A 56,858-nucleotide genomic window follows, 5' to 3' on the forward strand; every position below is an offset into this window, starting at 1 on the left:
GCGTTAGGTCGGCGAGGTGCCGCGGCGGCTTCTTGGCTCCGCGGGGCGCGACGAAAGTGAGTTCTCCGGGCTTAGGCATGGTTCTTCCAGTGTCGCAGACGCGCGGAGGTACCCCGGCGCGTCGGCGGTGAGGGGCCGCTCACGGGGTAACCGGGACAGCACAGGGAGTTCGCAGCCGCCGCAGGAGGTAGGTGCCGTGCACACCGTCAAGCACTGGTTCAACGACAGCCTGCTCGGGCAGGGCCTGCTGGTCCTCGCGCTCGGTGTGGGCCTGAACGCACTGTTACGCCACGACGAGCATCCGGCCGTGTGGCTGGTCCAGGCCCTCTTCTACACCGTCGTCGTGATGGTGGCCGTGGCCCTCCAGCGGCGGCGGACGAGCCGGGCGACGGGCGCGTCCCCGGGTGCCATCGCCGGTCTCGACCGCAAGATCCGCCACCGTGAGGTGCCGAACGACCCCGAGGAACGGGCCGTGATGCGGCGACTGGTCGACGAGCATCTGGGGAAGATCGAACGGGGCAGGCGGTGGCTCCCGTTCTGGATGGCGTTCATGGGCGTGATCGTCGTGGCCATGTTCGTACTCGCCGCCACCAGCGGCGGCTCCCTGCTGTTCCCGCTGGCCTTCGCCGTGTTCATGGCGGCGTTCTGCGCCTGGATCCTGTGGATGCGCCGCCGGTCGCTGGCGCTGAACCGCGGCATGCGGAAGGCACTGCGCGAGCGCGGCTGACGCCACATGGCTGAGGGGCCACCGCTCGCGAGCGGTGGCCCCTCAGCCATGTGTGCGGTCCGGTCTCAGCCGGAGCCGACGAACAGCACCAGCAGCAGCCAGACCACCGGGGCGGTCGGCAGCAGCGAGTCCAGCCGGTCCATGATCCCGCCGTGGCCGGGCAGCAGCGTTCCCATGTCCTTGATGCCGAGGTCCCGCTTGATCATCGACTCGCCCAGGTCTCCGAGGGTGGCGCTGGCAGCGACCGCGAGGCCCAGCAGCAGCCCCTGCCACCAGGAACCGTCGTCGATCAGGAACTGCATGCACAGCGCACCGGCCACCATGGCGAAGGCGACCGCCCCGAACAGGCCCTCGCGGGTCTTGCCGGGGCTGATGCGCGGAGCGAGCTTGTGCTTGCCGAACCGCCAGCCGACCGCGTACGCCCCCGTGTCGCTGACCACGGTCAGCAGCAGGAAGGTCAGCACCCGCTGCGGCCCGTCGTCGGCCCTCAGGAGCATGGCGACGAAGGTGGCCAGGAAGGGCACGTAGAACGCGGCGAAGATGCCCGCCGTGACATCCCTGAGATAGTCCTCGGGCGGCTGCGCCATCCGCCAGACAAGGACCGCCAGGGCGGTCAGGGCCATGGCGACCCAGGCGCCCTCGGCCCCGCGCGCGTACCCGGCGACGACCATGGCGGCACCGCCGGCCGCGAGCGGTACGAGGGGCGCCTTGATGCCCTTGCGCTCCTCCAGGCGGGAGGTCAGCTCCCACAGCCCCACCACGACGGCGAGCGCGATGACGCCGACGAAGACGGCCTTGACGACGAAGAGCGAGACGACGACCAGAGCACCGAGCCCCAGGCCGACCCCTATGGCGGCTCCCAGGTCCCGGCCCGCACGCTTCTTCTGCGGAGGCGGGGGAGGCGGCGGCGCGGTGGGCATGGGCTCCTGCGGCTTCTCGTCGCGGAACAGGGGGCCGCCGCTCAGGCGTCCGGCCCCCTGGTCCCGGTGATCACGGTCTTCAGCGTCTCTACCTGCGTCGGGAACGTCCGGCACGATGGGCATGGGCCGAGTCTGCTGGGCGTCATGCACATCGTAGGCAGGACCCGCCGCAGCACCCTGCATCTCCGGCGCGACCCGGTGGCCGGCGCCCTGCGGAGCGCCCCAGGAGGAGTCGTTCATCAGACTTCGAGCAGCTCGGCTTCCTTGTGCTTCAGCAGCTCGTCCACCTGCGCGACGTACTTCGCGGTGGTGTCGTCGAGCTCCTTCTCGGCGCGGCGCACCTCGTCCTCGCCGGACTCCTTGTCCTTGACCAGCTTGTCGAGCGCTTCCTTGGCCTTGCGGCGGACGGCCCGGATCGAGATCTTGGAGTCCTCGGCCTTGGTCTTCGCGACCTTGATGTAGTCGCGGCGGCGCTCCTCGGTCAGCTCGGGGAAGTTGACCCGGATGATGTTGCCGTCGTTGCTCGGGTTGACGCCGAGGTCCGAGTCGCGGATGGCCTGCTCGATGTTGCGCAGCGCGGTCTTGTCGAACGGCGTCACGACGGCCATACGGGGCTCGGGCACCGAGAACGAGGCCAGCTGGTTGATCGGGGTCGGCGCGCCGTAGTAGTCGGCGACGATCTTGTTGAACATCGCCGGGTGCGCACGGCCGGTACGGATCGCGGCGAAGTCCTCTTTCGCCACGACGACGGCCTTCTCCATCTTCTCCTCGGCCTCGAGGAGGGTTTCTTCGATCACCACGTGCTCCTGCGTGTCTTGAACGGGCCCGGCGGGCCCGGCGGGTCCTGCGTCGCGTCCTCACCTGCACGGTGTCCGACCGGCAGGCCGTTGTCCATCTTCCGGGGCGGTCCCGCGCCCCGGGCCCACCGGGGCTCACCGGTGGGGGCACCCGTTGTCAGGCGCGGGTGTCCTGGTCGCTCACGAGCGTGCCGATCTTCTCACCCTTGACGGCGCGGGCGATATTGCCGGTGGCCGTGAGCTCGAAGACGAGGATCGGCAGCTCGTTGTCACGGCAGAGCGTGATGGCGGTGGCGTCGGCGACCTTGAGGTCGCGGGCGAGCACCTCGCTGTACTCCAGCGCGTCGAACTTCACCGCGGCGGGGTTGGTCTTCGGGTCGGAGTCGTAGACCCCGTCCACGCCGTTCTTCCCCATGAGCAGCGCTTCGGCGTCGATCTCCAGGGCGCGCTGGGCGGCGGTGGTGTCGGTGGAGAAGTAGGGCATGCCCATGCCGGCGCCGAAGATGACGACCCGCCCCTTCTCCAGGTGCCGGACGGCGCGCAGCGGGATGTACGGCTCCGCGACCTGGCCCATGGTGATGGCGGTCTGGACGCGGGAGTCGATGCCCTCCTTCTCCAGGAAGTCCTGGAGGGCGAGGCAGTTCATCACGGTGCCGAGCATGCCCATGTAGTCGGAGCGGGCCCGGTCCATGCCGCGCTGCTGGAGCTCCGCGCCGCGGAAGAAGTTGCCGCCGCCGATGACGATCGCGATCTCCGCGCCGTCCCGGACGACGGCCGCGATCTCGCGGGCGATGGCGTGCACGACGTCGGGGTCGACACCGAGGCCCCCGCCGCCGGCGAACGCCTCTCCGGACAGCTTCAGCATGAAGCGTCCGCGCACCTTGCCGTCCTCGCGCTTGTCGTCGTCTTTGGCGGCGTCCGCGCCCTTGTTCATGGGGATTCTCCTCGTGCACATACGAAGAAGGCCATTGCCGGTGGGTCTGGTGTCCCTTGCGGCAATGGCCTCCTCGTCAGATCTGCGGTCGTACGGCGGTGTGCGGCCGTCGACTGCACCAGACCCTACCGGGTCCGCCGTTTTTCGCGGACGGACTCAGATGCCGACCTTGATACGCGTGAAGCGCTTCAGGGTCACACCGGCCTCGTCCAGAACCTTCTGGACCGACTTCTTGTTGTCCAGCGCGTACGGCTGGCCGAGGAGGGTGGCCTCCTTGAAGAAGCCGTTGACGCGACCCTCGACGATCTTCGGGAGGGCGGCCTCGGGCTTGCCCTCGGCGCGGGTGGTCTCCTCGGCGACGCGGCGCTCGGCCTCGACGACCTCGGCCGGGACGTCCTCGCGGGAGAGGTACTTCGGCGCGAAGGCGGCGATGTGCTGGGCGAGGCCCTTGGCCAGGTCGGCGTCGGCCTTGTCCAGCTCGACCATGACACCGATCTGCGGGGGCAGGTCGGGCATGGTGCGGTGCATGTAGACCGAGACGAAGGCACCCTGGAACTGCGCGAAGCGGTCCAGGACGATCTTCTCGCCGAGGTTGGCGTTGGCCTCGTCCACGTACGCCTGGACGGTCTTGCCGGGCTCGATCTCGGAAGCGAGCAGCGCCTCCAGGTCGGCCGGGGAGGTCGCGGCGACGTGCGCGGCCAGCGCGTTGGCGACGGCCTGGAACTTGTCACCCTTGGCGACGAAGTCGGTCTCGCACTTCAGCTCGACGAGGACACCGGAGGTGCTGTCCTCGGAGACGAGGGAGACGACCGCGCCGTTCTCGGCGGAACGGCCCTCGCGCTTGGCGACGCCCTTCTGGCCCTTGATACGGAGCGCCTCGACGGCGCCGTCGACGTTGCCGTCGGCCTCGTCGAGCGCCTTCTTGCAGTCCATCATGCCGGCGCCGGTGAGCTCGCGGAGCTTCTTGACGTCAGCGGCGGTGTAGTTCGCCATGAGTCTGTGTTCTCTCTCGAAGTCTGAAAGATCTACGGGTGGACGGCGGGGGCGGTGCCAGTGCACCGGCCCCCGCCGTCTTCAGCCGTGACGGGTGTCAGGCCTGCTCGGCGTCCGCGTCCGCGGCCGGGGCCTCGGCCTCGGCCTGCTCGGCGGCGATGGCCTCCGGCTTCGCGTCGGCGTCGGCGTCCTTCTCGGTCTCGGCGGAGGACTGGACCTCGGCGTCGGCCTTCTTGTCGCCCTCGAGCAGGTCACGCTCCCACTCGGCGAGGGGCTCGCCGGCGGCCTTCTCGCCCGGCTTCGAGTCGCCGGTCGCGGCACCGGAGCGGGCGATGAGGCCCTCGGCGACGGCGTCGGCGATCACGCGGGTGAGCAGCGTGACGGAGCGGATCGCGTCGTCGTTGCCCGGAATCTTGTAGTCGACCTCGTCGGGGTCGCAGTTGGTGTCGAGGATCGCGACGACCGGGATGTGGAGCTTGCGCGCCTCACCGACGGCGATGTGCTCCTTCTTGGTGTCGACGACCCAGACGGCGCTCGGCACCTTCTGCATCTCGCGGATACCACCGAGGGTCTTCTCCAGCTTGGCCTTCTCGCGGGAGAGGACCAGGAGCTCCTTCTTGGTGAGGCCGGAGGCGGCCACGTCCTCGAAGTCGATGAGCTCGAGCTCCTTCAGACGCTGAAGGCGCTTGTAGACGGTGGAGAAGTTGGTGAGCATGCCACCGAGCCAACGCTGGTTGACATACGGCATGCCGACGCGCGTCGCCTGCTCGGCGATGGCCTCCTGGGCCTGCTTCTTCGTACCCACGAACATGATGGAGCCGCCGTGCGCGACGGTCTCCTTGACGAACTCGTAGGCGCGGTCGATGTACGACAGCGACTGGAGCAGGTCGATGATGTAGATGCCGTTGCGCTCGGTGAAGATGAAGCGCTTCATCTTCGGGTTCCAGCGACGGGTCTGGTGACCGAAGTGGACGCCGCTTTCCAGCAGCTCCCGCATCGTGACGACGGCCATGGCCGTACTCCTTGAGGTACTCGGTTATCGCGGCAGCAGGTTTGCTGTCGCGCCTGACGTCCCGGCGCGCCTGCCACAAGGGACCGAGGGGCGCGGCCACCTCCGCTGAGCGGGTGGTGGCGGGGCGTGCGAAGTCGACCCGGTGACCCGGGCCGCAGAAGAAGTGTACGGGACCGTCCGGGTCCCGGGTGACGGCGCTGTCCACAACCGGCGGGTAGTCCACAGATCCGGCTCATGATCCCCACGCGGCCGGGGGCCGGGGGACGGTGGTGCCATGCGAATCACATGCGAACGGACGCGGTGGTGGCTGCCCTGGGCCGTGGTGCTCGCCGCGCTGACGGCGTGGGGCGGGTGGCCGGGTGCCGCCGTGGCGGCGGACGCCGACGGACGTGTCTGGCCCCTGGCGGGGCGCCCGTCGGTGGTACGGGGGTGGGAGCCGCCCGCCGGTCCGTACGGGCCGGGCCACCGCGAGGCGGACCTGGCCGCGGCCCCGGGCACCGAGGTGCTGGCCGCCGCGGGGGGCCGGGTCTCGTTCGCGGGCACGGTCGCCGGCCGCGGGGTGCTCTCGGTCGAGCTCGCCGGGACGGGGGACCCGCCCCTGCGGACCACGTACGAGCCGGTGCGCCCGCTCGTCGCGAAGGGCGACGAGGTCGCGGTGGGCCAGACGGTGGCCGTGCTGGAGGCGGGGCCGTCGCACTGCGCGGCGGGATGCCTGCACTGGGGCCTGCGCCGCGGGGACGCCTATCTGGACCCGCTGTCGCTGCTGCCCCCGTCGTTGCTGCGTCACGGCCCGTCGCGGCTGCTGCCGGTGTTCGGGGTGCCGTTGCCGGATGCGGGGGTGGTGTCGGGTGCGGGGGTGTCGGCCGGACACGAACCCGCCGGGTCCGCCTGCTGGTGGTGCTCGGGGTGCCGTGGTGGCGGCGTCAGTCCCGGGTGGCGGCGCCCCGGACGCCGTCGAGGATCATCGCGACGGCGGTGTCGGCGATGACACCGGGCCGCTCCGCCACGCTCAGTTCGATACGCCGGACCGCCGCGTCCACGGAGCCCTGCAGGAGCATCGCGGCGAGGCGGGGCTCCTCGTGACCGAGGTCGCCGAGCGCCTCGACGATCATGGCGATCAGACCGCCGTGCGCGGCCCGGATCTTCTCGCGGGCGCCCGCGTCCAGCTCGCTGGCGGAGATGGCGACCACGGCCCGGTGGCGCCGGTCCCCGACGAGGTCGAGCTGGCGCCGGACGTACGCCTCGATCTTTTCCTCGGGCGTGCCCGCGCGCTCCATCGCGCTCTCCACCTCGGACGCCCAGACGGGGAAGTCGACGGCGCAGAGCTCCTCGACGACGGCGGCCCGGGAGCGGAAGTACTCGTAGACGGAGGACCGGGCGAGGCCCGTGCGTTCGGCGAGGGCGGGGAAGGTCAGCGCTTCCGTGCCCCCTTCGGACAGCAGGGAGCGCGCTGCGTCCAGGAGGGCGCCGCGCTGCATGGTCCGGTGCTCGGCCACGGAGGCCGCTCGAATCCTGGGCACGCCTCCACTCTACGGCGACCCCCACCCCGAGGTACGCCCACGCCCCCGAGGTGGCCGAACCGGTGCGCCCGACGGGTCTGGCGACGCGCGGCCGGGGGCGGCCCGGCACCGCGCACGGCGCCCCGCCGCCCCCGGCCCGCAGGCGCCTCGCCCCTCGGCGCGCGCCCGGGGCCTCAGCGGCCCGCGTCCGCCAGCTTCGCGCGGAGCTGGAGCACCGACTTGGTGTGGATCTGGCTGACCCGGCTCTCGGTGACCCCGAGGACGTTGCCGATCTCGGCGAGGGTCAGGCCCTCGTAGTAGTAGAGCGTGACGACCGTCTTCTCACGGTCCGGGAGGGTGTTGATCGCCCGCGCGAGGAGCCGTCTCAGCTCGCGGTCCTCCGCCACCTCCACCGGGTCGTCGGCGGCGGTGTCCTCCAGCGTGTCCATGAGGCTCAGCCGGTCGCCGCCCTCGCCGCCGACATGGAGCAGCTCCTCCAGCGCCACCACGTTGGCCAGGGACAACTGGCTGAAAACCGCGTGCAGTTCGTCCAGCGTGACGTCCATCTCCGCCGCGACCTCCGCCTCGGAGGGGGTACGGCGCAACTGCGCCTCCAGCGTGGCGTAGGCGCGTTCGACGGCGCGCGCCTTCTGCCGCACGGAGCGCGGAATCCAGTCCAGCGCCCGGAGTTCGTCGATCATCGCGCCGCGGATGCGGGTGATCGCGTACGTCTCGAACTTGATGGCCCGTTCGATGTCGAACTTCTCGATCGCGTCGATCAGTCCGAACACCCCGGACGAGACGAAGTCCGCCTGCTCGACGTTGGACGGCAGCCCCACGCTCACCCGCCCGGCGACGTACTTCACCAGGGGCGAGTAGTGCAGGATCAGCTGCTCCCGCAGCCGTCCGTCGCCCGTCGTCTTGTACGAACGCCACAACTCGTCGAGCGAGGACGGGGCGGGAGGGCGCACAGTGCCACGCGCAGCCGGTGGAACTGCCGCGCGGTCAGACCCGGAGGTGTGCTGGGGCATGTGGTGCCTTGAGCCGTTCTGCCGTGAAGTACTGGGACTTGTCTCTGGGGCGGAATCCTTGTGAGCGTAGCGTGACTGAGTTGTCGCGGTGCGCGCAGGATAGAGGATGGGGGCCGTGCGCTCACGGGCGTACGGACCTGACGCGCGACCCGGCCGCGGACATGACAGCCCGGCGGGGTGCGGCCAGGTCGGGCACCCGGGGCCGTCGCCGCAGGCATCGGCCCCGGAGCCACCGTCGAAGCGCCGCCGAGGTCATCGGGCTCACCTTTTCACCCGAATGCTCCAGATCAAGAACCGCCTCGCCGCGCGTCGTCCCGGCAAGTCGCCCGCTGCGTCAACCTCCATCCCTCGCCCTCGCGTTCGACGAATCCCAGTGAGTGCAGTTCGTACAGCTTGCCGAGGGCCTCGTCGGCGCTCGTCCCGGCGGCGCGCGCCACCTCCCTCGCGTCTACGGCGGTACGGGCGGGCAGCGCGTCGAGCACCCTCCCGGCGACGGCGCCGAGCAGGTCGCGGGCCACCACCGGGCCCCTCCTGGACGGCGCCAGGTCCCCGATGTCCCCCACCAGCTCGACGACTTCGGCGGCGTCCGTCACCAGCACCCCGTCCCCGCGCAGCAGTTCGTGGACACCGGCCGACAGGCCACTGGTCGCCGGCCCCGGAACCCCCATGGTGAATCGCCCCAACCGCTGTGCGACCCGCGCCGTGACCAGGGAACCGCTGCGGTACTCCGCCTCCACGACCACCGTCCCCCGCGTCAACGCCGCGATCACCCTGTTCCGCAGGATGAACCGGCTGCGCGTGGGGTGCTCGGACGGCGGCAGCTCCCCGATGACGAGCCCCTGCCCGGCCACCCGCCCGATCAGCTCGGCGTGCCCGCGGGGGTAGGCCACGTCCACCCCGCATGCCAGCACCGCCATCGTCGCGCCGCCGGCGGCCAGCGCGCCCCGGTGCGCCGCCCCGTCCACCCCGAAGGCGGCGCCCGAGACCACCACCCAGCCCCGCTCCGCGAGGCCCGCGCCCAGCGTCGTCGCCATGTGCGCCCCGTACGGTGTGCAGGCCCGGGCGCCGACCACCGCGACCGAGCGCAACGCCCACAGCCGCAGGTCGGGCCCGCCCCGCACCCACAGCCCGGTCGGCCTTGCGTCGCCCAGGTCGTCGAGCTGGGTCGGCCACTCCCGGTCGCCCGGGCAGACGAAGCGCCCGCCGACCGCCGCGACCGCGGCCAGATCGCGCTCGGGATCGACGCCCGCCGCCCGGAGCCGGCAGCCGGCCAGCCGCCGCACGGTCATGCCGCTCAGCCGCTCGGCCTCCCCGCCCGGGTCCGTGATCCGGCGCCAGAGCTCCACGGCACCGCACTCCCGCAGCCACCGCCCGCCCCGCTCGTCCCCCGGCTCCAGCACCCGCGTCAACGCCGCCCTGGCCAGCCGCTCCGGCGCTGCCACACCGCCGGCCGCCCCCGCGTCCGCCCCGTACGCGAGCCCCGCTCCCCCGCACGCCGTCATGCCGCCCCCGCCCCGAGCGCCGCCCCGCGCGGGATGCCGCTGCGCAGCTCCAGGGCCGTCATGACGTCGGCGGCCTCCGGGCGGCCCGCGCCACGCAGGTCCGCGATAGTCCACGCGACCCGTAGCACCCGGTCCAGGCCGCGTGCCGTGAGCAGCCCGCGCTCCATGTCCCGCTCGGCCACCATCAGCGCGCCCGGAGCCACGGCCAGCCGGGTCCGCAGCTCGTGGCCGGGCACCTCGCTGTTCGTCGTCCACGGGGTGCCGGCCAGCCGCTCGGCCGCCCGTGCCCGGGCCTCCAGCACCCGGGCGGCGACGGTCTCGGTGGTCTCGCCCCGGCCGCCCCGGCCGCCCCGGCCCATCAGGTCCTCGCGCGTGACCGGTTCGACGGCGACCCTGAGGTCCACCCGGTCGAGCAGCGGCCCGGAGAGCCTGGCATGGTAGCGCCGCACCGCCGACGGCGGGCACTCGCAGCCGGCCCCGCTCAGGGTGTGCCGCCCGCACGGGCACGGGTTGGCGGCGAGCACCATGAGGAACCGGGCCGGCAGCCGCACCACACCGGCGCTACGGGCCACCACGACGTGCCCGGACTCCAGCGGCTGGCGCAACCCGTCCAGGGCCTTCACGGAGAACTCCGGCGCCTCGTCCAGAAAGAGAATCCCGCGATGAGCGAGGGAGACGGCGCCCGGCCTGGGCAGCCCGTTTCCCCCGCCGACCAGCGACTGCATCGTGGCCGAGTGGTGCGGCGCGCAGTACGGCGCCCGGGAGACCAGCGGCTCGCCCGGCGGCAGGATGCCGGCCACCGAGTGCACGGCGGTCACTTCGAGGGACTCCTGCCGGGTGAGCGGCGGGAGGATCGCGGGCATCCGCTCGGCCAGCATCGTCTTGCCCGCGCCCGGCGGGCCGGTCAGCAGGAGGTGGTGGCCGCCGGCCGCGGCGATCTCCAGGGCCTTGCGGGGCCGCTCCTGGCCCGCCACGTCCGCCAGGTCCGGCCGGGCGCCCTCCCCCGCCGCGGGACCCCTGGTGAGGCCGGTGCCCAGTCCGGCGCCGGGCACCATCAGTCCGGCGAGCATGGGGTCGGGGCGGCCCTCCTCGTGCGCCCGCCGCTCGTCCGGCACCGGCTCGTCGCAGAGCACCGCGATCAGCTGCCGCAGGCTGCGCACCCCGAGCACGGAGACGCCGGGCACGAGGGCCGCCTCGCCCGCGGTCTGCTCCGGGACCACCACCTGCCGGTAGCCGGCGTCGGCCGCCGCCAGGACTGCGGGCAGCACGCCCCGTACTGGGCGCACCCGGCCGTCCAGGCCCAGCTCGCCGATCATCACCACGTCGTCGATGGACGCCGGGTCGATCCGCTCCGCCGCCCCGAGCACCGCACACGCGACGGCGAGGTCGAAACCGGAGCCGCCCTTGGGCACCGAGGCCGGGGAGAGCCCCACGGTGAGCTTCTTCTGCGGCCACTCCGCCCCGGAGTTGACCACGGCCGCCCTGACCCGGTCCCGGCTCTCCACCAGGCTCTTGTCCGGCAGCCCCACCAGGGTGAACGCCGCCACCCCGGCCTCCAGGTCCGCCTGGACCTCCACCACCACGCCCTCGACGCCCACCAGGGCCACCGAGCAGGCACGCGCGAACCCCATCTCAGGCCACCCCCCGCGCATGCTCGGCCAGGGGCGCGCCGCGCTCGGGCAGCACCACACCGACCAGGTCGATGCGCACCCCGCCCGGCGGCGGGCCGCCGTGCCGGTCCAGCCAGAGCGCGGCCAGCCGTCGCAGCCGGTCCGCCTTGGACGGGGTGACCGCGGCCATCGGATGCTCGAACGCGCCCGCTCTGCGGGTCTTCACCTCGCAGATGACGAGCGCGTCACCGTCCATCGCGACGATGTCGATCTCACCGGCGCGACAGCGCCAGTTCCGTTCCAGTACGGACATGCCGGCGTCGGCCAGCAGCCGCGCCGCCAGGTCCTCGCCGTACCGCCCGAGAGCCCCCCGTGCGTTCATATCGGCACCACCTCCGGCACCGACTCTGACGCATTCGCCCTACTTCAGTGGATCTTGGTGGACAAGCGGGCGATTGTGGATAACTCAGCCACCCGGAAGTTCGAGATCGCTCTTGTTGAGCTCCTCGATGTTGACGTCCTTGAACGTCAGCACCCGTACCTGCTTGACGAACCGTGCGGGCCGGTACATGTCCCACACCCAGGCGTCCGCCATGGACACCTCGAAGAAAACCTCGCCCTGGACCGAGTGCACCTGCATCTCGTAGTCGTTGGTGAGGTAGAAGCGCCGTTCGGTCTCGATCACATATTTGAACAGACCGACGACGTCGCGGTACTCCCGGTAGAGCTTCAGCTCCATCTCGGTCTCGTACTTCTCGAGGTCCTCGGCGCTCATTGGCATGTTCCCCTTCAGCCGTGCGTTTCCCCATTGTGCGCCAGGCTCCGGCGCCCCGGCCGTCAGGCGCTTTCGGGGGCCAGAACCACCGGCGTACGCGGAGGCCCCTCGTCGAGCAGCCTCCGGAGCAGGTCGGCGAGCCCGGTCGGGTACACCGTCTCACGCGCCGACGACAGTTCGGCGGAGGTCCACCACCTCAGACCCGTGACACTGCGGCGTTCCAGCCATGTGTGGCCGCTGGTGTCCGTGGCGGTCTGTGCCGTACGGGCGAGGAAATACCACTCGTCCTGGTCCCAGCGCCTGCCGTCGAAGGGGAAGGAGCACCGGCGCCGCCAGATCACCGGCCCCAGTTCGACGTCGGTGATCCCGGTCTCCTCGGCCAGCTCGCGCAGCGCGGCCCGCTCGTGGGTCTCGTCGCCCTCCAGGCCGCCGCCCGGGGTGAACCACCAGGTGCGGTCCGGGTCCTCCGGTTCGAAGCCGTGCATCAGCAGAATGCGGTCGTCCGGGTCGAGGAGCACCAGGCGGGCGACCCTGCGGACCTCAGCGGGCACCGGCGGCCGCCTTCGGCTGCGCGCTCCGCTTCGGCTTGGAGGAACGGGCCGCGAGCGGGCCGTACACCGCGCCGCCCAGGATCAGCACCATGCCCACGCCCATGGCCGTCAGCTGGAGCTTCAGCGGCCCGGACGAGGAGACGCCGCCCGGCAGCGCGGCGAAGGCCTCGGGCCGGCCGACCATGGAGCCCAGCGGCCAGACGACGGCGTCGACGCGGGCCTCCACGGAGTCGCTGGGCACCGCGCCGTGGGTGGCGTCCTCCAGATGGACCCGGGAGTCCAGCGAGACCGTGCGGTCGTCGCCCAGCAGGAAGAGCCGGCCCTTCGGGACCTCCGAGGTGAAGTCCTCGCCCGAGGCCCGGCCGGTCGACTTCAGATACGGCTCGTCGATGGGTATGCCGTTGACGGTGAGGCGGCCGTCCTTGTCGCAGCAGGCGATCTTGTCGCCGCCGGTCCCGACGACCCGCTTCACCATCGGCATGTCGCCCCACTCCGGATCGGTGAAGACGACCACGTCACCGCGCCGGACCTCGCTGCCGTCCACCCGCTGCGCGAGGACCTTCTCGCCCGCGTTCACCGTCGGGGTCATCGACCCGGTGGGCACCGTGTAGGGCCGGTAGATCAGCGCCCCCCAGACGAAGCCGCCGAGGAAGAGCACGCAGCCGAGGGCCACGGCCACCCCGGACAGCTTGCTGCCGAGCCGGCCGCGGCCGTCATCCGTACGACCTGTTGCACCCATACCGGCGTCCCCCATCGGAGATCGACAATCGCTGATCCGCGTGGGCACCCTACCCGGCAGTACGCCCGGAGGTCAGCCTCCGCCCGCGCCGGATGACGAACGGGAGCGCGCCCGCGACCCCGAGGACGCCCGGTGCGGCCCCGGCCGCGGCGCTGATCCCGGGCTGGTCGAAGGTGTCCGGGACGGAGAGCACCGACCAGCGGTTCACCGGCCAGGCGATGACGACCGCCCGGCCCACGACCTGGCCCACCGGCACGAAGCCCTTGTTGACGTCATCGGTGTGGTAGCGGGAGTCCGACGAGTCCTGGCGGTGGTCGCCCATCACCCAGATCTTGCCGTCGGGCACCTTGAACGGCCCGAAGGGCATGTCGTCGCAGGCGCTGTTGCCCTCGAAGATGTACGGCTCGTCGAGCGCCTTGCCGTTGACCTCGACCGGGCCGCCCTTCTTGCACTCCACCGTGTCCCCTGCGACCGCGATCGTGCGCTTGATCAGGTCCTTCTCCTCGGCGGACGGCATCAGCCCGACGAAGCTCAGGAACTTCTGCACGGCGTTGGGCTTCGGGGTCGGCTCGTCCTTCAGCCAGCCGTCGGGGTCGTGGAAGACGACCACCTCGCCGCGCTCCGGCTCCGAACCGAACCACGGCGTCAGCTTGTCCACCAGCACCCGGTCGCCCCGCTGCAGCGTGTTCTGCATCGAGTCCGACGGAATCGAGAACGCCTGCACCAGAAACGTCTTGATCAGCAGCGCCAGGACCAGCGCGATCCCGATGAGGAGCGGCAGCTCCTTCCAGAACGGGCGGGGGTTCTTCTTCTTGCTCCTGGCGCCGGTGCCGTCCGTACCGTCGTCGGTCCCGCTGTCCGTACCGGCGTCCGTGCTGCCTTCCGGTTCGGCGGCGGACGGCTCGGCGGAGGACGCCTCCCGCTCGGACCGTGCTCCGTCTGTCACGTCGCTCACGCGTCATTCCTCACTGTGCCGACGGTCGCGGTCCGGCGCCGCCTGCGCCAGAGCACCAGGGGTACGGCGCCCGCGAGGCCGATCGCCCCGGGCGCCGCGGCAGCGGCCGCCGCGTTGATGCCCGGCTGGTCGAAGGTCTTCGGGACCGGGAGGGTCGCCCACCGGCTGACCGGCCACGCGATCACGATGGCCCGGCCCACGACCTCGTCGTTGGAGACGGTGCCGCCGCCCGGCAGGTTCTGGTGGTAGCGCGAGTCCAGGGAGTTCTGCCGGTGGTCGCCCATCACCCAGATCCGGCCCTCGGGGACCTTGATCGGGCCGAACGGCTGGTCGTCGCAGGCGCTGTTGCCCTCGAAGATGAAGGACTTGTCGTCGAGCGACTTGCCGTTGACCTCGACCGGCCCGCCCTTCTTGCACTCCACCGTGTCACCGCCGATCGCGATGACCCGCTTGATCAGGTCCTTCTCCTCGGCCGAGGGCATGAGACCGATGAAGCTGAGGAACTTCTGCACCGCGTTCGGCTCGGGTGCCTGGGTGTCCTCCAGCCAGCCGCCCGGGTCGTGGAAGACGACGACCTCGCCGCGCTCCGGCTCCGAACCGAACCACGGCGTCAGCTTGTCCACCAGCACCCGGTCGCCACGCTGCAACGTGTTCTGCATCGAGTCCGACGGAATCGAGAACGCCTGCACCAGAAACGTCTTGATCAGCAGCGCCAGGATCAGGGCGACGCCGATGAGGAGGGGCAGTTCCTTCCAGAAGGGGCGGGGGTTCTTCTTCCTGGCCGCGCTGGAGCCGGACGCGCCGCCGTCACTCTCCGTCCCGCTCGCCGCCGTCCCGTCGTCCGCCGCACCGGCGGACCCGGAATGGGCCGAAGCGCCCGGACGGTCCTCGGGTTCGTCGTGTCCGGATCGTGCGCCGACCGCCAAATCCCCCACATCCACTCCTTACTCCGTGCCACCGCCTGCGTCCTAGCCGATGCAGGCCCACCACTCCCATAACGAGCGGGAGTTCCGCAGGGGTCGGGAGCCGGATCAATCCGTTGGGATCCTGGGACACACTATTCGACGGTCCCGAGGCGGCAGCCGTACCGGCGCGCGGGTCCGGGACCGAGGCGAACGCCGCGCGTTCCTCCAGGCCGGCCCAGTGCCCGAAGGGCCAGACGATCCACTTCGCCCGCCCCACGACCGCCTTCTCGGAGATCGTGCCGTCCGCCGTCTTGTCCATGTGGAAGCGTGAGTCGGCGGAATTGGAGCGGTGGTCCCCCATCACGAAGAGGCGGCCCGCCGGAACCTTTACCTCGAATTTGATGGTGGAGGGAGCGTCCCCGGGGAAAACATAGGGTTCCTCGACGGCCATGCCGTTGACGGTGAGCCTGCCGTCCGGCACGCAGCACTTCACGGTGTCGCCCCCGACGGCCACGACCCGCTTGATCAGGTCCTGCTCGTCGTCCGACGGCAGCAGCCCGACGAAGGTGAGCGCCTGCTTCACCTGCTTCACGACGACGGGCGGATCGCCCTTGCTCACCGGGTTCGGCGGCGGCCAGTCGGACGGGTTGCGGAACACCACGACGTCCCCGCGCTGCGGCTTCGACCCGAACCAGGGCGTCAGCTTGTCGACGAGGACCCGGTCGCCGATCCGGATGCTCTGCTCCATCGACCCGGACGGGATGACGAATGCCTGCACCAGGAACGTCTTGAGGACCAGGGCGATCAGCAGCGCCACCGTGATGAGCAGGGGTATCTCCCGCACCGCCGATCTGCGCCGCCTCCGCTTCACCTTGCGGGCCAGCTTCCGCCGCTCCGCCCGGGTGGGCAGCGACCGCGGGCCCTCGTCCGGCGCCGCGGTCCCGTGCGTCGGCGCGCCACGCCGCCCGTGGCTACCCATGCGACGGACCGGCCGCCGGTACGGAGTCGAACGCGCCGGTGTCCGGCAGCGATCCCAGCCGGCCCAGCGGCCAGCCGTACCAGTCGACCCGCCCGATCACCCGGGCCACCGGCACCACGCCGCCGCCCGGCTCGCCCAGGTGGTCGCGGGAGTCGCGGGAGCGGCTGCGGTGGTCGCCCATCATCCAGAGGGTGCCGTCCGGCACCACGATGTCGAAGGGGACCTTGGAGGGCGCGTCACCGGGGAAGAGGTAGTCCTCGTCCAGCGGCCGGCCGTTCACCTCGATCCGGTCCCGCGCGTCGCAGCAGACCACCCGGTCGCCCCCCACGCCCACCACCCGCTTCACGAAGTCGGTCCCGGGGGGCTCGGCGAGCCCGAGGGAGGCCGCCGCCCCGTGCAGCAGCCCGGTGACCGGGTTCTGCTCCGTTCCCTCGCGTACGAAGGAGCCGGTGCCGTCGAAGACCACCACGTCACCGCGACGGGGTTCGGCCCCGAAGCGGTACGCCAGCTTGTCGACGAGCACGCGGTCGCCCACCCGGAGCGTGGGCTCCATGGAACCGCTGGGGATCAGGAAGGGCTGCACGACGAAGTTGCTGAAGAGGAACACGGACACCGCGCAGAGGGCGCCGAGCCCGAGCGTGCCCCGCCAGGACAGCCGCCAGGACATCAGGTCGGCGAGGCGGTCCCGGACACGCGAAGAGCGCGACCGCTCCCCCTGACCCGGACCGGGTACGGAGGAGAGATCGCGCTCCTGGAGTTCTGCTTGCGTGTCCATCGGGGCCAGAGCTTATCCGGACACCCTGTGGACCAGGCAGTCAGCTCAGCGGTCGCGCTTCTCCTTGATCTTCGCGGCCTTGCCGCGCAGCTCACGGAGGAAGTACAGCTTGGCGCGACGGACGTCACCGCGGGTCACGAGCTCGATCTTCTCGAAGATCGGGCTGTGCACCGGGAAGGTGCGCTCGACGCCGACGCTGAAGGAGACCTTGCGGACCGTGAAGGTCTCGCTGACGCCCGCGCCCTGGCGGCGGATGACGACGCCCTTGAACTGCTGGACACGGGAGCGGTTGCCCTCGATCACGCGGACGTGAACGTTGACGGTGTCACCGGGGCGGAACGCCGGGATGTCGGTACGCAGCGACGCGGAATTGACGTCGTCGAGCAGGGAAGCCATGTTGTCTGCTTTCTTCGCCGATGCCACAGGTCATCGACGGGAGAGTGATGAATGTCAGGGGCCGGTCTCGTCGGACGGGCGTCGTGTCCCCCTGTGGCAGGGGCGCACGCCGGACGGACGGCAGCGGCCTATTCTTCCACGGCCTCGGGCCTGCGCCAAAATCGGCCATCCGGCGCGGGCGACCAGCCGAGGATGGAGAGCATCTCCCGGTCCTTCTTGTCGAAGCCGGACGCCTCCCACCGCTCGATCAGATCGGGCCGGTTGGCGGCCGTACGGCGCAGCGCCTCGTCCCGCCGCCAGCGCGCGATCTTCCCGTGGTGGCCGCTGAGCAGCACGTCGGGGATGGACCGGCCGCGCCACTCGGGGGGCTTGGTGTAGACGGGTCCCTCCAGGAGGTTGGCCATCGCGCCGGGGGCGAAGGAGTCGTCCTGGTGGGAGGCTGCGTTGCCGAGGACGCCGGGCAGCAGCCGGGCGACCGCCTCGGTGATGACCAGCACCGCGGCTTCCCCGCCGGCCAGCACGTAGTCGCCGATGGACACCTCGACCACCCGGATCCGGGTGGCGTACTCCTCGGTGACCCGCCGGTCGATGCCCTCGTAACGGGCCGGGGTGAACACCAGCCAGGGGCACGCGGACAGCTCGACGGCGAGCTCCTGGGTGAACGGCCGCCCGCCCGGCGTGGGCACCACGAGGACCGGGGCGTGCGCCCCCGCCTCGTAGCCGTCAGCCAGCGCCTCGTCCAGGGCGTCGCCCCACGGCTCGGTCTTCATGACCATGCCGGGGCCGCCGCCGTACGGGGTGTCGTCGACCGTGTTGTGGCGGTCGTACGTCCAGTCGCGCAGGTCGTGCACGTGGACGTCGAGGCGGCCGGACGCGCGGGCCTTGCCGACCAGCGAGACGTTCAGCGGTTCCAGGTACTCGGGGAAGATCGTGACGACGTCGAGGCGCATCAGGCGTCCTCGCCCTTCGACGCGGAGCCCTCCGCCGCGGAGCCCTCCACTGCGGAGTCGGCGGCCTCGTCGCGCGCGGAGGCCACGACGGCCTCGCTCTCGTCGATCAGACCGGGCGGCGGGGTGATCACCGCGCGCTGCTCCTCCAGGTCGATCTCGGTGACGATCTCCTCGACGAACGGGATCATCACCTCGCTGCCGTCCGGCCGCTCCACGATGAAGAGGTCCTGGGACGGCAGGTGCGTGATCTCGGTGATGCGGCCGATCTCGGTGCCGTCGGCGAGGACCACGTCCAGGTCCATCAGCTGATGGTCGTAGAACTCCTCGGGGTCCTCCGGGAGTTCCGCCGGGTCGACGTCGGCGATCAGCAGGGTGTTGCGCAGCGCCTCGGCGGCCGTACGGTCCTTCACACCCTCGAAGCGCAGCAGCAGCCTGCCGCTGTGCACCCGGCCGGTCTCGATCGTCAGCGGTCCCGCCGTGGCCGGCTCGGTGGCCAGGACGGCTCCGGGTGCGAGCCGCAGCTCCGGCTCGTCCGTCCGCACCTCGACGGTGACCTCGCCCTTGATGCCGTGGGCGCGACCGATCCGCGCGACTACCAACTGCACCTTGTGTCTCTCCTGTCGTACGACGACGGGCCGGGGCGGGCGCTTGGCCCTCCCCGGCCCGTGCCGGTGTTCAACTCTGTCAGCGGACCTGATCCACATCGACGAGGTCGACGCGGATACCACGGCCGCCGATGGCGCCCACGACGGTACGCAGCGCGCGTGCGGTGCGGCCGTTGCGGCCGATCACCTTACCGAGGTCTTCGGGGTGGACCCGGACCTCCAGCACACGGCCACGGCGCAGGTTGCGCGAGGCGACCTGCACGTCGTCGGGGTTGTCGACGATGCCTTTCACGAGGTGCTCGAGAGCCTCCTCGAGCATGCTCAGGCCTCGGTCGACTCGGCGGGCGCGGCAGCGTCAGCAGCCTCGTCCGCCTTCTTGTCGGCCTTCTTCGCCTTCGGCGTGATGGCCTCGCCCTTCGACTCCTCACCGTCACCGGAGAGGGCCTCGAACAGGGCGCGCTTGTCGGCCTTGGGCTCCGGCTGCAGCAGCGGCGCGGGGGCCGGGAGGCCCTTGTGCGCCTGCCAGTCGCCGGTGAGCTTCAGGATCGCGAGAACCGGCTCGGTCGGCTGGGCGCCGACGGACAGCCAGTACTGCGCACGCTCCGAGTTGACCTCGATGCGCGACGGGTTCTGCACCGGGTGGTACAGACCGATCTCCTCGATGGCCCGGCCGTCACGGCGGGTACGGGAGTCGGCGACGACGATGCGGTAGTGAGGCGAACGGATCTTGCCCAGACGCTTCAGCTTGATCTTGACTGCCACGGAAGTGGTGTCTCCTGGTCTATGACGTGGTTGGGCACAACGAAGATGCCACGTGGGGTTGCGGTACTCGGGTGCCCGATGGACGCGTCAGCCGGAGGAGAGAGGGGTCCTGTGCGACTGTCGAGTACAGCTAGCCATTGTGCCACACCGCGTCGGCTCACCCCACCGCGACTGCTGTCTCCGGGATCCGGAACGGCTTTCCGCAGCCGCCGCAGACGATCGGGGCCTGTGCGAGGACCGAGGGGACCACGCGCACATTGCGCCCGCAGTCGCACACGGCCTTGACCCGCACGCCCCCTCCGGAGGAGCCGTGCCGGGCGGCAGGACCGCGGAAGGAGCGCTTGGTGTCGGCGGCGGTGGCCACGGTGTGCGCCTTGAGGGCGCGCTGGAGCCGCTCCGTCGTCGGCCGGTAGCGCCGCTTGGCCTCGGGGTTGAGCGTGACCAGCGAGAAGCCGCTGCTGGGGTGGGGCTCCTCGGCATGGTCGAGGCCCAGCTCCTCGGCGATCGCCAGGAATCGTCGGTTGTGATATCGGCCGGCGCGCGAGGTGTCGCGGACACCTCTGGCGGCGGCAATGCCGTGGACTGCCTCGTGGAGCAGTCGCTCGAAGGAGAGCTCGGCGCCACAGGCGGACGAGGACTCTCCGATCAGGGACTCGGGTGCGGCGAGATCGGGCAGCTCGGGGTGGTACCGCTGAATGTCGGCCCACGCCTGCGCCAGCTCTGCGGCAAGTACAGGTGGTGTCGTGCTCACGTCGTGACCAACGAGCGCGGGGCCCTCGGTGTTCCGATTCCGGGCCATCCCAAATATTTTGCACGTACCAGTCAGTTGACGTTGATGCGTCCTGACGAGGGCGGGTGCGCTGATCTGCGGAGAAGTCTCACAGCTCGCACCAAGCCGGTACGTAGCGGCGCGTACGCCTGCGCGCGTAGCCGCGGTACGCGCCCCGGCGCCGCCGGTCCGCCCGGCGCGCGGGCACGACAGCGGCGTCACGCAGGGTACCCGCACCGCCCTGACGCGCTCGACGTGCCCGTCCCGGCGTGTCGGGTCAGACTGGGACGGCAGAGGACGAGACGGACCCTCTGGGGCGTCCACGCCGTCCGGGTGCGCCGGTGCCGTCGTGCGCCGGACGGCAGCGCGGACAACCACGCCCCGCAGACCTCTGGACGCGGCGCCCGATGCGCAGTTCCCTGGCATACGGGGGAAGCGCGGTACCGGGACGGGAGGTCCCCCGTCCTCGGGCACGACCGATCGGCAGAACCGGCAACCTCGGCGGATTGGGGCTCATTCCATGACACCAACGCTCGTTCGGCACCACCGGCACACGGAGCCGCCCGCCCCCGCGGACGGCACCTCCCGCGCCCGCGACTGGGCCGAGATCCAGGAACGGATGCTGGCACCGCTGTACGAAGCGGTGTACGCGCGGCTGGAGGTGGGGCCCGCCACGCGGATGCTCTCGCTCGGCTGCGGCTCCGGCCTGGCGCTGCTGATGGCCGCCGGCCGCGGCGCCCGGGTCACCGGCGTGGACGCCGACCCCGACCGGCTCGCGCTGGCCCGGGCCCGGCTGCTGCCCGCCTCCGAGGACCGCGGCGCGCCCGCCGCTCCCCGGCTCACCGACACCGTCGCCGCCGCGGCGGAGGGCGGACCGCACAACCTGATCACCGCCTTCACCCCGATCGGCTGCGAGGCCGGGGACGGCGAGGAGCTGGTACGTGCGCTGGAGACGGCCGTTCCCTCGGCGGACCGGGGTTCGACGGTCGTGCTGACGGGCTGGGGCCCGCCCGAGCGGTGCGCCACGGAGGCGGTGCTGCGGGTGGCCGGCCGGCTCGCCGACGACGGGCGCGCCCCGGGCGGCGGCTGGCGCGGCCCGCGCCGGGACGATCTGGAGGACGTGGCCTTCAGGGCCGGGCTGAAGCCGGACGGCTCCGGCCGGGTGGCCTGCCCGTTCGGTTACGCGGACATGGACAGCGCGGTACGCGGCCTGCTGTCGACCCGGCTGTTCGAGGCGGCGGTCCGGGCGACGGACCGGTGGCAGGTCGAGAAGGAGCTCGCCGAGGCCCTGCACCCGCACCGGCGTCCGGACGGCACGGTGTGGATGTCCAACGTGTTCCGGTACCTGGTCTGTACGACGTGAACGTACGCCGGAGGGGCGCCCACCACGGACGGTGGGCGCCCCTCCGGCATGACGTGGGCCGTCAGCCCATGAACTTCTTGAACTCGTCCGGCAGCTCGAAGTTCTGGGCGTCCTGACCGGCCGGGAGGCCGGGGACGCCGTTCTGCGCCGCCTCGCGGCGGGCGGCCGCGGCCTGTTCCTCGGCCTTGCGCTTCATCGGGTTGCCGCTCTTGCGCTTGCCCTTGGCCTGCTTGACCTGCTTCTTCTGGCGGCCGGGGCCGCCGCCCATGCCCGGCATCCCGGGCATCCCCGGCATGCCGCCGCCCTGGGCCATCTTCGACATCATCTTGCGGGCCTCGAAGAAGCGTTCGACCAGCCCCTTGACGGCGGAGACCTCGGAGCCGGAGCCCTTGGCGATACGGGCCCGGCGCGAGCCGTTGATGATCGTCGGCTCGGCGCGCTCCTGCGGGGTCATCGACTTGATGATCGCGGCCATGCGGTCGATGTCGCGCTCGTCGATGTTGTTGATCTGGTCCTTGATCTGACCCATGCCGGGCAGCATGCCGAGCAGCTTGGAGATGGAGCCCATCTTCCTGACCTGCTCCATCTGCGCCAGGAAGTCGTCGAACGTGAAGTCCTTGCCCTTGCTCGACGCCAGCTTGGAGGCCATCTTGGCGGCCTCTTCCTGGCTGAAGGTCTTCTCCGCCTGCTCGATCAGGGTGAGCAGATCACCCATGTCGAGGATGCGCGAGGCCATGCGGTCCGGGTGGAACGCGTCGAACTCGTCGAGCTTCTCGCCGTTCGAGGCGAACATGATCTGCTTGCCCGTGACGTGGGCGATCGACAGGGCCGCACCACCGCGGGCGTCACCGTCGAGCTTGGAGAGCACCACGCCGTCGAAGCCGACGCCGTCGCGGAAGGCCTCCGCGGTGTTGACCGCGTCCTGACCGATCATCGCGTCGACGACGAAGAGGATCTCGTCCGGGCTGACGGCGTCGCGGATGTCCGCGGCCTGCTGCATCAGCTCCTGGTCGATGCCGAGGCGGCCGGCGGTGTCCACGACGACGACGTCGAACTGCTTGGACCGGGCGTACTCGATGGAATCCTTGGCGACCCGGACCGGGTCGCCGACGCCGTTGCCCGGCTCGGGGGCGTACACCGCGACACCGGCGCGGTCGGCGACGACGCTCAGCTGGTTGACGGCGTTGGGGCGCTGGAGGTCGCAGGCGACGAGCAGCGGGGAGTGGCCCTGGCCCTTGAGCCAGAGGCCGAGCTTTCCGGCGAGGGTCGTCTTACCGGCACCCTGGAGACCGGCGAGCATGATCACGGTGGGCGGGTTCTTGGCGAACCGCAGCCGCCGGGTCTCGCCGCCGAGGATGGAGATGAGCTCCTCGTTGACGATCTTGACGACCTGCTGGGCCGGATTCAGCGCCTGCGAGACCTCGGCGCCGCGCGCCCGCTCCTTGACGTTGGCGATGAAGGACCGGACGACGGGCAGCGCCACGTCGGCTTCGAGCAGGGCGATACGGATCTCGCGAGCCGTGGCGTCGATGTCCGCCTCGGACAAGCGGCCCTTGCCCCGGAGGTTCTTGAAAGTCGCGGCAAGGCGGTCGGAGAGAGTATCGAACACGGCGCTCGTCGGTCCTCAGGGTCGGGGGCGGGTCGGGTCAGTAGGTTCCCAGGGTATCCGGACGCCGGAGAACGCCAAGACCTCGCCCGGCACCGGACCCCGCAGGGGGCTCAGCCCAGCGCCTTCTCGACCTCCTGGGCCAGCTCCGCCGCCCGCTTCGGCGACAGCGGCTCCCCTTCGGTGTCCGTGACGTAGAAAGCATCCACCGCGTTCGCCCCCAGCGTCGACACGTGCGCGCTGCGCACCCGGACCGTGCTCCGCTCCAGGGCGTGCCCGATGCGGTGCAGCAGGCCCGGGGCGTCCTGGGCGCGCACCTCGATGACCGTGGCCAGGCGGGAGCCGGCCGGGGCCACCGTCACCCGGGGCGGCGGGGCCTTCACCCCGCGCCGCCGGGGGTAGGCAGCCTCGCGCTCCGCGAGCCGGGCGGGGATGTCCAGGCTGCCGTCCAGGGCGCGTACGAGGTCGGCGCGGAGCCGGGCCTCCTGGGGCAGCGAGCCGTACTCGGCGGCCACCCGCCAGCTGAGCAGCAGCAGGTCCGCGGACTCCCCCAGCTCGGTGGGCAGCTCCACGGCGCGCAGGTCGGCGGCGCGGACGGTGAGGCGGTGCAGGGCGAGGACCCCCGCGGCGGCGGGCAGCACGCCGGGCCGGTCGCGGAGTGCGATGAGGAGCTCGACGCCCACCGGCTCGGGGGCGCCCTCCTCGTGCGGGGTCTCGGTCCTGGTGTGCAGGGCGAGGACGGGCCCGCCGGTGCGCAGGGCCTCGATCGCGAGGCGTTCCTGCTCGGCGCTCGGGGCGGCCGGTTCGGGTTCTTCGGGGGCCTCGCCCGCGAGGACCTGGGCGACGCGTTTGACGAGTTCGGTGACGAGGGAGGCGCGCCAGGCGGACCAGGCGGCGGGCCCGGTGGCCAGCGCGTCGGCCTCGGTCAGGGCGTGCAGCAGCTCCAGGGTGGCGGCGGTGCCGACGGCGTCGGCGACGGCGCGGACGGTGGCCGGGTCGTCCAGGTCGCGCCGGGTGGCGGTCTCGATGAGCAGCAGGTGGTGGCGTACGAGGGTGGCGATGACGCCCACGTCGTGCTGGTCGAAGCCGATCCGGGCGGCCATGTCGCGGGCGATGACCTCGCCGGCGACGGAGTGGTCGCCGGGCCAGCCCTTGCCGATGTCGTGCAGCAGGGCGGCGACGAGCAGCAGGTCGGGGCGGCCGACGCGGCGGGTGAGCGAGGAGGCGCGTACGGCGGTCTCGACGAGGTGGCGGTCGACGGTCCAGGTGTGGACGGGGTTGCGCTGCGGGCGGCAGTGGACGCGTTCCCAGTCGGGCAGAAGGCGGGTGATCAGTCCTTCGGCCTCCAGGGCCTCCCAGACGGGGACCGTGGCCTCGCCGGCGCCGAGCAGGGTGACGAGTTCCTCGCGGGCCTCGGCCGGCCAGGGCACGGGGAGCGGCTGGGCGGCGGTCGCGAGGTGGCGTACGACGTGCCGGGAGAGGGGCAGTTCGGACTGGGCGGCCGCGGCGGCGGCGCGCAGCACGAGCACCGGGTCGCGTTCGGGCCGGGCGGTGCGGGCGAGCACGGCCTCGCCCTCGGCCTCCACGACGCCGTCGGCGAGCGGGGTCCGGTCCGGGACGGGGTTCCGGCCGCCGCCGAGGAGGGCGCGCAGCCGGGGCCGGGCGGAGCGGGCGCGCAGGACCCGGTTGACCTCGCGCCAGGTGACGTCGGTGGCGTACGAGACGGTGCGGGCGGCCTCGTAGACCTGGCGCAGCAGGGCGTCGGCGTCGAGGAGGCCGAGGGCCTGGGCGACCTGGTCCTGTTCCTGGAGGGCGAGGCGGTCGGTGGCGCGGCCGGTGGTGAGGTGGAGGGCGTCGCGGGCGTCGAGGAGGACGCGGCGGGCCTCGGCGAGTCCTTCGCGGGGGGCGTCGGCGACCCAGGAGGCGGCGACGGCGCGCAGGGCGGTGACGTCGCGCAGGCCGCCCCGGGCCTCCTTGAGGTCGGGTTCCAGGAGGAAGCGCAGTTCGCCGTGGCGTTCGGCGCGTTCGCGGCAGAGCTCGTGGAGGTCGGGGAGGCGTTTGGGTGCCTGGTTGCGCCAGTCGGCGAGGATCGCGGTGCGCAGGGAGGCGACGAGGCCGAGGTCGCCGGCGACGGGGCGGGCGTCGAGCAGCCCGAGCTGGACCTTGAGGTCCTCGCCGGCGGTCTTGCGGGCCTCGGCGGGGGTGCGGACGGAGTGGTCGAGGGCGAGGCCCAGGTCCCAGACGGGGTACCAGACCCGGTCGGCGAGGGCGGCGACGGCCGAGGCGTCGGCGGTGCCGTCGTGCAGGAGGAGGAGGTCGAGGTCGCTGCGCGGGGAGAGTTCGCCGCGGCCGTAGCCGCCGACGGCGACGAGGGCGGCGCCCCGGACGCCGGCGTGCTCGGCCGCCGCGGTGAACAGGGCGGTGAGCCAGTCGTCGGTGAGGGCGGCGAGGGCGGCACGGCGCGGCGGGCCGGACCGCTCCTTCTCCTGGAGAAGGCGCAGCCGGGCCGCCGCGTAGCCGCTGGGGCGCGAGTCCTCGGATTCGGTGGTCGCTTCGATGCTCGTCACCCAGCTGCCCTTCCGTGTGCGGAACCGTGCGAAACAGTGGACCGGTGCGGTCAGAGCGCGTCCGGGCCGCGTTCGCCCGTACGGACCCTGACGGCGGTCTCGACGGGGACGCTCCAGACCTTGCCGTCGCCGATCTTGCCGGTGCGGGCGGCCTTGACGACGACGTCGAGGAGCTGTTCGGCGTCCTCGTCCTCGACCAGGACCTCGATGCGGATCTTGGGGACGAGGTCGACGGTGTACTCGGCGCCCCGGTAGACCTCGGTGTGGCCGCGCTGGCGGCCGTAGCCGCTGGCCTCGGTGACGGTGAGGCCCTGGACGCCGAAGGCCTGGAGGGCCTCCTTGATCTCGTCGAGGCGGTGGGGCTTCACGACTGCGGTGATGAGCTTCATGCGTCCACCTTCTTGTTCGTCGGGACGGCCGGGCCGGTGGCGGGGGCCGCGGTACGGGAGGCCGCGCCGCCGCCGGCGCCGCTGAAGTCGTACGCGGTCTCGGCGTGTTCGACCTGGTCGATGCCGGAGATCTCGTCGTCCTCGTCGACGCGCATCCCGAGGACCTTGTCGACCGCGAAGGCGAGGATCGCGGAGACGACGAGAGAGTACGCGAGGACCGCGAAGACACCGACGGCCTGCTTGCCGAGCTGGTCGAGTCCGCCGCCGTAGAAGAGGCCCTTGGCGTCGGACTGGACGCCGCCGGTGGCGAAGAAGCCGACGAGCAGGGAGCCGATGATGCCGCCGACGAGGTGGACGCCGACGACGTCCAGGGAGTCGTCGTAGCCGAGCTTGTACTTGAGGCCGACGGCCATGGCGCACAGCACACCGGCGATGGCGCCGACCGCGATGGCGCCGAGCGGGCTGACCGCGCCGCCGGCCGGGGTGATGGCGACGAGTCCGGCGACCGCGCCGGAAGCGGCGCCGAGGGTGGTGAAGGCGCCGTGGCGGATCTTCTCGTAGGCGAGCCAGGCGAGCATCGCGGCACCGGTGGCGACCTGGGTGTTGACGAACATGACCGCGCCCACGCCGTCGTCGTTGCCGAGCCAGGAGCCGGCGTTGAAGCCGAACCAGCCGAACCAGAGGAGACCGGCGCCGAGCATGACGAGCGGCAGGCTGTGCGGCCGCATCGGGTCCTTCTTGAAGCCGACGCGCTTGCCGATCACCAGGATCACGCCGAGGGCCGCGGCACCCGCGTTGATGTGGACGGCCGTACCGCCGGCGAAGTCGATGACGCCGAGCTCGTACAGCCAGCCGCCCGCGCCCCAGACCCAGTGCGCGACAGGGAAGTAGACGACGGTGACCCAGAGGGTGATGAACAGGGCCCAGGAGGTGAACTTGACCCGGTCGGCGAGGGCACCGCTTATCAGGGCCGGCGTGAGCACCGCGAACATCAGCTGGAACACGGCGAAGACGTAGACCGGGATGGTGTAGCCGTCCCAGAGTTCCGTGACGCCGATCCCGCTGAGGCCGACGAAGTCCTGGCTCCAGCCGATGACGGAGCCGGCGTCGGTGCCGAAGGCGAGGCTGAACCCGTAGAGCACCCACAGGATCGTGACGATCCCGAGGCTGATGAAGCTCATCATCAGCATGTTGAGGGTGCTCTTGACGCGGACCATGCCTCCGTAGAAGAAGGCGAGGGCCGGGGTCATGAGCATCACCAGGGCCGAGCAGATGAGCATGAAGCCGGTGTTGGCGGCAGACAGCGTCGGGGTGTCTGCGGCAAGCGTCGTGATGCCTGGGGGCATCGGCGTCTCCTCGTCGTCGGTGCGGCCGCGTGCGGGCGGTGGGGGCACAACCACTGCGGAACCACTGGGGAAGGGTGCGGGCCGGTTGGACCGGCCGGCGATCGGAGGGTGACGCCACCCTCCGATCGTCGGCCGGTCCAATGAGCCATGAGGTTCGCCCAGCGCCGTTTCGACCGGTGCGCCTTGATGTTTCGCCGCAGTGACGAAGGGGAGCGACGTGTTACGTCCCCATGAACCGCACGCGCCCTGTCCACGCTCCCGCCCACTCTGCGGCCCGGGCCGCATACGGTGCGGTTACGACGCTCCGGTGCGGGAACGACCACACGAACCGGCCACGGCGATCACCCGTTGACCTGGCAATGGGGGGAGCCGAAGTCGGTCTGTGCTGGGTGATCGTCGTGGCCGGGGTCTGCGGGCCCTGCGTGGTCGCGCTAGACGGCTTCCACGGTCTCGGGGAGCTGTTCGATGAGGAGTTCGGTGAGCCGGGCGACCTCGGGCACGTCCCCGAAGTCCCTGGCGGCGGTGTCGACGGTCTTGCGGAGCCGGGTGTTGACGCGCTCGGAGCGGACCTTCTTGGCGACGCGCAACGCCTGCTCGGCCGGCACCGTGGACTCCTCGGGCTCGCCCTTGAGCAGGTGGACGGTGGCGAGGCCGATGAGATTGAGCGCGTAGGAACGCTGATGCTCGTCGTCCTCGCCGAACAACTGCACCGCCCGCTGCATGACGGGCTCGGCGAGGGAGGCGTACGTGGGGCTGCGGCCGGCCACGTAGGCGAGGTCGCGGAAGGAGTGCGAGTTCTCGCCGTTGAGCTCGGCCTCGGAGAAGAAGCGGATCCAGTCGGGCTCGGGCTCGCCGTCGACGCCTGCGTCGAGGAAGGTGTCCTCGGCCATGCGGACCGCCCGCTTGCACTTGCTGGGCTGGCCCATGTTCGCGTAGGCGCGGGCCTCCATCGCGTACAGCATGGCCTGGGTGCGCGGGGTCGCGCAGTCGCGGCTGCCGTACTGGGCGAGGTGGATCAGTTCCAGGGCGTCGTCCGGGCGGCCGAGGTGGATCATCTGGCGGCTCATGCTGGACAGGACGTACGAGCCCAGCGGCTTGTCACCGGCCTCCTTGGAGGCGTGCAGGGCGAGCACGAAGTACTTCTGGGCGGTGGGCTGGAGGCCGACGTCGTAGCTCATCCAGCCCGCCAGCTCGGCCAGTTCGGCGGCGCAGCGGAACAGGCGCTTGGAGGTGGCGGCCGGCTGCGGCTCCTGGAGCAGGTCGGTGACCTCGTGGAGCTGGCCGACGACGGCCTTGCGGCGCAGTCCGCCGCCGCACTGCGCGTCCCACTGGCGGAACATCGCGGTGGTCGACTCGAGCAGGTCCAGCTCGGGGCCGGAGAGCCGGGAGGGGCGGCGGGAGGCGGCGGCCGACTCCGGTTCGGCGGCGGGGACGCCCGCGACCGGCACCAGCCAGCGCTGCATGGGCTCGATGAGGGCGGGGCCGGCGGCGAGGGCGAGGGAGCTGCCGAGGAAGCCCCGGCGGGCGAGCATCAGGTCGCTGCGCGAGAACTCGCTGAGCAGGGCGACGGTCTGCGGCCCCGCCCACGGCAGGTCGACACCGGCCACGGAGGGTGCCTGGTGCGGGGTGCGCAGCCCCAGGTCCTCGACGGCGACGACGCTGCCGAAGCGCTCCGAGAACAGCTCGGACAGGATGCGCGGGATCGGCTCGCGCGGCTGCTCGCCGTCCAGCCAGCGCCGCACCCGGGACGTGTCGGTGCTGATGTGGTGGGCGCCCATCTGGCGCGCCCGGCGGTTCACCTGACGGGCCAGCTCGCCCTTGGACCAGCCGCTGCGCACGAACCACGAACCCAGTTGCCCGTTCGGCTGCTTGCCGGCATTCGTCTCGCCTGCGCCGCTGCCACTCACGGATAAGCCCCCATCCCGCCGAATACCTGTCGCGCGAAGCACTATCAGAATGCCGCGAACTCATGTCGCTCGTACGGGCGTTGCGCCCGATCGAACAGAAAACCGGGTTGCCTCCGGCATACCCACGGGCGCACATACTTCCATGGTTCGTGTACCGACGGTAATCCTACGATCACCGGCTCGGCGAGGGCCTTTGCGTAATCGCCACCATTCGCCACCCCTTCGATTGAACGCCACCCCCGCGGGTCGCGATTCACTTGACGGGGCGATCAGTACCGGCGCGAGGAAGCGCCGGGGGGCGCGCGGACGGTTGCACGCTCCTCTTCGTAACCACCGGCGAGCCGGACCCGTTGGAGGGGGCATGGGCTTCACGATCGGCATCCGCGAGATGCGCACCGTTGCGCGGCGTCGTGCCCGTGCGGCCGCCGGCAGCACCGCGGTGGCGGAGTACACGGGGTTGTGGGGCTGGGCCGTCGTGCCGGGGGCCCGCGCGGCGGACGGCACCTGCTCCTGCGGGGACCCCGGCTGCGCCGCCCCGGGCGCGCACCCACTGGACTTCGCCCGCGAGGTGCCCGCGGGGGCCACGCTCGACGCGGTGGCGCGGGCCTGGGCCGAGGTGCCGGGCGCCTCGATGATGCTCCCCGTGGGCCGCGGCTTCGACGTGCTCGACGTGGCGGAGGCGGCCGGCCGCCGGGCCCTGGTGCGGATGGAGCGGATGGGCCTGCCGCTGGGCCCCGTAGCGGTGACCCCGCAGGGCCGCGCGCAGTTCTTCGTGGCGCCGGGCGCGGCCGAGGCGCTCCCCGGGCTGCTGTACCGGATGGGCTGGGACGACGCCGGGCTGGACCTGCGGGCGCTCGGCCCCGGCAGCCACATCACGGCGCCGCCCTCCGACCGGGGCGGGCTCGGGCCGGTGCGCTGGCTGCGGCCGCCCGGCCTGGAGAGCGCGACGCCCCCGGAGGCCCGGCTGCTGCTCGGCACGCTGGCGTACCTCTGCCACCGGTGGGCGGCGCCCTGCGGCTGAGCCGCGTACCGTCCGCACAACGGGAAGCCCGGCCGCGTGAACCTCCGCGGCCGGACTTCCGGTTGTCCTGTCCTGTCCGTCGTGTCAGTCCCCGATCAGGGCGTCCACGAAGGCCTCCGGCTCGAACGGGGCCAGGTCGTCCGGGCCCTCGCCGAGCCCGACGAGCTTGACCGGCACGCCCAGCTCGCGCTGGACGGCGATGACGATGCCGCCCTTGGCGGTGCCGTCGAGCTTGGTGAGGACGATGCCGGTGATGTCGACGACCTCGGCGAAGACCCGCGCCTGCACCAGGCCGTTCTGTCCGGTGGTGGCGTCGAGGACGAGCAGCACCTCGTCGAGCGGGCCGTGCTTCTCGACGACCCGCTTGACCTTGCCCAGCTCGTCCATCAGGCCGGTCTTGGTGTGCAGCCGGCCGGCGGTGTCGATGAGCACCACGTCGGCGCCCTCGGCGATGCCCTCCTTGACGGCGTCGTAGGCGATGGACGCCGGGTCGCCGCCCTCGGGGCCGCGCACGGTACGGGCGCCGACGCGCTCGCCCCAGGTCTGGAGCTGGTCGGCGGCGGCGGCACGGAAGGTGTCGGCCGCGCCGAGCACGACGCTGCGGCCGTCGGCCACGAGCACCCGGGCCAGCTTGCCGGTGGTGGTGGTCTTGCCGGTGCCGTTGACGCCCACGACCATCACGACGCCGGGGGTCTCCAGCCCGCCCTCCGTCTTCACGGCGCGGTCGAAGTCGGTGCCGAGCAGGACGAGCAGCTCCTCGCGCAGCAGGGCGCGCAGCTCCTCTGGGGTGCGGGTGCCGAGCACGCGGACGCGCTCGCGGAGGCGCTCGACCAGTTCCTGGGTGGGGGCGACTCCGACGTCGGCGGTGAGGAGGGTGTCCTCGATCTCCTCCCAGGTGTCCTCGTCGAGGTTGTCCCGGGACAGGAGCGCGAGGAGCCCCTTGCCGAGAGTGTTCTGCGAGCGGGCGAGGCGGGCCCGCAGCCGGACGAGCCGGCCGGCGGTGGGTTCGGGGACGTCGAGCGCGGGGGCGGCGGGCGCCTCGGGCTCCACGGTCTCCGGGGCGGTCTCGGCGGGCGGGGCCGGGACGTCCTCGATGGTGCGGCGCGATTCCTCGCGCGGCTCTTCGGCCTCCTCGCCGACACGGGGCTCGGCGGGAGGTGTGAGGGGCGGCGTGCTCGACGGCGCCGGGGGCAGCTGCTTCTTCTTGCGGCTGCTGACCACGAGCCCGCTGATCACGCCGACCGCGACCAGGGCGATGACTACGGCAAGGATGACGAATTCCATAACCCACCCAGTATCAGTCACCCGGGCCGGCAATCGAGGAAGGGACGGGGTCCGGGCAGTGCCGGGGGGTGCGTCACGATCCGTTCGTTACGCCCGGTACGCCGGAAAGGTACGATCCTGGCCGTGGAGACCCGTGGCCTGGAACCCGTGCCCGACGAGGCGCGGACCGGCCGGGTCCGGGCCCTCTTCCCCACCTGGGCCACGGCGAACATGACCGTGCTGCTCCTCACCGTCGGTGCGGGGCTCGTCGTGCTGAACGGGCTGAGTCTCTGGCAGGTGCTGGTGGCGGCGGTCGTGGCGCCCCTGGTCTCGTTCGGCCTGGTGGGTTCCGTCTCGGTGGCCGGGAAGCGCGGCGGCGCCCCCGGCATGGCGCTGTCGCGGGCGGTTTTCGGCCAACGCGGCAATCTGGCGCCCGGTGCGCTGATCTGGGTGGCGCGGTGGGGCTGGGAGACGATGAACGCGGTGACCGGTGCGTACGCCCTGCTGACCGTGGGCGGGGTGCTGTCCGGGGTCCGGAGCACGCCCGCGCTGATCATGGCGACGCTGCTCGCCTTCGTCGCGGCGAGCTTTCTGCTGTCGGGGCTCGGGCTGCGGGCGCTGCGGGTGTGCTGCACCTGGTCGGCGTACCTCTTCGGCGCCTTCAGCGTGCTCGTCCTGGTGCATCTGGCGGGGTCGGTGCCGTGGCGCGCGGTGCTGGACCGGCCGCCGGGACCGGTGTCGACGGTGGTAGCGGGGATCGGCACGCTGACGGCCGGCGGGATCAGCTGGGCACCGTCGGGGCCGGACTTCACCCGCTATCTGCCGCGCGCCTCGTCGGGCCGGGCCATGGTCGCGGTCACGGTGGGCGGGGCCCTGGTGGTGCTGGTGCCGCTGGTGGTGATGGGAGCGGTGATGGCGGTGCGTACGCCAGGACTCGCGGTCACCAGCGATCCGGTCTCGTTCATCGGCGTACTGCTGCCGACCTGGCTCTCCGTGCCGTACCTGGTCGTCGCGGTCTGCGGCATGGTGCTGATCAACGCGCTGTCGATGTACTCGGCCGGCTTCACCGCGCAGACCCTCGGCTTCACGGTCCCGCGCGCCTGGGCCGTCGGGGTGAACGCGGCGATCAGCCTGTTGCTGGGCGCGCTCCTGATGATGGTGGCGAGCAGCTTCGTCGAGTCCTTCGTATCGTTCCTGCATCTGCTCGCGGTGACGTTCTCGGCCTGGATCGGGGTGTTCGTCACGGACATGCTGCGCGGGCGCGCGTACGACCCGGTGGCGCTGATGGACACCGGCCCGGGGAGCGCGTACTGGTACACGGGAGGCGTCGCGTGGCCCGCCGTCGTCGCCTGGGCCGCGGGCCTGGCGGTGGGGCTGCTGTTCACCGGTACGGAGTGGTTCACCGGCCCCCTCGCCACCACCTGGCCGGGCCGCAGCGGCCTGGGCTGGGCGGTCACGGTGCTCGTCTCGGGCGGTCTGTACGCGATGCTGCCGCGCCCGGGCCGCCCGGAGGCCGTCGGCTGAACCGCGTACGGCCCCGCTCGCCTGGTGCGAACGGGGCCGTACGGTTCCGGGGACGGGGCAGCGGGGGTCAGCCCATCTCCTCCAGCGCCTTGCCCTTGGTCTCCTTCACGAACTTGATGACGAAGGGGATCGAGAGCGTGGCGAAGCAGGCGTAGATGATGTACGTCCCCGAGAGGTTCCAGTCGGCGAGGCTCGGGAAGCTCGCGGTGATCGCCCAGTTGGCGATCCACTGCGCCGAGGCGGCGACACCGAGCGCGGCGGCCCGGATGCGGTTGGGGAACATCTCGCCGAGGAAGACCCAGACCACGACGCCCCACGACAGGGCGAAGAAGAGCACGAAGACGTGGGCGGCGGTGAGGGCCACCGCGCCCTGGACGGTCGGGAGCTTGCCGTCGACCAGGTCGGCGGAGAAGGCCCACGCCTCGAAGGCGAGGGCGACGGCCATGCCGCAGGAGCCGACGAGGGCGAGCGGACGGCGGCCGACCCGGTCCACCAGGATCATCGCGATGACGGTACCGATGATGTTGACGATCGACGTGGTGAACGACCAGAAGAAGGAGTCGGTCGGGTCGATGCCGACGGACTGCCACAGCGTCGCGGAGTAGTAGAACGCCACGTTGATGCCGACGAGCTGCTGGAACACCGAGAGGCCGATACCGACCCAGACGATCGGCAGGAAGCCGAAGCGGCTGCCGAGCAGGTCCCTGAAGGACGACTTGTGCTCGCGGCGCATGGCGGTCTCGATCTCCTCGACGCGCGCGTCGAGGTCGACGTTCTTGCCCTCGACCTCTTCGAGGATCTTCCGGGCCCGCTCCCGCTTGCCGATGGAGAGCAGGAAGCGCGGCGACTCGGGAATGGCGAACGAGAGCAGCCCGTAGAGGATCGCGGGCACGACCATCACGCCGAGCATCCACTGCCAGGCTTCGAGACCGCCGATCTTGCCGCGCTGGTCGCCGTCGGCGATCTGCAGGATGCCGTAGTTGACGAGCTGGGAGATGGCGATGCCGATGACGATCGCGGCCTGCTGGAAGGAGCCGAGCCGGCCGCGGTAGGCGGGCGGCGAGACCTCGGCGATGTACGCGGGGCCGATCACCGAGGCCATGCCGATCGCGAAGCCGCCGATGATGCGCCACATCGCCAGGTCCCAGAGCGCGAACGGGAGCGCGGAGCCCACGGCGCTGATGGTGAACAGGACGGCGGCGATCTGCATGCAGCGGATGCGCCCGATGCGGTCGGCGATCCGGCCGGCCGTGGCGGCGCCGATCGCGCAGCCGATCAGCGCGATGGCGATGACCTGGGCGAGCGTCCCGGAGCCGATGTCGTAACGGTGGCGGATCGCCTCGACGGCGCCGTTGATGACGGAGCTGTCGTAGCCGAACAGGAAACCGCCCATCGCGGCCGCGGCGGTGATGAAGATGACATGGCCGAGGTGGTCCGGGTGGGCCGAACGAGCCCCGGACTCCGGTCCGGATCCTGGCGATGTACTGGTCACGTAAGGCCTCCCTGGCGCGGGGCCGCGGCATCGGACATGGGTGAACTGAGATCAAGTGGCGCACAACTTCGGCCCCGCCACCACTCGGCTACCCCCGCGCTCAGCGAAGACGCTGACTGATCACCTTGGAGACGCCGTCGCCCTGCATCGAGACGCCGTACAGCGCGTCGGCGACCTCCATCGTCCGCTTCTGGTGCGTGATCACGATGAGCTGCGAGCTCTCCTGGAGCTCCTCCATGATCCGGATCAGCCGCTGGAGGTTGGTGTCGTCGAGCGCCGCCTCGACCTCGTCCATCACGTAGAACGGACTGGGCCTCGCCTTGAAGATCGAGACCAGCAACGCCACCGCCGTCAGGGACCTCTCCCCGCCGGACAGCAGGGAGAGCCGCTTGACCTTCTTGCCCGGCGGCCGGGCCTCGACGTCCACACCGGTGGCCAGCATGTTGTCGGGATCGGTCAGGATCAGCCGCCCCTCGCCGCCCGGGAAGAGCCGCGAGAAGACGCCCTCGAACTCTCGCGCGGTGTCCCGGTACGCCTCCGTGAACACCTGCTCCACCCGCTCGTCGACCTCCTTGACGACCTGGAGCAGATCGGCGCGGGTCTTCTTCAGGTCCTCCAGCTGCTCGGAGAGGAACTTGTGCCGCTCCTCCAGCGCGGAGAACTCCTCAAGGGCGAGCGGATTCACCTTCCCGAGTTGCTGATACGCCCGTTCGGCCGACCTGAGCCGCTTCTCCTGCTCGACCCTCACGAACGGCCTGGGCTGGTTACGGGGATGCTCCGGGTCCTCCGGCAGCTCCTCGCCCTCGGCGGGCGGGGACGGCGGCACCGGCTGGTCGGGGCCGTACTCCGCGACCAGACCGGCCGGCTCGACGCCGAGCTCCTCCAGCGCCTTCGTCTCCAGCTGCTCCATGCGCAGCCGCTTCTCGGCGCCCAGGACCTCGCCCCGGTGCACCGAGTCCGTCAGCTTGTCGAGCTCCCCCTTGAGGTCGCGGCCCCGCAGCCGTTCGGCCCCCAGCTCCTTCTCCCGCTCGCCCTTCGACGCCTCGGCCGCCGCCCGCTCCTGCTCCGCCCGTACGACGGACACCTCGACGTGCGCCAGCAGCTGCCGGGCGCCCGAGGCCACGGCCGCGGCCACCTCCGCCTCGTGCCGCAGCCGGGCGCGCCGCCGCTCGGCCCTGGCCCGCGCCTCGCGCTCGGTCCTGGCCGCCCGGTCCAGGGAGTCGGCGCGCCCGGCGAGGGCCTTGACGCGTTCCTCGTGGGTACGGACCTGGAGGCGGGCCTCCATCTCGGTCTGGCGGGCGTTGGCACCGTCGGCCGCGAGCCGGTCGCGCACGGCGGTGTCCGGTTCGTCGTCGGCGCCGTCCCCGGCCGCCTCCTCGGCGACGAGCAGCCGCTCGGCCAGCTCCTCCGCCTCCTCGGTGGCCCGCTCCAGCGCCTCCTGGGCCCGGGCGGCGGAGGCGTCCATGCGCTCGGCCTCACCGGCGGCGCCCCGCGCCTGGCCGGCCAGGCGGCCGAGCTGCTGGGCCACCCCTGACCGCTCCCGCTCGACGGCCCGGCGCCGCTCTCCCAGCTCCTCGACGAGCGCCGCCGAGGCGGCCCGCCGCCCGGCCGCGAGCCGCTGGGCCTCGGCGAGTCCGGTGCAGCGCACGGCCAGTGCGTCGAGCTCGGCGGCGGCCTCGTCCACCGACGCCTGTACTTCGAGCAGGCTGGGCGCCCCGGCCGAACCGCCGTGCGCGAAGTGGGCGGAGAGCAGGTCGCCCTCGGCGGTCACGGCCGTCAGCTCCGGATGCGCGGCGACCAGGTCCTCGGCGTCCTCCAGGGTCGCGACGACCACCATGTCCCGCACCAGCCTGCGGACGGCGGCCACCAGTTCGACGGGGCCGGTGACCAGATCGGCGACGTGGGCGGCGGAGCCGCCGGCGGGGGCGAGGGCCCGCACGGCGGGTACGGGGTCCGGCGCCCGCCTCGCCGCTACGGCCTCCGCCGCTCCCCCGCCCTCCGTGGCCGGGCCGGGAAGCGCGATGTGCGTGGCGGCCCCGTGGTGCGGCGGGTGTGCCGAGGTGCCCTGGCCGGGTACGTGCCCGGCCGCGTCGCCGACCCCGGTGGCGGCCCGCGCCGGTCCGCCCAGGAGCAGCGCCGCCCGCCCCGCGTCCTGTTTGCGCAGGAGCCGGATCGCCTCCGCCGCCGTGGCCGGGTCCGCGACCGCGACCGCGTCCGCCGCCGCGCCCAGCGCCGCCGCCACCGCGACCTCGTGGCCCGGGGCGACCGTCAGCAGTTCGGCGGCGGGGCCGAGCAGGCCGGCGAGCTGGTCGCGGGCCCCGAGCAGCGCTCCCGTACCGTCCTTGCGCCGCAGCCCCAGGGCCAGGGCGTCGTGCCGGGCCGCGACGGCGGCGCGCTGCCGTTCGGCGGCGGTGGCCTCCTCGCGGGCCCGGGAGAGCGCGGCCTCGGCGTCCTTCAGCCCGCGCCGGGCCGCGTCGTGCTGTTCGCCGAGTTCGGTGTCGCCGGCGTCCAGGCCGTCGACCTCGGCCTTCAGCTGCTCGTACTCCTCCTGGGCCGCGACGGCCCGCTCCCGCGCCTCGTCGCGCGAGGCGGACAGCCGGTCGATCTCCGCCTGGGCCGAACCGGCGCGACTGCGGGCGGCGTTGACCTGGCCGTGGAGCCGGGCCAGCCCTTCGCGTCGGTCGGCCAGGGCGCGGGCGGCGTCCTTGAGCCGGCGCTCCTCGGCCGCCAACTCGCGCTCCAGCTCCTGGCGGTGGGAGGCGGTGTCGTCGAGCGCGTGCTCCGCCGCCTCCAGGGCCGCGGTCAGCTCGGCCTCCTGCTCGCGGATGCGGGCGGCCTCGCGCTCCATGTCCTCGGGGTCGCGGCCCCGGCGCTCCTCCTCGGGCGGCGCGGTGGCGCTCTTCACCCTGGCGTCGGCCAGCGAGATCGTGCCGCGTACCCGCTCGGCCAGCTGCGACAGCTCGTACCAGGTCTGCTGGGCGCGCTGGAGGCGTGGCGTCAGCCGCCGCACCTCGTCCTCCAGTTCGGCCTCGCGGGCGAGGGCGGCCTTGAGTTCCGCCTCGGCCGCCTCCCGGCGCTGCTTCAGCGCGGCCTCGTCGGCGATCTCGCTGCGCAGGGCGGTGCGCAGGGTCACCAGGTCGTCGGCGAGGAGCCGCAGCCGGGCGTCGCGCAGGTCGGCCTGGATGACGGCGGCCCGGCGGGCCACGGCGGCCTGCCGGCCGAGCGGCTTCAGCTGCCGCCGCAGCTCGTCGGTGAGGTCCTGGACCCTGGCGAGGTTCGCCCCCATCGCGTCCAGCTTCCGCAGCGCCTTCTCCTTGCGCTTGCGGTGCTTGAGGACCCCGGCCGCCTCCTCGATGAAGGCGCGGCGGCCCATGGGGTCGGCGTGCAGGACGGAGTCCAGCTGGCCCTGGCCGACGATGACGTGCATCTCGCGGCCGATGCCGGAGTCGGAGAGGAGTTCCTGGATGTCGAGCAGCCGGCAGGTATCACCGTTGATCTGGTATTCGCTGCCGCCGTTGCGGAACATGATCCGCGTGATGGTGACTTCGGCGTACTCGATGGGCAGGGCGCCGTCGGAATTGTCGATGGTCAGCGAGACCTCGGCGCGGCCCAGCGGCGGGCGGCCGGTGGTCCCGGCGAAGATCACGTCTTCCATCTTGCCGCCGCGCAGGGATTTCGCTCCCTGCTCCCCCATGACCCAGGAGAGCGCGTCCACCACATTGGACTTGCCCGATCCATTGGGCCCGACGACGCAGGTGATACCGGGTTCGAAGCGCAGAGTCGTGGCGGAGGCGAACGACTTGAAACCGCGCAGGGTCAGGGCCTTGAGGTGCACGCCGCCGGACTCTACCTTTCACTCTCGGTTTCGCCGCTGAAGGTGCAGGGCACATCAGACGGTAAAGGAAGGGGTGTACGTCCGGGGCGGGACCTGCGCGAGTCCGGGGGAAAAGAAAGAAGGGACGCCGAAGCGTCCCCTGTAATTCTGCGGAACAGGTGTCGTCGCACAGGCTTGCCGGGCGTGCGGACGTGCGTTACTGGATCAATGACGAGGCAGAGGAGATGCGGATCAACGCAATCCGGCTATGCTCCGGCCTGCGGTATTGATCCTCAATGATCCGGTGGTGATCCGGCGATGTGCCCGTGCGATCGGCGCGTGGGCCCGACCGGCCCCTCGGGGGCCTTCAGGTCGGGTCAGGTGAGCGCCGGCTCCGCCTGGGGTACGTCGATGTCGATGCTGTCGAGCAGCGACTGGTGCTGGGCGGCGGCATTGAGTGCGTCGTTCTCCTCCTGAATCCGTACGAGCTCGGATTCGAGGTCCTGGACGCGCTGCTGAAGCCGTCGCATCTCGGCGAGGAGTCGCGGGTCGGAACCGCCGACGTAACCGAGAAGCGCCTTTGCCATGATGGATGGTCCTCCACAATGAGTGACCGACCGATGCGGTGTGGGTCGTGAGGGATCGCACCCGCGGTGCTCGGCAGTGCTCTGTTGTCACTGCTGTCCTGCTGCCTACCAGCTCTGCCGAACAGCTAAGGTGCGCGGGGATTTCAGAGTCTCACCAAAAAGTTTGACGGTCAACACGATCACACCCCGCAGACGCGGGCGTCCCGGGGGCGCGCGGCAAGACGATCATGCGGCGCGACTCTCCGACGGGGCCCTCAGGGGTACGGAGATCATCCTTTGGGCGGCAGCCTGACATGCCAACCGAATCTTGGCAACCATCGGAACATTCCGCAGGTCATTTCATGTGTACGCGCGATGGGGGCGCCCCCGGTCACCCCTCGCCGCGCATCGGACACGGCCCGGATACGAACCCCTTCGGCGGTCCGCCCGCCGGCCTTCTCAGCGGATCGCGAATCCCTCGTATCCACCGCGCGGCGTGTCCCAGATCTCAGTGACGCCATCTACGCGGCCGGGTGTGTCGTCCGAGCGCAGCCACTCCAGAAGACGGTGGCAATTCTCACGCCGGCCCTCGGCCACGACCTGCACCCTGCCGTCGTCGAGATTGAGGGCGAAACCGGTGAGGCCCCCGATCTCCAAAGCGTTTGCCCTGGTGAACCAGCGGAACCCTACTTGCTGTACTCGGCCGCGTACCCAAGCGGTGAGTCGTGCATCTTCGTTCATGCCCGAACGCTAACCGGCCAAATGCTTTCGGAGCACTTGTCGGCGAAACACCATGGCGTACAGTCCCCTCGCAAAAGCTTCACTCGTTCGGGTGAGCATGGTGGCGTCGAAAACGGCGTCCAGGTCGTCAGAAGGGCACAGCAGATGGGACGCCATCGACGCAGCGCCGCAGCTCCCGCCGCTGAGGAACAGGTGGACGGGGCCGCGGGCCGGCACCGGGGGGCGGGCCGCAGGAAGCGGTCGGCGATCCCCGTGCGCACCGGACTCATAGGCGTCTCGGCGGCCATGGCCGTCGGAGCGGTCGCCGTGGCCTCGGGTCTGCTGCCCGGCGGCGACAGCTACACCGTGGGCGGCGGTCCGGCCGCCGACCAGGTGCGCTCCCAGGCCGCACCGAACCTGCTCACCCAGGGCGGCGCGACCACCCCGTCCGCCGACCGCTCCTCCGCTTCGGCCACCGCGAGCCGCGGCACCGACCGCCCCGCGGCACCGAAGAAGTCGCGTTCCGCCACGTCGGACCCGTCGAAGTCGGCCTCGGCCACCACCTCGCACTCGCCGTCCGCTTCGTCCTCCGCTTCCGCCTCGCCCTCGAAGACGGCCACGCCGTCAAAGTCGCCGGCCGGCAAGAAGTCCGCCGCCGGGAAGACGACGGCGCCCAGGAAGAACGAGAAGAAGGAGACGGCCAAGCCCTCCTCCTCCGCCTCGAAGGCCCCGGCCACCGAGGCAGCCAAGAGCTCGGCGCCGGCCGCCCGCAAGTCCTCGTCCGCCGCACCGGCCCCGTCGAAGAGCAGCACGCCGAGCGCCACCGCCGCCTCGGCCCAGGCCGCGATCCTGGCCCTCGTCAACGAGGAGCGCGGCAAGGTCGGGTGCAGCCCGGTCACGGCGAGCTCGTCGCTGGCCTCGCTCGCCCAGAACTTCAGCGACGACATGGCGGCGCGCGGCTTCTTCGACCACACGGACCCGGACGGCAAGACCCCCTGGGACCGGGCGGACGCGGCCGGTGTCTCGGGCCTCGGCGGCGAGAACATAGCCCGCGGCCAGGCCGACGCGCAGGCCGTGATGGACGCCTGGATGAACAGCGACGGCCACCGAGCAAACATTCTCAACTGCGACTACAAGACGCTCGGCGTGGGCGTCCACTACGGCGCCGGCGGCCCCTGGTGGACCCAGGACTTCGGCTTCTGACCCGTCTCGCCTCAGTACCCACACCTCGTACGCCCCACTCGCTCTCCCCCGGATCGCACTGACTCAGGGAAAGCGCTGTGCGGGCGTACGCTGGTTTCATGGACCAGAGCACCGCACCGGAGACGTCGGCGACGGACGACCTGCCCTTCGACGTGTTCTCGAAGCAGTGCCCCTCGCGCGGCCTGCTGGAACACGCCACCGGCCGCTGGGGCGCCCTCACGCTCGGCGCCCTGTACGAGGAGAGCCTGCGCTTCAACGCACTGCGCCGCCGGGTCGACGGGGTGAGCGAGAAGATGCTGTCCCAGACCCTGCACGCGCTGGAGCGCGACGGCCTGGTGCACCGCGAGGCCCAGCCCGTCAATCCGCCCCGCGTCGACTACGAGCTGACGCCGCTGGGCCGTGAGGTCGCGGAGCGGCTGCTCGGCCTCATCCACTTCGTCGAGGGCCGGATGCCCGAGGTCCTGGAGGCCCGGGCCCGTTACGACGCTAGGGCGTGACGCGCGGCGGGCGCTGGCAGCGGGGGCAGTAGTAGCTGGACCGGTTCATCCAGGGGCGCCGCGCCATCGCCGTACCGCAGCGGTGGCAGGGCTCGCCCTCACGGCCGTAGGCGTCGAGCGACCGGTCGAAGTAGCCCGACTCGCCGTTCACGTTCACGTAGAGGCTGTCGAAGCTGGTGCCGCCCTGGGCCAGCGCCGCGTTCATGACGTCGCGGACGTGGCCGAGCAGTTCGGCGGACTTGGGACGGGTGAGCGTCGCCGTCGGGCGGTCGTAGTGCAGCCGGGCCCGCCAGAGCGCCTCGTCCGCGTAGATGTTGCCGACCCCGCTGATCAGCGACTGATCGAGCAGGGCGCGCTTGACCGTGGTGCGGCGCAGCCGGAGCGCCGTGTGGAAGGCGGCGTCGTCGAAGGCCGGGTCCAGCGGGTCGCGGGCGATGTGCGCGATGACGTCGGGCAGTCCGTCGGGGGTGTTCTCGTGGAGCGAGAGTCCGCCGAAGGTGCGCTGGTCGACGAAGCGGAGTTCGGTGCCGACCGCGTCGGCGAACCTGATCCTGATGCGCAGGTGCTTCTCGTCGGGCGCCCCCTCGGGCTGGACGAGGAGCTGACCGCTCATGCCGAGGTGGCCCAGGAGCGAGCCGGCCGCCTCGTCGAGCGGCACCCAGAGGTACTTGCCCCGGCGCATCGCGGTCCCGAACCGCGTCCCCGTCAGCCGGGCCGCGAAGTCCACGCCGCCCGCGAGGTGGCGGCGGACCGCGCGCGGGTGCAGGACCTCGACCTCACCGGCGGTGCGTCCGGCGACCCAGCGCTCCAGACCTCGGCGGACGACTTCGACCTCGGGCAGTTCGGGCACGGACGGCTCCTGGGGTGGGACGCGACGGGGTACACGGACACGGAGAACCCCCCGGTGCACGGCGGCACCGGGGGGTTCTCGCAGGTCAGGCCGGAGCGACGTCCCCGGAGGGCGACGGGTCGGCAGGGGTGTCGGCGGCCCCTCCGTCGGCAGCGGCCTTCGCCGCCGCCTCCCGTGCTTCCGCGGCGGCGCTGATCTCGCGCCAGGCGGACTCCGCCGCCTGCTGCTCCGCTTCCTTCTTGCTACGGCCGGTGCCGGTGCCGTACGAGACACCACCGACGCGGGCGGCAGCAGTGAAGGTCTTCTCGTGGTCCGGGCCGGTCTCCGTGACGAGGTACTCGGGTACTCCGAGGCTCTCGCTCGCGGTGAGCTCCTGGAGGCTGGTCTTCCAGTCCAGGCCGGCACCGAGGTTCGAGGACCTGTCGATCAGCGGATCGAAGAGCCGGTGAACCAGCTCCGATGCCGCGTCGAGGCCCTGATCGAGATAGACCGCGCCGATCACCGCTTCCAGGGTGTCGGCGAGGATGGATGCCTTGTCCCGGCCACCCGTGCCCTCTTCACCTCGGCCGAGCCGGATGAAGGAGCCGAGTTCGAGGCCGCGGCCCACCTCCGCAAGCGCACGCGAGTTGACCACCGCGGCCCGCAACTTGGCCAGCTGGCCTTCGGGCAGGTCGGGGTGGGTACGGTACAGCGTGTCCGTGACCACGAGACCGAGCACGGAGTCCCCGAGGAACTCCAGCCGCTCGTTCGTGGGCAGACCGCCGTTCTCGTACGCGTACGAACGGTGGGTCAGCGCACGCACCAGAAGGGCGGACTCGAGTTGGTACCCGAGCCGCCCTTCCAGAAGCGTGTGGGACGAGGCTGTGTTGACGTTGTCTGCCTGCTTCTTGGCGTGGGACAACTCAGACATCGGGCCTCTCACCAGCCGCTCAGACCTCGAGGACCTGGCGCTTGTTGTACGTGCCGCAGCTGGGGCACGCGATGTGCTGCAGCTTCGGCTCCTGGCAGCGCTCGCACGAAACCAGGGTGGGGACCGCAGCCTTCCACTGCGACCGGCGGTGGCGCGTGTTGCTGCGCGACATCTTCCGCTTCGGAACAGCCACGGCTACTTCTCCTGCTTCTTGTCGACGCCGGGTGCGGCGCCGCCCATGTTGTCCTTCTCGCCGTCCTGAACGGTCTCGGCGAGTCCTTGCAGTGCCGCCCAACGAGCGTCGACGGCATCGTGGTGGTGGCCCGGATTCTCGTCCAGCCGGACTCCGCATTCGGAGCACAGACCGGCACAGGATTCCTTGCACACCGGCTGCATCGGCAGTGCGAGCACCACCGCATCACGCAGCACCGGCTCGAGGTCGAACAGGCCGTCCTCGAGAAAAAGCCTGTCCTCGTCGTCCTCGGCGTCGTCGACCGGGTCCGCGGGCTTGCCGTGGTTCCGGTCATCGGCGTCAGGGTACGAGAACATCTCCTGGAAGTCCGCCTCGACCTTTCGGTTCAGCGGCTCCAGACACCTTACGCACTCCCCCTCGACCGCCGCACGGGCGGTCCCGGTGACGAGCACGCCCTCCATGACGGATTCGAGACGGAGGTCGAGCTCCACCGGAGCGCCCTCGGGCACTCCGATGACGTCGGCGATGCCGAGGTCGGCGGGAGCGTCCGCCGTACGGGTCAGCCGCTTCATGGCACCCGGACGCCGGCCCAGCTCGTGCGTGTCGAACACGAGGGGGTTTCGGTGGTCGAGCTGGCCGTTCAGGGCTTTTCCTGCTTTCGGATCGAACGCGTCACGCGTGGTGTGGGGAGGGGCCGACCGGTCCGGAGTCGAAGCGGGCAGCCGGGATCGCGGACATACGCGCGACCGAAGAGCCAGGATACTGGACACACCGCCCAGCTCCCAATCCGGTCCCGGAAGGACCCCGGGCCGGCCGGTCAGCGCTCCTGTTCGTAGCGGCGCAGCTGGTCCAGGTCGATCATGCTGGTGTCGAACAGGCTGGTCTCGTCCAGGGCGCCCTCGCCGTGCTGCTGGTGGGGCTGCTGGGACGGGACGGGCTGCTGCCAGGCGTCGTAGCCGCCCTGGGCCTGCATCGCGTGCTGTGCCTGGTTCTGGTCGTAGCCCTGCTGCTGGTAGGCGGCGTACGGGTCGGACTGCTGCTGGTAGCCGTAGACGTCCTGCTGGGCGTGCTGGTCGTGCGGGACCCCGTACGCGTCCTGCTGCGGCGCTTCCTGGTAGCCGTCCTGCTGCTGGACCCGCTGGTCCTGGTAGCCGTAGCCCTGGGCGTACTGCGGTTCCGGCTGACCGTACTGCGGCTCGGTCTGGTGCGGGATCTGGAGCGGCTGCGGGGCGGCGACCTCGGCCAGTCCGGCCCAGTGGTCCTCGTCACTGGTGTGCCCCTGCTCGCCGGCCGCGTCCTGGGCGGCGATGTGCGCGCCCAGCTCGTCGGTGGCGACCCGGCCGTGCAGCTTCTGCCGGCCGCGGCCGACGGCCTCCAGGGTCTTGGCGAGCACCGCCTCGAAGGCGCCGAGCTTGGTGTCCACGTACGCGTCGGCGCGCTGCCGGAGCGTCTCCGGGTCGGCGCTGCGCTCGGGGGCCTCGGCGAAGTCGGGGTCCTCGTAGCCCTGCTCGTCGAAGCCCTGGCCGCGGCCGAGGAGCTTCTCGCGGCCGCGGTCGACGGAGCCGATGGTCTTGGTGAGGACGACCTCGAAGTTGGCGAGCTTGCTGTCGACGTACTCGTCGGCCTCGGCGCGGACCTCGTCGGCCTCCTTGCGGGCCTCGGTGAGGATGCGGTCGGCCTCGGCCTGGGAGCGCCGGGCGATCTCGGTGTCGGAGATCAGGGCGGTGCGCTCGGCGTGGGCGTTCTCGATGATGCGGCCGGCCTCCTGGCGGGCCTGTTCGACGAGCTGCTCGTGGCCGCCGATGACCTCCGCGGCCTGGGCGAGCGAGCCGGGCAGGGCCTCGCGCACCTCTTCGAGCATCGCGAGCAGTTCGGCGCGGTTGACCACGCAGGACGCCGACATGGGCATGGACCGGGCGTTCCCGACCGTGTCGACGATCTCGTCGAGCTTCTTCTGCACGTCCACCGTGTGCTCGCCACTCTCTACTGCCGGTTGGAGACGGACGGGACGACTGTACGGCCAGTCGGCTCCCGTCCGACACCTGTGGTGCGTACGGCTGACGCGCGGTCAGTGGCTCAGGGCTGCGCGAGGCGTTCGGTCAGGGCCTCCTGGACGACCGGCGGCAGCAGGTGGGACACGTCGCCGCCCCAGGTGGCCACCTCCTTGACCAAGGAGGAGGACAGGAAGCTGTAGGTGGGGTTGGTCGGCACGAAGAGCGTCTCGACGCCGGAGAGCCCGTTGTTCATCTGGGCCATCTGGAGTTCGTAGTCGAAGTCGCTGACGGCCCGCAGGCCCTTCACGATCGCCGGGATGTCGCGCTGCTTGCAGAAGTCGACGAGGAGGCCGTGGAATGCCTCGACCTCGACGTTGCCGAACTCGGCGGTGACCTGGCGGATGAGGTCTATCCGCTCGTCGACCGTGAAGAGGCCCTTCTTGGACTGGTTGATCATCACCGCGACGTGCACGACGTCGTACAGCTTCGAGGCTCGGCCGATGATGTCGAGATGTCCGTTGGTGATGGGGTCGAACGACCCCGGGCATACGGCGCGGCGCAACTTGATTCCCTCGCTCTCCGGTCCGGTCATCGTGCGTCTTCGCACGTAGCGGCGGCGCGACCGTACCAAAGCGTCCCCTCGCCGTAGCGACGGGCCCGCAATGGCTCGAAACCCTTGGGCCAGCTGAATTCTCCGCCTCTGGTGCTGCGTTCCACGGTGACGAGCGCGTCGCCCGTGAGCCACCCCTGGGCACGGAGTGTGAGCAGGATCTCGCGAAGATCGTCGTCGGTGACGGCGTACGGCGGGTCCAGGAAGATCACGTCGTACGGTTCGGCGGGTGCCGGGCCCGTCACGATCTGTTCCGCTTTGCCGCCGCGGACCTCGGCGCCGGGCAGGCCCAGGGTGCGGGCGTTGTCCTTCACGGTGCGCAGGGCCTTGGCGTCGGCCTCGACGAGCAGGGCGTGGGCGGCGCCCCGGGAGAGGGCTTCGAGGCCGACGGCGCCGGAGCCGGCGTAGAGATCGGCGATCCGGACGCCGTCCAGGGTGCCCAGGAGCGCCTGCCAGGTGGAGAACAGGCCCTCGCGCGCGCGGTCGGATGTGGGCCGGGTGCCGGTGCCGGGCGGGACGGCCAGGCGGCGTCCGCCGGCCACGCCTGCGATCACGCGGGTCATGGGTGACTGGTCCTCGGGTCGGGGCGGCGCTCGGGGTGCCGTGGGCGCCGTACCTCCCACGATATGGCGTCGGGGAGGGGCGGGCTTCCCGGGGCGGGCGGGGGTGGGCCGGGGACACGCCGGGGCGGCGGCCCTCCGGCCTCACCCCTTGTCCAGGTACTCCTCGCGCTCCTTGTCGAGCAGGGCGTCCAGGGCGGTGCGCAGCTCGGGCAGGTGCTCCAGCTCGGGGTCTGCGGCGACGACGGCTACGGCCTCCTGGCGGGCGGCGGCGATGACCTCCTCGTCGTCGATGACGTTCAGGACGCGCAGCGAGGAGCGGACCCCGGACTGGGCCTGGCCGAGCACATCGCCCTCGCGGCGCTGTTCGAGGTCGATACGGGAGAGCTCGAAGCCGTCCAGCGTGGCGGCGACGGCGCCGAGGCGGGCGCGGGCGGGGCTCGCCTCGTGGGCCTCGGTGACCAGCAGGCAGAGGCCGGGGGCGGAGCCCCGGCCGACCCGGCCGCGCAGCTGGTGCAGCTGGGAGACGCCGAAGCGGTCGGCGTCCATGATCACCATGGCGGTGGCGTTGGGGACGTTGACGCCGACCTCGATGACGGTGGTCGCCACCAGGACGTCGACGTCGCCGGCGGCGAAGCGGCGCATCACGTCGTCCTTGTCGTCGGGCTGCATCCTGCCGTGCAGCACCTCGACGCGCAGGCCGTGCAGGGGGCCCTTGGCGAGCTGTTCGGCGATCTCCAGGACGGCGAGCGGCGGACGCTTGTCGGCCGTCGCCTCCTCCTCGGCGGTCTTCTTCTTCCCCTTCTTCCCCGGGTCGTCCTCGTCGTCCCCGATGCGGGGGCAGACCACGTACGCCTGGTGGCCGTTCTCCACCTCCTCGCGGACGCGTTCCCAGGCGCGGCTGAGGAAGTGCGGCTTGTCCTTGGCGGGGACGACGTGGCTGGCGATGGGCGAGCGGCCGGCCGGGAGCTGGTCGAGGACGGAGGTCTCCAGGTCGCCGAAGACCGTCATGGCGACCGTGCGCGGGATGGGGGTGGCGGTCATGACGAGCAGGTGCGGCGGCTGTTTGCCCTTGGAACGGAGGGCGTCACGCTGCTCGACCCCGAAACGGTGCTGCTCGTCCACGACGACCAGGCCCAGGTCGTGGAACTTGACCTTGTCCTCGATCAGGGCGTGCGTCCCGATGACGACGCCGGCCTCGCCGGTGACCAGGTCGAGCAGCGCCTGCCGACGGGCGGCGGTGCCCATGGACCCGGTGAGCAGGACGACCTTGGTGCCCTGGTCGGAGCCGCCCAGCATGCCCCCTTCGGCCAGCTCCCCCATCATCTCGGTGATGGAGCGGTGGTGCTGCTGGGCGAGGACCTCGGTGGGGGCGAGCATCGCGGCCTGGCCGCCGGCATCGACCACGGCGAGCATGGCGCGCAGGGCCACCATCGTCTTCCCGGAGCCGACTTCGCCCTGGAGGAGGCGGTGCATGGGGTGCTCGGTGGCGAGGTCGTCGAAGATCTCCTTGGAAACCTTCTGCTGGCCGTCGGTGAGTGTGAACGGCAGCTTGGCGTCGAACGCGTCGAGGAGGCCGCCGGGGGTAGGCCTGCGGGCGACGGCCGGGAGCTGGGTGTCGGCGTACCTGCGGCGGGCCAGGGCGACCTGGAGGACGAACGCCTCGTCCCACTTGAGCCGGTCCCGGGCCGCCGCCACGTCGGCCTTGGTGGCGGGCCGGTGGATCTTCAGCAGGGCCTCGGGCAGGGGTGTGAAGCCGCGGCCCTCGCGCAGGGATGCGGGCAGCGGGTCGACGGCCTCCCGGGCGCTGGGCAGTACGGCGTCGACCGCCTTGGCGATCCGCCAGGAGTCGAGCTGCTTGCAGGCGGGGTAGATCGGCAGCAGCTTGCCCGCGAAGGCGTCGACGGCCTCGGTCGCCTCGGCGTCGTCCCCGGGGTCGGCGTCGAGCAGCTGGTAAGTGGGGTGGGCGAGCTGCGTCTTGCGGTTGAAGACGGAGACCTTGCCGGCGAACATGGCGCGCCGGCCGGGCAGCAGCTCCTTGTGCGGCTTGTGGACGCCGTGGCCGAAGAAGACGAGCTGGAGGCGGCCGTGGCCGTCGGTGAGGGTGACTTCGAGGCGCTTGCCGCGTCCGCCGTTGAACGTGAGGACGCGGGCGTCGGCGACCTGCGCGACGACCGTGACGTGCTCGTCGAGCGGGAGATCGGTCAGCGCCGTGAGCCGGCCGCGCTCCTCGTACCGGCGCGGGTAGTGATGCAGGAGATCACCGACCGTGTGCAGGTCGAGGTGCTCGGCCATCACCTTCGCGGTGGGACCGCCGAGCAGCTTCTTCAGGGGTTCGTCGAACGCAGACACGCGATCCATTGCACACCACGGCAGTGACAGTTGTCCGTCGGGCGCCGCCGGACCCCGGAAACTCCTGGTCGGAATCGTGATGCGACCCTAGGATCGGCTCCCCCACACCTCCCGTACGCGATCACCTCCCCGGGATCGCCCGACCCGCGCTGTCATCAGGCATCCCCTGTCCCCCCACCGGCGCTGCGACGATGACATCTGAGACTTCAGCAACCGAATCCGCCGTCACCAGGGAACCGCACACCTTCCAGGTGGATCTGCGCGGGCTGGTCGACCTCCTCTCCCATCACCTCTACTCCTCGCCCCGCGTCTATCTGCGCGAGCTGCTCCAGAACGCCGTCGACGCCATCACAGCCCGCCGCGCCGAGGAGCCGGACACGCCCGCGCTGGTGCGGCTGTACGCGGAGGAGGGCCGGCTGCGGGTGGAGGACAGCGGCATCGGCCTGACCGAGGCGGATGTGCACAGCCTGCTCGCCACGATCGGCCGCAGCTCCAAGCGGGACGGTGCCGAGGGCCTCGCCTCGGCGCGTGCCGGGTTCCTCGGGCAGTTCGGCATCGGGCTGCTGGCGTGCTTCGTGGTGGCCGCCGAGATCCGCGTGGTGAGCCGGTCCGCCCGGACGCCCGGACAGCCGCCCGTGGAGTGGTGTGCGCGGGACGACGGTTCGTACACCGTCCGTACGCTGCCCGACAGCGCGCGCCCGGAGCCCGGGACGACGGTGCATCTGACCGCCCGGCCGGGCAGCGCAGAATGGCTGACCGAGGAGCGGGTGCTGTCGCTGGCCCGTGACTTCGGTTCGCTGCTGCCGTACGACGTCCGGGTCGGCGAGGCGGCCGTCACCGCGCTGCCGGCGGTGTGGGACCGGCCGTACCCGAGCCCGGCCGCGCGGCGGGTCGCGCTGGCGCGCCACTGCCACGAGCAGTTCGGCTTCACCCCGCTCGACACGATCGACCTCGCGCTGCCGGCGGCGGGGATACGCGGGGTGGCGCACGTCCTGCCGTCGGCGGTCAGCCCGGCGCAGCGGGCGGGCCACCGTGTTCATCTCAAGGGCATGCTGCTGACGGACCGGGCGGACGAACTGCTGCCCGAGTGGGCGTTCTTCGTGCGGTGCGTGATCGACACGGACAGCCTGCGGCCCACCGCCTCGCGGGAGGCGCTGTACGCGGACGAGACGCTGGCGGCCGTACGGGACGCGCTGGGCGACCGGATCAGGGAGTGGCTGACCGGACTCGCCGCGGGGGACCCGGAGCGGCTGGCGCAGTTCCTCGGCGTGCACCACCTCGGCGTGAAGTCGCTGGCCCGGCACGACGACGCGATGTGGCGGACGATGCTGCCGTGGCTGCCGTTCGAGACGACGGACGGGCGGCTGTCGCTGGAGGAGTTCGCCCGGCGCCACCCGGTGGTGCACTTCACGCGGTCCGTGGAGGAGTTCCGGCAGGTCGCGCCGATCGCGTCCGCGCAGGGCATCGGGGTCGTCAACGGCGGCTACACCTACGACACCGAGCTGGTCGAGCGACTGCCCGCGGCCCGGCCCGGGACGGTGGTCGCGGAGCTGGACGCGGACACGGTGACCGCGCATCTGGACGCCGTCGATCCGCGCGAGGAGCTGGCGCTCGGCCCGTTCCTGGCGGCGGCGCGCGCCCGGCTCGACCCGCTGGGCTGCGACGTGGTGCTGCGCGCCTTCCATCCGGTGACCACGCCGGCGCTGCACCTGGACGACCGGTCGGCCCGTCACGAGCAGGCGAGGGCGGAGGCCGAGGAGCAGGCGGACGACCTGTGGGCGGGCATCCTGGGCTCGCTGCGCGGGAGCGCGCCGCGCGCCCGGCTCGTACTGAACCAGCTCAATCCGCTGATCCGCCGGATCGGTGCGCTGGGCACCCCGGAGCTGGCCGCGACGGCGACGGAGGCGTTGTACGGGCAGGCCCTGCTGATGGCGCAACGGCCGCTGCGGCCGGCCGACTCGGCGCTGCTGAACCGCGCGTTCCTGGGGCTCCTGGAGTGGGCCGCGCCCCCGGCCGCACCGCCGGCCGCGCCGCCCGGAAGCGACCGCATCCCGCCCGTGAACCCCCAGGAGGACGGCCGATGAGCGCCGACGCCGAGACGATCCGCCGGGCCCTGCGGGAGAACCAGGACGAGCCGGAGGGGCCCGCGCGCAACGCCCGCTCGGAGCGGCTGCTCGCCGAGGCCGAGCAGTGCGGGGACGCCGGGCTGCTGATCGAGGCCCTGGTCCACCAGCTGCAGGTCTACAACTACAGCTCCGAGAAGGACAAGATGTTCGTCCCCTTCGCGCGGCTGCTGCGCATGTGGGACGAACAGCCGGGCGAGTTCAGTGACTTCATGACCCACCATCTGTTCTGGATGTTCAAGTGGGTCTCCAGCTCGATGACCGACCAGCCGCACATCCCGCTCGCCTCGATCGAGAAGTGGCAGGCGGAGATGGAGCACCGCTACCGGCTGGCCGGGCATTCGGAGCGGGCCGTGCGCCAGGGCGAGCTGGAGATCGCCCGGCACCTGGGCGACCGGGAGCGGGGCGAGCGGGCGTTCACCGCCTGGCTGGCCGCCGACCGGGACCGGATGGCCAACTGCCACGCCTGCGAGCTGCACGGGCAGGGCGCCTGGCACGTGTGGAACGGCCGGGACGAGGAGGCGCTGAAGAGCTGGGCGCCGGTGCTGGACGGCGAGCACGTCTGCGCGCACGAGCCGCACGCGGTGCTTGCGTCCTCCCTGCTGCCCCTGCTGCGGACGGGCCGCGCGGAACAGGCGCGGGCGCACCACCTGCGCGGGTACCGGATGGTCCGGCCGATGGAGAGCATGCGCTACTCGGCCGCGCTGCACATCGAGTTCTGCGCGCTGACCGGCAACGAGGCCCGGGGCGTGGAGATCCTCGCGGAGCGGCCGGCGTACTTCACCGACAGCGGGAACCCGGGCAGCCTGCTGAGCTTCCTGACCGTGACCGCCCTGCTGATGGACCGGCTGGTCGCGCTCGGCCACGGCGGTCAGCCGGTGCCCGGCCCGGCGGGGACGGAGTGGACGGCCGCGTCTCTCGCGGTCGAGGCCCGGGCCCGGGCGCTGGACCTCGCCGCCCGCTTCGACGCGCGCAACGGCAACGGGTACGTGGGCGAGGAGACGCGCGAACGCCTGGCGCGGGTCCCGCTGCTCGACCGGCTGCCGCTGGGTGTACGGTCCGCGCGGCCGGTGAACGCGGCGCCCGCCCCCGTACGTCCGGCGGCTGCGGCCGCCGAGGCGCAGGCGCGGGACCTGGCCGGGCTGCTCGCCCAGGCGTACCGGCTGTCCGAGGCGCAGCACCCCGAGGCCCGCGATGCCTGGCAGGCGGTGGGCGAGCGGGCCGGGGCCGAAGGCGCGGAGCTCGCGACCCTGGACCGGGCGAACCTGGAGGACCACCGCGCGATGGACGGCAGCCGGCCGCCCGCCGAGGCCGCGGAGGCGTTCGCGAGGGCGGCCGGGCTGTACGAGGCCGGGGGCGACGCGGGCGAGGCCGTCGCGGCGCGGGCCAGGGGCGTGTTCGCCCGGGCCCTGGCCGGGGCGGCCGATGAGGCGGCGGCCCTGATCGCGCCGCTGGTGGAGCGGGCCCTCACGCTGCACGCCGGGGGCGGGGCCACCGCCCGGCAGGCGTCCGGCGTCCTGGTCTGCCGGGCCCGGATCGCCGAGCAGCGGATGCTGCGGGCACAGGAGGGGAAGGCGCACGAGGCCGCCGTCGCGGAGCTCGAAGAGGCGGCCCGCGAGGTGCTGGCGTTCACCGAGCCCCGGGGCGGCGAGGACCGGATCGCCACCCGGACCGCGGAGGCGCTGGGCTTCCTCGGGGACGTCGCCGCGCACCGGGGCGACGCCCAGACAGCCCTCGGGCTGTACGAGCGGGCGTCCGCCGAGGTGTACGGGGCCGGGCTGCCCTGGGCCGCGGTGGAGTACGAGACCTGGACGGCGCAGACCGCCGCCGGTCTGGAGGACTTCGCGACGGCGGAACGGGCCGCGCGGAAGGCTCTGGAGCACGGGGAGCCGTTCGCCGGCCCGTCCGGGCTGGCCCGGCTCCATCTCCGGCTGGCCGAGATACTCGCCGCCTCCGGGCAGCTCTCCGAGGCGGCCGACCGCGCCCTGGACGCCTCGCACTGGGCGGACGAGGCCGGCGAGGGCGACACGCTCGGTGTCTACACCCGGCACCAGCTCGGTGGCTGGCTGCTGCCGCTGGGGCGCGCGGCGGAGGCGGCGGCCGTGCTGGAGGCCGTCCTGCCGGACATCTCGGCCGAGCACCACGGCGACGGCATGCTCGTCCAGACGCTGTGGTGGCTCGGCGACGCGCTGACGGCGCTCGACGAGCCGAGGGTGGCGGCGGAGCACTGGCTGCGCGCTGCGGACATCGCGCGCGGGTGGCCGGAGCAGCATGACCACGCGATGCTCGCCCAGCTCGCCGGGCAGGCCCTGTACCGGGCCGAGCTGAACCCGGAGGCCGAGCGCGCCTACGCGCGGGCCGGGGAGCTGTGGCGGTCGCTGGACGAGATGCCGGGTCTGGTACGGACGCTGCGGGTCCGGGCCTGGATCGCCCTGCGGGAGGACCGGCCGGCCGAGGCGCGGAAGTTCATGGCCGAGGCGGAGCGGGAGTGCGCGGCGCGTCCTGAGCTGGAGGCGGAGCTGGCGAGCACGTACCGGCAGACGGCCGACCTGATCGTCCAGTCCTGCGAGGGCGAGCCGGGCGAGGCGCCGGACGACCCGGTGCGGTCGGCGTACGAGGAGGCGCTGGGCTACGCCGGGCGGGCGGCGGAGACCTTCCGCTCGGCGGGGTCCGGCCACCTCGGCCTCAGCACGGCCGCGGTGCTGATGGCCGCGTGGCTGGAGGCGGATCTCGGCCGGGGGCCGGCGGCGCTGGAGCGGGTACGGGTGGTGCTGGAGGCGTACGAGGGGGTGCCGGAGGGGACGGACGAGACGGTGGACGCGCGGCGGGCGGAGGCGGAGTCGGTGCGGGCGTATGTGACCGGCGCGGCATAGCCCCGGCGGGCGGCGCGGCCCTGGCGGGCAGCGGGCCGGGGGCTTGTAGCGCCCGGGTCGTCCGGCGCGCCGTCTTGTCCTCGATCGCCGGACGGGCTTGATTCGCCGGTCCGACTGGCGCGGGGTTCCGTCCTCGATCGCCGGACAGGCTTGATTCGGTGGGCCTACTCCACGCCGATCAGCAGTGGTGCTCCCTGGTGGCCGCCCTCGTAGGTCGTCGTGTCCACTGCCAAGTGGGCCTCGCGGACGTGTTGTTCCAGGGAGTCCGCGAGGAGGGGCGGGGTGTTCCGGCCGAGGACGAGGGTGACCAGTTCGCCGCCGGCCGCGAGCATGCGGTCCAGGACCCTGCGGGCGGTGGCGGGGACGTCCTGGCCGATGACGGCCACGTCGCCGTCGATGAGGCCGAGGATGTCGCCGGCCTGGCAGATGCCCGCCGAGGTCCAGGACTGCCGTTCGGCGACGGCCAGTTCGGCGTAGCGGGTCGCGCCGGCCGCCGCGGTCATGGCGACCACGTCCTCGTCGAAGCTGCGGTCCGGCTCGTGGACGGCCAGGGCCGCGATGCCCTGGACGGCGGCCCGGGTCGGGACGACGGCGACCCGGACACCCTGGGCCCTGGCCTGTTCGGCGGCGGCAGCGGCGGTGTGGCGGAGGTCCGCGTCGTTGGGCAGCAGGACCACCTCGCGGGCGTGGGCGCGGCGGATCGCGTCGACGAGTTCGCCGCTGGCGGGCGGTTCGCCGGGCCGGGCGAGCACGGTGGTCGCGCCGGCCTCCCGGCACAGGGCGGCCAGCCCTTCGCCCGGGACGACCGAGACGACCGCGCGGCGGGCGGGCTCGGGGCGGGCGTGCGCGCGGTCGGCGGCGAAGTGGGTGATCCGGATGCGGTACGGCCGCCCGGCCTCGACTCCGGCCTCAACCGCGGCGCCCGCGTCGTGGACGTGGACGTGGACGTTCCACAGGCCGTCGCCGCCGACCACCACCAGCGAGTCGCCGAGCGTGTCCAGCCGGGTACGCAGGCGCTCGACGGCCTCGTCGCCGGCCTCCAGCAGGTAGATGACCTCGAAGGCGGGGCCGCCGTCCCCGTCCCCGTCGGCCGCCGGGCACTCCGCGTCGTCGGCGGGCGGCGGGACGAATGGGACGGCCTCGTACGGCCGCTCCGGGGCCCGTCCGGAGACGGCCTGGACCAGGGCGCCGAGCAGGGTGACCAGACCGCGCCCGCCCGCGTCGACGACCCCGGCCCTGGCGAGGGCGGGGAGCTGTCCGGGGGTGGCGTCCAGCGCGGCGCGCGCCCCCTCGTAGGCGGCCCGGGCCACCTCGGCGGTGTCCGCGCCGGGCGCCGCGCGTCCGGCGGCGGCCGCGGCCCGGTCCGCGACGGTCAGGACGGTGCCCTCGACGGGGTGGGCGACGGCATCGCGGGCCCAGGCCGCGGCCCGGTCGAGGGCGAGGCGCATCCGGTCGCCGCCGGTGCCCTCCGCGAGGACGCCGGCCATGCCGCGCAGGAGCTGGGCGAGGATCGTGCCGGAGTTGCCCCGGGCGCCGATCAGGGCGCCGTGGGCCATGGCCCGTACGGCGTCGGCGGCGGAGGGGACCGAGGTGCCGGTCTCGTGGGCGGCGAAGACCGCTTCGACGGCGGCCGCCGCGGATTCCACGGTCAGGTAGAGGTTGGTGCCGGTGTCCCCGTCGGCGACCGGGTAGACGTTGATCGCGTCGATCGCCTCGCGCTCCCGGCCGAGCGCGTCCAGGGCCAGCGCGCACCATGTCCGTACCGCGACGGCATCCGGTTCGTCGGCGGTCTGCGGCACCTCGGGGCTCCTCGGAAGGGACTCGGAATGGGGGGCGGACTGCTGGCTGCACCGCAGGTTAGCGCCGGTGGAGGGCCGCGGCCGGTCCGGGGGCGGGGAGGGGGGGCGGTGGAACCCATGGTAGTTTCGTATCTCCGGAGCAGGCGTTGTATGCTGCTTCGGTTGCCCGACGAGAGTCGGGACATTCCCCCGGTACCGCCATTTCAGTTCCTGAATCCGGCGTATCGGAATTCACTGTAAGTGCATCTGAAGTCTTTGGAGTGACCCGTGGCTGCCAACTGCGACGTTTGCGGCAAGGGGCCGAGCTTCGGCAACAACATTTCGCACTCGCACCGCCGTACGTCCCGTCGCTGGAACCCCAACATCCAGCGCGTGCGTGCCGTGGTCGGTCGGACGCCGAAGCGGCTCAACGTCTGCACCTCGTGCATCAAGGCCGGCAAGGTCGCGCGCTGACGTTCCCGTCGTAGCGCAGCCCTACCGGTTGCCCAAAAAGCCGGTCCACCTCGGTGGACCGGCTTTTTGCTGTGCCCGGGCGCCGGGGCCGGCCGCCCGCCCGGTCAGCCGGCGTCGCGCAGTCGCCAGCCGTGGCGGACCGGGCCGATGCCCGTGCCGAGCGGGAAGCCCGCCTCGATCGCGCCGGTGACGTACTCCTTCGCGGCCCGGACCGCCGCCTCCACCCCGGCACCCCGCGCCAGATGGCTCGCGATGGCGGAGGCGAGGGTGCAGCCGGTGCCGTGGGTGTGCCGGTTGTCGTGGCGGGGCGCGCGCAGCCAGTGCTCCTCGCTGCCGTCGGTGAGCAGGTCGACGGGGTCGCCGGGCAGGTGACCGCCCTTGATCACGACCCAGCGGGGCCCGAATCCGAGCAGTACGCCGGCGGCCCGGCGCATCCCGGCCTCGTCGGTGACGGTGATGCCGGTGAGCTGCGCCACCTCGTCCAGGTTCGGGGTCGCCACGGTCGCGACGGGCAGCAGCTTCGTGCGGACCGATTCGAGGGCGTCCGCGGCGAGGAGCGGGTCGCCGTGCTTGGAGACGCCGACCGGGTCGACGACGACGGGTGCGTCGGTCCCCGCGAGGAGTTCCGCGACGGTCTCGACGAGCGGCGCGGACGCCAGCATCCCGGTCTTGACCGC

General features: G+C 72.2%; 54 protein-coding genes (2 of these 54 running past the window's edge). 10 read left to right on the plus strand and 44 right to left on the minus strand.

Annotated features, from left to right (window positions below; translation table 11 throughout):
* On the minus strand, window positions 1-79 hold the start of the coding sequence (rlmN, locus tag BLW14_RS07980; RefSeq protein ID WP_093705735.1) for a dual-specificity RNA methyltransferase RlmN. It extends 1,028 nt beyond the left edge of the window; 79 of the gene's 1,107 nt are visible here — the first part of the coding sequence; the start codon lies at window positions 77-79; the stop codon falls past the left edge of the window.
* A 117-nt stretch (window positions 80-196) separates the two neighbouring features.
* Here rlmN and BLW14_RS07985 point away from each other — a divergent pair, with 117 nt between their 5' ends.
* Window positions 197-727: a hypothetical protein gene (locus BLW14_RS07985; RefSeq protein WP_093705737.1), complete on the plus strand. Its 531-nt coding sequence runs from the start codon at window positions 197-199 to the stop codon at window positions 725-727.
* A gap of 65 nt (window positions 728-792) precedes the next feature.
* On the opposite strand, the gene BLW14_RS07990 is transcribed toward BLW14_RS07985, so the two are convergent.
* The 5 genes from BLW14_RS07990 to rpsB all read right to left on the minus strand — a co-directional run bounded on the left by BLW14_RS07990 (window position 793) and on the right by rpsB (window position 5,383).
* Window positions 793-1,887 carry a phosphatidate cytidylyltransferase gene (locus BLW14_RS07990; protein WP_093705739.1) on the minus strand — a complete coding sequence of 365 codons (1,095 nt, stop codon included), beginning with the start codon at window positions 1,885-1,887 and terminating at the stop codon, window positions 793-795.
* Window positions 1,887-2,444, minus strand: coding sequence for a ribosome recycling factor (gene frr / locus BLW14_RS07995; protein ID WP_018102371.1), 558 nt, complete (start codon window positions 2,442-2,444; stop codon window positions 1,887-1,889). The genes BLW14_RS07990 and frr overlap by 1 nt, the downstream gene beginning before the upstream one ends.
* A 157-nt stretch (window positions 2,445-2,601) precedes the next feature.
* Complete coding sequence (gene pyrH, locus BLW14_RS08000; RefSeq protein WP_093705741.1) at window positions 2,602-3,378, minus strand: UMP kinase; 777 nt, start codon at window positions 3,376-3,378, stop codon at window positions 2,602-2,604.
* A 156-nt stretch (window positions 3,379-3,534) separates the two neighbouring features.
* A complete protein-coding gene (gene tsf, locus BLW14_RS08005) occupies window positions 3,535-4,371 on the minus strand; it encodes a translation elongation factor Ts (protein WP_093705743.1) in 837 nt (278 codons plus the stop codon).
* A gap of 97 nt (window positions 4,372-4,468) precedes the next feature.
* Window positions 4,469-5,383 carry a 30S ribosomal protein S2 gene (gene rpsB, locus BLW14_RS08010; RefSeq protein WP_093705745.1) on the minus strand — a complete coding sequence of 305 codons (915 nt, stop codon included), beginning with the start codon at window positions 5,381-5,383 and terminating at the stop codon, window positions 4,469-4,471.
* A gap of 274 nt (window positions 5,384-5,657) precedes the next feature.
* On the opposite strand from rpsB, the gene BLW14_RS08015 reads away from it, so the two are divergent.
* Complete coding sequence (locus tag BLW14_RS08015) at window positions 5,658-6,371, plus strand: M23 family metallopeptidase (RefSeq protein WP_093705747.1); 714 nt, start codon at window positions 5,658-5,660, stop codon at window positions 6,369-6,371.
* Here BLW14_RS08015 and BLW14_RS08020 read toward each other — a convergent pair.
* The 18 genes from BLW14_RS08020 to BLW14_RS08105 form a co-directional block, all read right to left on the minus strand.
* Window positions 6,307-6,879: a TetR/AcrR family transcriptional regulator gene (locus BLW14_RS08020; RefSeq protein WP_093705749.1), complete on the minus strand. Its 573-nt coding sequence runs from the start codon at window positions 6,877-6,879 to the stop codon at window positions 6,307-6,309. The genes BLW14_RS08015 and BLW14_RS08020 overlap by 65 nt on opposite strands.
* 197 nt (window positions 6,880-7,076) lie before the next feature.
* Window positions 7,077-7,913 carry an RNA polymerase sigma factor WhiG gene (gene whiG, locus BLW14_RS08025; protein ID WP_026242485.1) on the minus strand — a complete coding sequence of 279 codons (837 nt, stop codon included), beginning with the start codon at window positions 7,911-7,913 and terminating at the stop codon, window positions 7,077-7,079.
* 287 nt (window positions 7,914-8,200) lie between these two features.
* On the minus strand, window positions 8,201-9,415 hold the full coding sequence (gene dprA / locus BLW14_RS08030) for a DNA-processing protein DprA (RefSeq protein ID WP_093705751.1): 1,215 nt from the start codon (window positions 9,413-9,415) through the stop codon (window positions 8,201-8,203).
* On the minus strand, window positions 9,412-11,046 hold the full coding sequence (locus tag BLW14_RS08035) for a YifB family Mg chelatase-like AAA ATPase (protein ID WP_093705752.1): 1,635 nt from the start codon (window positions 11,044-11,046) through the stop codon (window positions 9,412-9,414). Before BLW14_RS08035 ends, dprA begins: the two co-directional genes overlap by 4 nt.
* Window position 11,047: 1 nt before the next feature.
* On the minus strand, window positions 11,048-11,407 hold the full coding sequence (locus tag BLW14_RS08040) for a YraN family protein (RefSeq protein ID WP_093705754.1): 360 nt from the start codon (window positions 11,405-11,407) through the stop codon (window positions 11,048-11,050).
* An 84-nt stretch (window positions 11,408-11,491) separates the two neighbouring features.
* A complete protein-coding gene (locus BLW14_RS08045; RefSeq protein WP_003965949.1) occupies window positions 11,492-11,800 on the minus strand; it encodes a DUF2469 domain-containing protein in 309 nt (102 codons plus the stop codon).
* Window positions 11,801-11,862: 62 nt separating this feature from the next.
* Window positions 11,863-12,351 carry an NUDIX hydrolase gene (locus BLW14_RS08050; RefSeq protein WP_093705756.1) on the minus strand — a complete coding sequence of 163 codons (489 nt, stop codon included), beginning with the start codon at window positions 12,349-12,351 and terminating at the stop codon, window positions 11,863-11,865.
* The gene (gene lepB, locus BLW14_RS08055; protein ID WP_177153920.1) at window positions 12,341-13,090 is read right to left on the minus strand and encodes a signal peptidase I; all 750 of its coding nucleotides are present in this window, start codon (window positions 13,088-13,090) and stop codon (window positions 12,341-12,343) included. Before lepB (BLW14_RS08055) ends, BLW14_RS08050 begins: the two co-directional genes overlap by 11 nt.
* 49 nt (window positions 13,091-13,139) lie before the next feature.
* Window positions 13,140-14,045 (minus strand): signal peptidase I, encoded by a 906-nt coding sequence (gene lepB, locus BLW14_RS08060; protein ID WP_093705758.1) that lies wholly within the window; start codon window positions 14,043-14,045, stop codon window positions 13,140-13,142.
* Window positions 14,042-14,971 carry a signal peptidase I gene (gene lepB, locus BLW14_RS08065; RefSeq protein ID WP_093705760.1) on the minus strand — a complete coding sequence of 310 codons (930 nt, stop codon included), beginning with the start codon at window positions 14,969-14,971 and terminating at the stop codon, window positions 14,042-14,044. Before lepB (BLW14_RS08065) ends, lepB (BLW14_RS08060) begins: the two co-directional genes overlap by 4 nt.
* Window positions 14,853-15,929, minus strand: a complete 1,077-nt coding sequence (lepB, locus tag BLW14_RS08070) for a signal peptidase I (RefSeq protein WP_143051998.1) — start codon at window positions 15,927-15,929, stop codon at window positions 14,853-14,855. The genes lepB (BLW14_RS08065) and lepB (BLW14_RS08070) overlap by 119 nt, the downstream gene beginning before the upstream one ends.
* Window positions 15,922-16,704: a signal peptidase I gene (gene lepB / locus BLW14_RS08075; RefSeq protein WP_093705762.1), complete on the minus strand. Its 783-nt coding sequence runs from the start codon at window positions 16,702-16,704 to the stop codon at window positions 15,922-15,924. Before lepB (BLW14_RS08075) ends, lepB (BLW14_RS08070) begins: the two co-directional genes overlap by 8 nt.
* Window positions 16,705-16,749: 45 nt before the next feature.
* Entirely contained in the window at window positions 16,750-17,100 is a 351-nt protein-coding gene (gene rplS / locus BLW14_RS08080) for a 50S ribosomal protein L19 (RefSeq protein ID WP_018521401.1), read from the minus strand.
* 128 nt (window positions 17,101-17,228) lie between these two features.
* Window positions 17,229-18,050, minus strand: coding sequence for a tRNA (guanosine(37)-N1)-methyltransferase TrmD (trmD, locus tag BLW14_RS08085; RefSeq protein WP_093705764.1), 822 nt, complete (start codon window positions 18,048-18,050; stop codon window positions 17,229-17,231).
* Window positions 18,050-18,655 carry a ribosome maturation factor RimM gene (gene rimM / locus BLW14_RS08090; RefSeq protein WP_093705766.1) on the minus strand — a complete coding sequence of 202 codons (606 nt, stop codon included), beginning with the start codon at window positions 18,653-18,655 and terminating at the stop codon, window positions 18,050-18,052. The genes trmD and rimM overlap by 1 nt, the downstream gene beginning before the upstream one ends.
* A gap of 79 nt (window positions 18,656-18,734) precedes the next feature.
* On the minus strand, window positions 18,735-18,974 hold the full coding sequence (locus BLW14_RS08095) for an RNA-binding protein (RefSeq protein WP_030206382.1): 240 nt from the start codon (window positions 18,972-18,974) through the stop codon (window positions 18,735-18,737).
* A gap of 2 nt (window positions 18,975-18,976) precedes the next feature.
* Window positions 18,977-19,417 (minus strand): 30S ribosomal protein S16, encoded by a 441-nt coding sequence (rpsP, locus tag BLW14_RS08100; protein ID WP_093705768.1) that lies wholly within the window; start codon window positions 19,415-19,417, stop codon window positions 18,977-18,979.
* Between the two features lie 157 nt (window positions 19,418-19,574).
* A complete protein-coding gene (locus BLW14_RS08105) occupies window positions 19,575-20,168 on the minus strand; it encodes a hypothetical protein (RefSeq protein ID WP_018521397.1) in 594 nt (197 codons plus the stop codon).
* A gap of 538 nt (window positions 20,169-20,706) precedes the next feature.
* Here BLW14_RS08105 and BLW14_RS08110 point away from each other — a divergent pair.
* Window positions 20,707-21,549 carry a class I SAM-dependent methyltransferase gene (locus BLW14_RS08110; protein ID WP_093705770.1) on the plus strand — a complete coding sequence of 281 codons (843 nt, stop codon included), beginning with the start codon at window positions 20,707-20,709 and terminating at the stop codon, window positions 21,547-21,549.
* Window positions 21,550-21,610: 61 nt separating this feature from the next.
* Here the strand turns inward: BLW14_RS08110 and ffh are convergent, their stop codons facing one another.
* The 5 genes from ffh to BLW14_RS08135 form a co-directional block, all read right to left on the minus strand.
* The gene (ffh, locus tag BLW14_RS08115) at window positions 21,611-23,158 is read right to left on the minus strand and encodes a signal recognition particle protein (RefSeq protein ID WP_093705772.1); all 1,548 of its coding nucleotides are present in this window, start codon (window positions 23,156-23,158) and stop codon (window positions 21,611-21,613) included.
* A gap of 110 nt (window positions 23,159-23,268) precedes the next feature.
* Window positions 23,269-25,722 carry a [protein-PII] uridylyltransferase gene (locus tag BLW14_RS08120; RefSeq protein ID WP_093705774.1) on the minus strand — a complete coding sequence of 818 codons (2,454 nt, stop codon included), beginning with the start codon at window positions 25,720-25,722 and terminating at the stop codon, window positions 23,269-23,271.
* A gap of 50 nt (window positions 25,723-25,772) precedes the next feature.
* The gene (locus BLW14_RS08125) at window positions 25,773-26,111 is read right to left on the minus strand and encodes a P-II family nitrogen regulator (RefSeq protein ID WP_020572989.1); all 339 of its coding nucleotides are present in this window, start codon (window positions 26,109-26,111) and stop codon (window positions 25,773-25,775) included.
* Complete coding sequence (locus tag BLW14_RS08130; protein ID WP_093705776.1) at window positions 26,108-27,457, minus strand: ammonium transporter; 1,350 nt, start codon at window positions 27,455-27,457, stop codon at window positions 26,108-26,110. Before BLW14_RS08130 ends, BLW14_RS08125 begins: the two co-directional genes overlap by 4 nt.
* Before the next feature lie 431 nt (window positions 27,458-27,888).
* Window positions 27,889-29,364 carry a transcriptional repressor NsdA gene (locus tag BLW14_RS08135; protein ID WP_093705778.1) on the minus strand — a complete coding sequence of 492 codons (1,476 nt, stop codon included), beginning with the start codon at window positions 29,362-29,364 and terminating at the stop codon, window positions 27,889-27,891.
* A gap of 361 nt (window positions 29,365-29,725) precedes the next feature.
* Between BLW14_RS08135 and BLW14_RS08140 the strand changes: the two genes are divergently transcribed.
* Complete coding sequence (locus tag BLW14_RS08140) at window positions 29,726-30,385, plus strand: bifunctional DNA primase/polymerase (protein WP_093705780.1); 660 nt, start codon at window positions 29,726-29,728, stop codon at window positions 30,383-30,385.
* Between the two features lie 84 nt (window positions 30,386-30,469).
* Here BLW14_RS08140 and ftsY read toward each other — a convergent pair whose 3' ends face one another.
* Entirely contained in the window at window positions 30,470-31,669 is a 1,200-nt protein-coding gene (gene ftsY, locus BLW14_RS08145) for a signal recognition particle-docking protein FtsY (RefSeq protein ID WP_093705782.1), read from the minus strand.
* A 123-nt stretch (window positions 31,670-31,792) separates the two neighbouring features.
* On the opposite strand from ftsY, the gene BLW14_RS08150 reads away from it, so the two are divergent.
* A complete protein-coding gene (locus tag BLW14_RS08150; protein WP_093705784.1) occupies window positions 31,793-33,172 on the plus strand; it encodes a purine-cytosine permease family protein in 1,380 nt (459 codons plus the stop codon).
* Window positions 33,173-33,239: 67 nt separating this feature from the next.
* Here BLW14_RS08150 and BLW14_RS08155 read toward each other — a convergent pair whose 3' ends face one another.
* The 4 genes from BLW14_RS08155 to BLW14_RS08175 all read right to left on the minus strand — a co-directional run bounded on the left by BLW14_RS08155 (window position 33,240) and on the right by BLW14_RS08175 (window position 39,785).
* The gene (locus tag BLW14_RS08155; protein ID WP_093705786.1) at window positions 33,240-34,664 is read right to left on the minus strand and encodes a sugar porter family MFS transporter; all 1,425 of its coding nucleotides are present in this window, start codon (window positions 34,662-34,664) and stop codon (window positions 33,240-33,242) included.
* Between the two features lie 100 nt (window positions 34,665-34,764).
* A complete protein-coding gene (locus BLW14_RS08160; protein ID WP_093705788.1) occupies window positions 34,765-38,499 on the minus strand; it encodes a chromosome segregation SMC family protein in 3,735 nt (1,244 codons plus the stop codon).
* A gap of 356 nt (window positions 38,500-38,855) precedes the next feature.
* Window positions 38,856-39,065 (minus strand): hypothetical protein, encoded by a 210-nt coding sequence (locus BLW14_RS08165; protein WP_018102403.1) that lies wholly within the window; start codon window positions 39,063-39,065, stop codon window positions 38,856-38,858.
* A 438-nt stretch (window positions 39,066-39,503) separates the two neighbouring features.
* On the minus strand, window positions 39,504-39,785 hold the full coding sequence (locus BLW14_RS08175; protein ID WP_093705790.1) for an acylphosphatase: 282 nt from the start codon (window positions 39,783-39,785) through the stop codon (window positions 39,504-39,506).
* Window positions 39,786-39,929: 144 nt separating this feature from the next.
* Between BLW14_RS08175 and BLW14_RS08180 the strand changes: the two genes are divergently transcribed.
* Both BLW14_RS08180 and BLW14_RS08185 read left to right on the plus strand, forming a co-directional pair.
* Entirely contained in the window at window positions 39,930-40,967 is a 1,038-nt protein-coding gene (locus BLW14_RS08180) for a CAP domain-containing protein (RefSeq protein WP_177153921.1), read from the plus strand.
* 98 nt (window positions 40,968-41,065) lie between these two features.
* The gene (locus tag BLW14_RS08185) at window positions 41,066-41,464 is read left to right on the plus strand and encodes a winged helix-turn-helix transcriptional regulator (protein WP_165946111.1); all 399 of its coding nucleotides are present in this window, start codon (window positions 41,066-41,068) and stop codon (window positions 41,462-41,464) included.
* Here the strand turns inward: BLW14_RS08185 and mutM are convergent.
* From mutM to recG, 8 genes are all read right to left on the minus strand, one after another.
* Window positions 41,454-42,314 carry a bifunctional DNA-formamidopyrimidine glycosylase/DNA-(apurinic or apyrimidinic site) lyase gene (gene mutM / locus BLW14_RS08190; protein ID WP_093705796.1) on the minus strand — a complete coding sequence of 287 codons (861 nt, stop codon included), beginning with the start codon at window positions 42,312-42,314 and terminating at the stop codon, window positions 41,454-41,456. The two genes, BLW14_RS08185 and mutM, sit on opposite strands and share 11 nt — an antisense overlap.
* Before the next feature lie 85 nt (window positions 42,315-42,399).
* A complete protein-coding gene (gene rnc / locus BLW14_RS08195; protein ID WP_026242489.1) occupies window positions 42,400-43,224 on the minus strand; it encodes a ribonuclease III in 825 nt (274 codons plus the stop codon).
* A gap of 19 nt (window positions 43,225-43,243) precedes the next feature.
* On the minus strand, window positions 43,244-43,417 hold the full coding sequence (gene rpmF, locus BLW14_RS08200; RefSeq protein WP_003965982.1) for a 50S ribosomal protein L32: 174 nt from the start codon (window positions 43,415-43,417) through the stop codon (window positions 43,244-43,246).
* Between the two features lie 2 nt (window positions 43,418-43,419).
* Window positions 43,420-44,028 (minus strand): YceD family protein, encoded by a 609-nt coding sequence (locus BLW14_RS08205; RefSeq protein ID WP_093705798.1) that lies wholly within the window; start codon window positions 44,026-44,028, stop codon window positions 43,420-43,422.
* 206 nt (window positions 44,029-44,234) lie between these two features.
* The gene (locus BLW14_RS08210) at window positions 44,235-45,383 is read right to left on the minus strand and encodes an ATP synthase F0 subunit B (protein ID WP_093705800.1); all 1,149 of its coding nucleotides are present in this window, start codon (window positions 45,381-45,383) and stop codon (window positions 44,235-44,237) included.
* A 110-nt stretch (window positions 45,384-45,493) separates the two neighbouring features.
* The gene (coaD, locus tag BLW14_RS08215; protein WP_207925452.1) at window positions 45,494-45,973 is read right to left on the minus strand and encodes a pantetheine-phosphate adenylyltransferase; all 480 of its coding nucleotides are present in this window, start codon (window positions 45,971-45,973) and stop codon (window positions 45,494-45,496) included.
* Between the two features lie 26 nt (window positions 45,974-45,999).
* Window positions 46,000-46,584 (minus strand): 16S rRNA (guanine(966)-N(2))-methyltransferase RsmD, encoded by a 585-nt coding sequence (gene rsmD, locus BLW14_RS08220; protein WP_093705804.1) that lies wholly within the window; start codon window positions 46,582-46,584, stop codon window positions 46,000-46,002.
* Window positions 46,585-46,725: 141 nt separating this feature from the next.
* A complete protein-coding gene (gene recG / locus BLW14_RS08225; RefSeq protein WP_177153922.1) occupies window positions 46,726-48,942 on the minus strand; it encodes an ATP-dependent DNA helicase RecG in 2,217 nt (738 codons plus the stop codon).
* 182 nt (window positions 48,943-49,124) lie between these two features.
* Between recG and BLW14_RS08230 the strand changes: the two genes are divergently transcribed.
* Entirely contained in the window at window positions 49,125-51,017 is a 1,893-nt protein-coding gene (locus BLW14_RS08230) for an HSP90 family protein (protein WP_093705808.1), read from the plus strand.
* On the plus strand, window positions 51,014-53,929 hold the full coding sequence (locus BLW14_RS08235) for a hypothetical protein (protein ID WP_093710678.1): 2,916 nt from the start codon (window positions 51,014-51,016) through the stop codon (window positions 53,927-53,929). Before BLW14_RS08230 ends, BLW14_RS08235 begins: the two co-directional genes overlap by 4 nt.
* Before the next feature lie 164 nt (window positions 53,930-54,093).
* On the opposite strand, the gene BLW14_RS08240 is transcribed toward BLW14_RS08235, so the two are convergent.
* Window positions 54,094-55,728, minus strand: a complete 1,635-nt coding sequence (locus BLW14_RS08240) for a DAK2 domain-containing protein (protein ID WP_093705810.1) — start codon at window positions 55,726-55,728, stop codon at window positions 54,094-54,096.
* Between the two features lie 267 nt (window positions 55,729-55,995).
* On the opposite strand from BLW14_RS08240, the gene rpmB reads away from it, so the two are divergent.
* Entirely contained in the window at window positions 55,996-56,181 is a 186-nt protein-coding gene (rpmB, locus tag BLW14_RS08245; protein WP_026171429.1) for a 50S ribosomal protein L28, read from the plus strand.
* 104 nt (window positions 56,182-56,285) lie between these two features.
* Here the strand turns inward: rpmB and thiD are convergent, their stop codons facing one another.
* Window positions 56,286-56,858, minus strand: the 3' portion of a protein-coding gene (thiD, locus tag BLW14_RS08250) for a bifunctional hydroxymethylpyrimidine kinase/phosphomethylpyrimidine kinase (protein WP_093705812.1). The gene runs 237 nt beyond the window's last position; only the last 573 of its 810 coding nucleotides appear in the window; the start codon falls outside the window, past its right edge; its stop codon occupies window positions 56,286-56,288.

It is taken from the genome of Streptomyces sp. 2131.1, from assembly GCF_900105515.1.
GTDB classification, from domain to species: Bacteria; Actinomycetota; Actinomycetes; order Streptomycetales; family Streptomycetaceae; genus Streptomyces; species Streptomyces drozdowiczii.

Coding starts and splice junctions, on each gene's coding strand:
- BLW14_RS08230 (WP_093705808.1), top strand. CDS start 49,125: ATGACATCTGAGACTTCAGCAACCGAATCCGCCGTCACCAGGGAACCG.
- BLW14_RS08040 (WP_093705754.1), bottom strand. CDS start 11,407: ATGAACGCACGGGGGGCTCTCGGGCGGTACGGCGAGGACCTGGCGGCG.
- whiG (WP_026242485.1), bottom strand. CDS start 7,913: ATGCCCCAGCACACCTCCGGGTCTGACCGCGCGGCAGTTCCACCGGCT.
- BLW14_RS07990 (WP_093705739.1), bottom strand. CDS start 1,887: ATGAACGACTCCTCCTGGGGCGCTCCGCAGGGCGCCGGCCACCGGGTC.
- trmD (WP_093705764.1), bottom strand. CDS start 18,050: ATGCGCCTCGACGTCGTCACGATCTTCCCCGAGTACCTGGAACCGCTG.
- rpsB (WP_093705745.1), bottom strand. CDS start 5,383: ATGGCCGTCGTCACGATGCGGGAGCTGCTGGAAAGCGGCGTCCACTTC.
- rnc (WP_026242489.1), bottom strand. CDS start 43,224: ATGTCTGAGTTGTCCCACGCCAAGAAGCAGGCAGACAACGTCAACACA.
- recG (WP_177153922.1), bottom strand. CDS start 48,942: ATGGATCGCGTGTCTGCGTTCGACGAACCCCTGAAGAAGCTGCTCGGC.
- BLW14_RS08045 (WP_003965949.1), bottom strand. CDS start 11,800: ATGAGCGCCGAGGACCTCGAGAAGTACGAGACCGAGATGGAGCTGAAG.
- dprA (WP_093705751.1), bottom strand. CDS start 9,415: ATGACGGCGTGCGGGGGAGCGGGGCTCGCGTACGGGGCGGACGCGGGG.
- lepB (WP_177153920.1), bottom strand. CDS start 13,090: ATGGGTGCAACAGGTCGTACGGATGACGGCCGCGGCCGGCTCGGCAGC.
- BLW14_RS08175 (WP_093705790.1), bottom strand. CDS start 39,785: ATGAACGAAGATGCACGACTCACCGCTTGGGTACGCGGCCGAGTACAG.
- BLW14_RS08235 (WP_093710678.1), top strand. CDS start 51,014: ATGAGCGCCGACGCCGAGACGATCCGCCGGGCCCTGCGGGAGAACCAG.
- tsf (WP_093705743.1), bottom strand. CDS start 4,371: ATGGCGAACTACACCGCCGCTGACGTCAAGAAGCTCCGCGAGCTCACC.
- BLW14_RS08180 (WP_177153921.1), top strand. CDS start 39,930: ATGGGACGCCATCGACGCAGCGCCGCAGCTCCCGCCGCTGAGGAACAG.
- BLW14_RS08165 (WP_018102403.1), bottom strand. CDS start 39,065: ATGGCAAAGGCGCTTCTCGGTTACGTCGGCGGTTCCGACCCGCGACTC.
- ftsY (WP_093705782.1), bottom strand. CDS start 31,669: ATGGAATTCGTCATCCTTGCCGTAGTCATCGCCCTGGTCGCGGTCGGC.
- lepB (WP_143051998.1), bottom strand. CDS start 15,929: ATGGGTAGCCACGGGCGGCGTGGCGCGCCGACGCACGGGACCGCGGCG.
- BLW14_RS08095 (WP_030206382.1), bottom strand. CDS start 18,974: ATGCTCGAGGAGGCTCTCGAGCACCTCGTGAAAGGCATCGTCGACAAC.
- BLW14_RS08125 (WP_020572989.1), bottom strand. CDS start 26,111: ATGAAGCTCATCACCGCAGTCGTGAAGCCCCACCGCCTCGACGAGATC.
- rsmD (WP_093705804.1), bottom strand. CDS start 46,584: ATGACCCGCGTGATCGCAGGCGTGGCCGGCGGACGCCGCCTGGCCGTC.
- lepB (WP_093705762.1), bottom strand. CDS start 16,704: ATGGACACGCAAGCAGAACTCCAGGAGCGCGATCTCTCCTCCGTACCC.
- BLW14_RS08035 (WP_093705752.1), bottom strand. CDS start 11,046: ATGGGGTTCGCGCGTGCCTGCTCGGTGGCCCTGGTGGGCGTCGAGGGC.
- BLW14_RS08185 (WP_165946111.1), top strand. CDS start 41,066: ATGGACCAGAGCACCGCACCGGAGACGTCGGCGACGGACGACCTGCCC.
- pyrH (WP_093705741.1), bottom strand. CDS start 3,378: ATGAACAAGGGCGCGGACGCCGCCAAAGACGACGACAAGCGCGAGGAC.
- rplS (WP_018521401.1), bottom strand. CDS start 17,100: ATGGCTTCCCTGCTCGACGACGTCAATTCCGCGTCGCTGCGTACCGAC.
- BLW14_RS08110 (WP_093705770.1), top strand. CDS start 20,707: ATGACACCAACGCTCGTTCGGCACCACCGGCACACGGAGCCGCCCGCC.
- BLW14_RS08130 (WP_093705776.1), bottom strand. CDS start 27,457: ATGCCCCCAGGCATCACGACGCTTGCCGCAGACACCCCGACGCTGTCT.
- BLW14_RS08140 (WP_093705780.1), top strand. CDS start 29,726: ATGGGCTTCACGATCGGCATCCGCGAGATGCGCACCGTTGCGCGGCGT.
- BLW14_RS08015 (WP_093705747.1), top strand. CDS start 5,658: ATGCGAATCACATGCGAACGGACGCGGTGGTGGCTGCCCTGGGCCGTG.